Origin of the sequence: Flavobacterium cupreum (genome assembly GCF_003996965.1) — a bacterium.
In the GTDB taxonomy this organism is placed as follows: domain Bacteria; phylum Bacteroidota; class Bacteroidia; order Flavobacteriales; family Flavobacteriaceae; genus Flavobacterium; species Flavobacterium cupreum.
This window is the reverse complement of the sequence record NZ_QWDM01000018.1, coordinates 57,672-115,342: the sequence shown is the minus strand read 5'-3', so window position 1 is coordinate 115,342 and position 57,671 is coordinate 57,672. Positions and strand designations below refer to the sequence as shown.

General features: G+C 36.8%; 42 protein-coding genes (2 of these 42 cut by a window edge). 20 read left to right on the top strand and 22 right to left on the bottom strand.

The window, feature by feature from the left end; genetic code table 11:
* From D0817_RS21525 to D0817_RS21490, 8 genes are all read left to right on the top strand, one after another.
* Nucleotides 1-1,947: the 3' portion of a tetratricopeptide repeat-containing sensor histidine kinase gene (locus D0817_RS21525; protein ID WP_238160924.1), read on the top strand. The gene continues 69 nt to the left of window position 1, outside the view; 1,947 of the gene's 2,016 nt are visible here — the last part of the coding sequence; the start codon falls outside the window, past its left edge; its stop codon occupies nt 1,945-1,947.
* Nucleotides 1,948-2,191: 244 nt separating this feature from the next.
* A complete protein-coding gene (locus tag D0817_RS21520; RefSeq protein ID WP_127340411.1) occupies nt 2,192-3,940 on the top strand; it encodes a CocE/NonD family hydrolase in 1,749 nt (582 codons plus the stop codon).
* Nucleotides 3,941-4,118: 178 nt separating this feature from the next.
* The gene (locus D0817_RS21515; protein ID WP_127340410.1) at nt 4,119-5,159 is read left to right on the top strand and encodes a serine hydrolase domain-containing protein; all 1,041 of its coding nucleotides are present in this window, start codon (nt 4,119-4,121) and stop codon (nt 5,157-5,159) included.
* A gap of 8 nt (nt 5,160-5,167) precedes the next feature.
* The gene (locus D0817_RS21510; protein ID WP_127340409.1) at nt 5,168-6,094 is read left to right on the top strand and encodes an alpha/beta fold hydrolase; all 927 of its coding nucleotides are present in this window, start codon (nt 5,168-5,170) and stop codon (nt 6,092-6,094) included.
* Nucleotides 6,095-6,157: 63 nt separating this feature from the next.
* Nucleotides 6,158-7,264 (top strand): serine hydrolase domain-containing protein, encoded by a 1,107-nt coding sequence (locus D0817_RS21505; RefSeq protein ID WP_127340408.1) that lies wholly within the window; start codon nt 6,158-6,160, stop codon nt 7,262-7,264.
* 5 nt (nt 7,265-7,269) lie between these two features.
* A complete protein-coding gene (locus D0817_RS21500) occupies nt 7,270-8,322 on the top strand; it encodes a serine hydrolase domain-containing protein (RefSeq protein ID WP_167470964.1) in 1,053 nt (350 codons plus the stop codon).
* 8 nt (nt 8,323-8,330) lie between these two features.
* On the top strand, nt 8,331-9,380 hold the full coding sequence (locus D0817_RS21495; RefSeq protein WP_127340407.1) for a serine hydrolase domain-containing protein: 1,050 nt from the start codon (nt 8,331-8,333) through the stop codon (nt 9,378-9,380).
* Between the two features lie 114 nt (nt 9,381-9,494).
* Nucleotides 9,495-10,958 carry a serine hydrolase domain-containing protein gene (locus tag D0817_RS21490; RefSeq protein WP_127340406.1) on the top strand — a complete coding sequence of 488 codons (1,464 nt, stop codon included), beginning with the start codon at nt 9,495-9,497 and terminating at the stop codon, nt 10,956-10,958.
* A gap of 607 nt (nt 10,959-11,565) precedes the next feature.
* Here the strand turns inward: D0817_RS21490 and D0817_RS21485 are convergent.
* The gene (locus D0817_RS21485) at nt 11,566-11,889 is read right to left on the bottom strand and encodes a nuclear transport factor 2 family protein (protein WP_127340405.1); all 324 of its coding nucleotides are present in this window, start codon (nt 11,887-11,889) and stop codon (nt 11,566-11,568) included.
* Between the two features lie 21 nt (nt 11,890-11,910).
* Complete coding sequence (locus tag D0817_RS21480; RefSeq protein ID WP_127340404.1) at nt 11,911-12,693, bottom strand: SDR family oxidoreductase; 783 nt, start codon at nt 12,691-12,693, stop codon at nt 11,911-11,913.
* Nucleotides 12,694-12,828: 135 nt separating this feature from the next.
* Between D0817_RS21480 and D0817_RS21475 the strand changes: the two genes are divergently transcribed.
* Nucleotides 12,829-13,185 carry a winged helix-turn-helix transcriptional regulator gene (locus D0817_RS21475; RefSeq protein ID WP_127340403.1) on the top strand — a complete coding sequence of 119 codons (357 nt, stop codon included), beginning with the start codon at nt 12,829-12,831 and terminating at the stop codon, nt 13,183-13,185.
* Nucleotides 13,186-13,620: 435 nt separating this feature from the next.
* Here D0817_RS21475 and D0817_RS21470 read toward each other — a convergent pair whose 3' ends face one another.
* Complete coding sequence (locus D0817_RS21470) at nt 13,621-14,079, bottom strand: SRPBCC family protein (protein WP_127340402.1); 459 nt, start codon at nt 14,077-14,079, stop codon at nt 13,621-13,623.
* A gap of 352 nt (nt 14,080-14,431) precedes the next feature.
* Here D0817_RS21470 and D0817_RS21465 point away from each other — a divergent pair, with 352 nt between their 5' ends.
* The 4 genes from D0817_RS21465 to D0817_RS21450 all read left to right on the top strand — a co-directional run bounded on the left by D0817_RS21465 (nt 14,432) and on the right by D0817_RS21450 (nt 17,789).
* Nucleotides 14,432-14,791, top strand: coding sequence for a VOC family protein (locus D0817_RS21465; protein WP_127340401.1), 360 nt, complete (start codon nt 14,432-14,434; stop codon nt 14,789-14,791).
* Nucleotides 14,792-14,933: 142 nt separating this feature from the next.
* Entirely contained in the window at nt 14,934-15,395 is a 462-nt protein-coding gene (locus D0817_RS21460; protein ID WP_127340400.1) for a MarR family winged helix-turn-helix transcriptional regulator, read from the top strand.
* 307 nt (nt 15,396-15,702) lie between these two features.
* Nucleotides 15,703-16,872: a PQQ-binding-like beta-propeller repeat protein gene (locus tag D0817_RS21455; protein ID WP_127340399.1), complete on the top strand. Its 1,170-nt coding sequence runs from the start codon at nt 15,703-15,705 to the stop codon at nt 16,870-16,872.
* Between the two features lie 500 nt (nt 16,873-17,372).
* Entirely contained in the window at nt 17,373-17,789 is a 417-nt protein-coding gene (locus D0817_RS21450) for a helix-turn-helix domain-containing protein (protein WP_127340398.1), read from the top strand.
* Nucleotides 17,790-17,847: 58 nt separating this feature from the next.
* On the opposite strand, the gene D0817_RS21445 is transcribed toward D0817_RS21450, so the two are convergent.
* From D0817_RS21445 to D0817_RS21430, 4 genes are all read right to left on the bottom strand, one after another.
* On the bottom strand, nt 17,848-18,234 hold the full coding sequence (locus tag D0817_RS21445; RefSeq protein WP_127340397.1) for a hypothetical protein: 387 nt from the start codon (nt 18,232-18,234) through the stop codon (nt 17,848-17,850).
* Nucleotides 18,225-19,385, bottom strand: coding sequence for a hypothetical protein (locus tag D0817_RS21440; RefSeq protein ID WP_127340396.1), 1,161 nt, complete (start codon nt 19,383-19,385; stop codon nt 18,225-18,227). Before D0817_RS21440 ends, D0817_RS21445 begins: the two co-directional genes overlap by 10 nt.
* A gap of 225 nt (nt 19,386-19,610) precedes the next feature.
* Nucleotides 19,611-20,381, bottom strand: coding sequence for an SDR family oxidoreductase (locus D0817_RS21435; protein ID WP_127340395.1), 771 nt, complete (start codon nt 20,379-20,381; stop codon nt 19,611-19,613).
* Nucleotides 20,382-20,412: 31 nt separating this feature from the next.
* Nucleotides 20,413-21,168, bottom strand: a complete 756-nt coding sequence (locus D0817_RS21430; protein WP_127340394.1) for an SDR family NAD(P)-dependent oxidoreductase — start codon at nt 21,166-21,168, stop codon at nt 20,413-20,415.
* A 108-nt stretch (nt 21,169-21,276) separates the two neighbouring features.
* Between D0817_RS21430 and D0817_RS21425 the strand changes: the two genes are divergently transcribed.
* Complete coding sequence (locus D0817_RS21425; protein ID WP_167470963.1) at nt 21,277-21,630, top strand: winged helix-turn-helix transcriptional regulator; 354 nt, start codon at nt 21,277-21,279, stop codon at nt 21,628-21,630.
* Nucleotides 21,631-21,849: 219 nt separating this feature from the next.
* Here the strand turns inward: D0817_RS21425 and D0817_RS21420 are convergent, their stop codons facing one another.
* Nucleotides 21,850-22,041: a hypothetical protein gene (locus D0817_RS21420; protein ID WP_127340393.1), complete on the bottom strand. Its 192-nt coding sequence runs from the start codon at nt 22,039-22,041 to the stop codon at nt 21,850-21,852.
* Nucleotides 22,042-22,245: 204 nt separating this feature from the next.
* Nucleotides 22,246-23,304, bottom strand: a complete 1,059-nt coding sequence (locus D0817_RS21415; RefSeq protein WP_127340392.1) for a serine hydrolase domain-containing protein — start codon at nt 23,302-23,304, stop codon at nt 22,246-22,248.
* Between the two features lie 430 nt (nt 23,305-23,734).
* Here D0817_RS21415 and D0817_RS21410 point away from each other — a divergent pair, with 430 nt between their 5' ends.
* The 6 genes from D0817_RS21410 (at nt 23,735) to D0817_RS21385 (ending at nt 30,270) form a co-directional block, all read left to right on the top strand.
* Entirely contained in the window at nt 23,735-25,129 is a 1,395-nt protein-coding gene (locus D0817_RS21410; RefSeq protein ID WP_127340391.1) for an alpha/beta hydrolase family protein, read from the top strand.
* A gap of 22 nt (nt 25,130-25,151) precedes the next feature.
* Nucleotides 25,152-25,478, top strand: coding sequence for an SdpI family protein (locus D0817_RS26545; protein WP_127340390.1), 327 nt, complete (start codon nt 25,152-25,154; stop codon nt 25,476-25,478).
* 30 nt (nt 25,479-25,508) lie between these two features.
* Nucleotides 25,509-25,955: a GNAT family N-acetyltransferase gene (locus D0817_RS21400; RefSeq protein WP_127340389.1), complete on the top strand. Its 447-nt coding sequence runs from the start codon at nt 25,509-25,511 to the stop codon at nt 25,953-25,955.
* A gap of 120 nt (nt 25,956-26,075) precedes the next feature.
* Complete coding sequence (locus tag D0817_RS21395) at nt 26,076-26,474, top strand: VOC family protein (protein WP_127340388.1); 399 nt, start codon at nt 26,076-26,078, stop codon at nt 26,472-26,474.
* 111 nt (nt 26,475-26,585) lie between these two features.
* Nucleotides 26,586-27,734 carry a helix-turn-helix domain-containing protein gene (locus D0817_RS21390; protein WP_127340387.1) on the top strand — a complete coding sequence of 383 codons (1,149 nt, stop codon included), beginning with the start codon at nt 26,586-26,588 and terminating at the stop codon, nt 27,732-27,734.
* 148 nt (nt 27,735-27,882) lie between these two features.
* Nucleotides 27,883-30,270, top strand: a complete 2,388-nt coding sequence (locus D0817_RS21385) for a TonB-dependent receptor domain-containing protein (protein WP_127340386.1) — start codon at nt 27,883-27,885, stop codon at nt 30,268-30,270.
* 60 nt (nt 30,271-30,330) lie between these two features.
* On the opposite strand, the gene D0817_RS21380 is transcribed toward D0817_RS21385, so the two are convergent.
* From D0817_RS21380 to D0817_RS21320, 13 genes are all read right to left on the bottom strand, one after another.
* Nucleotides 30,331-32,763, bottom strand: a complete 2,433-nt coding sequence (locus D0817_RS21380) for a glycoside hydrolase family 2 TIM barrel-domain containing protein (RefSeq protein ID WP_127340385.1) — start codon at nt 32,761-32,763, stop codon at nt 30,331-30,333.
* A gap of 240 nt (nt 32,764-33,003) precedes the next feature.
* Complete coding sequence (locus D0817_RS21375; RefSeq protein WP_127340384.1) at nt 33,004-36,528, bottom strand: malectin domain-containing carbohydrate-binding protein; 3,525 nt, start codon at nt 36,526-36,528, stop codon at nt 33,004-33,006.
* A 188-nt stretch (nt 36,529-36,716) separates the two neighbouring features.
* Nucleotides 36,717-39,443: an alpha-d-galacturonidase gene (locus tag D0817_RS21370; protein WP_127340383.1), complete on the bottom strand. Its 2,727-nt coding sequence runs from the start codon at nt 39,441-39,443 to the stop codon at nt 36,717-36,719.
* Between the two features lie 221 nt (nt 39,444-39,664).
* Nucleotides 39,665-40,561, bottom strand: coding sequence for a sugar phosphate isomerase/epimerase family protein (locus D0817_RS21365; RefSeq protein WP_127340382.1), 897 nt, complete (start codon nt 40,559-40,561; stop codon nt 39,665-39,667).
* Between the two features lie 150 nt (nt 40,562-40,711).
* Nucleotides 40,712-41,857, bottom strand: coding sequence for a sialidase family protein (locus D0817_RS21360; protein WP_127340381.1), 1,146 nt, complete (start codon nt 41,855-41,857; stop codon nt 40,712-40,714).
* A gap of 143 nt (nt 41,858-42,000) precedes the next feature.
* Entirely contained in the window at nt 42,001-44,757 is a 2,757-nt protein-coding gene (locus D0817_RS21355; RefSeq protein WP_127340380.1) for a glycoside hydrolase family 78 protein, read from the bottom strand.
* A 212-nt stretch (nt 44,758-44,969) separates the two neighbouring features.
* Nucleotides 44,970-46,535, bottom strand: coding sequence for an MGH1-like glycoside hydrolase domain-containing protein (locus tag D0817_RS21350; protein ID WP_127340379.1), 1,566 nt, complete (start codon nt 46,533-46,535; stop codon nt 44,970-44,972).
* Between the two features lie 417 nt (nt 46,536-46,952).
* Entirely contained in the window at nt 46,953-49,409 is a 2,457-nt protein-coding gene (locus D0817_RS21345; RefSeq protein ID WP_127340378.1) for a glycoside hydrolase family 95 protein, read from the bottom strand.
* Nucleotides 49,410-49,570: 161 nt separating this feature from the next.
* Nucleotides 49,571-50,998 (bottom strand): acetylxylan esterase, encoded by a 1,428-nt coding sequence (locus tag D0817_RS21340; protein WP_193555367.1) that lies wholly within the window; start codon nt 50,996-50,998, stop codon nt 49,571-49,573.
* A 473-nt stretch (nt 50,999-51,471) separates the two neighbouring features.
* A complete protein-coding gene (locus D0817_RS21335; protein ID WP_127340377.1) occupies nt 51,472-54,222 on the bottom strand; it encodes a glycoside hydrolase family 78 protein in 2,751 nt (916 codons plus the stop codon).
* A 65-nt stretch (nt 54,223-54,287) separates the two neighbouring features.
* The gene (locus D0817_RS21330) at nt 54,288-56,159 is read right to left on the bottom strand and encodes a six-hairpin glycosidase (RefSeq protein ID WP_127340376.1); all 1,872 of its coding nucleotides are present in this window, start codon (nt 56,157-56,159) and stop codon (nt 54,288-54,290) included.
* Nucleotides 56,160-56,219: 60 nt separating this feature from the next.
* Nucleotides 56,220-57,137: a glycoside hydrolase family 43 protein gene (locus tag D0817_RS21325; protein ID WP_127340375.1), complete on the bottom strand. Its 918-nt coding sequence runs from the start codon at nt 57,135-57,137 to the stop codon at nt 56,220-56,222.
* Nucleotides 57,134-57,671: the 3' portion of a glycoside hydrolase family 28 protein gene (locus tag D0817_RS21320; RefSeq protein ID WP_127340374.1), read on the bottom strand. It continues 1,034 nt past the right edge of the window; only the last 538 of its 1,572 coding nucleotides appear in the window; the start codon falls outside the window, past its right edge; its stop codon occupies nt 57,134-57,136. Before D0817_RS21320 ends, D0817_RS21325 begins: the two co-directional genes overlap by 4 nt.

Genomic DNA, 57,671 nt, shown 5'->3' with positions numbered 1-57,671 from the left:
TTATCAATTTATGAGCAAAAGGATCAAGCTATGTTTGATAAAAGTTATATAGATAAGTTACATAATAGCAAAAAAGAAGCCTATTTAGATTCGATTGTAGCACTATTAAAATTTAGAAAGAATGACTCGATTACAAGAAAAGATTATCTAAAAGTTTCTTCTGAGTTTTATTATTTAAATAATTACAAAAAATCTTTAAAAACAAGTTTGGAAACTTTGAAATTATCTAAAGAAGCAAATGATAAAAATACAACACCAACAGCTCTTTATTATATTGGGGATTGTTACCAAAACTCAAAAAAAGACAGTGCTTTTTTTTATTATCTAAAAGCAGAAAAATTATATTACAGTAATCACGACTATGAAAATGTTGCAAGAATGCTATTTAACAAAGCTTATGTTTTATTTTATGATGGAAATTATTTAGAGTGCCAAACACAACTTTCTAAAGCATTGAAATATCTCCGAAAATCAAAAAAAATTGATTTAATTTATTGTTGTAATATATTGATGGGAAATTGTTTAGAAAAGCTAACCTATTACGATTCAGCATTAAAATATCACAAGTTTGCGCTTGCCAATATAACAGAAATGAAAGCCAATCATTATGATACAGCGTTAATAAACTATTACAATATAAGTTCTCTTGTTAACATTTGTAACCTGTACGATTTAAAAAAAGAATATTCAAAGTCAATTGAAATACTCAAGAAACTTCCATCTGAAGATTTAAGAAAAAAATCGCCTGAATTGTACGCAAAGGTTGTTTCGAACTTAGCCTATTCTAAAATGAAAGATGGCGATTTTAGGAATGTTAAATCCATGTTTTTAGAATCTTTAAAAATAGCAGATAGTATTGGCAATGAATCCGAGATTCTCTATCGAAAATTGAGGTTAGGCGAATATTTTTTACTACAAAAAGACACAATAAACTCCATGTTTTATTTATTGAAAGCTAAAAAATTAGCAATTAAAATTCAGAACAATAATGAAATTTTATCTAGCTTAGAATTGCTTCAAAAGGCAGATAGTAAAAATGGTTTGCGCTATGCGAATGAATACATTAGAATTAGCGATAGTCTTAATTTGATTCAGAAGAAAAGTTACGACAAGTATGCCAGAATAGAATATGAAACTTCAAGAGTTGAGAATGAAAATGCAGATTTAAGTAAAAAGAATTTTATCATTTTAATCGTTTCATTCGTACTGATTTTATTTTTTGTCTCTGTCATTTTCTGGAGATCTTTCAAGCATAAAAATAGGGAACTCCGTTTATTAAAAATGCAACAGAACGCTAATGATGATTTACATCATTTAATGTCTGAACAGCAAGACGAAATTAATTTAGCCAAGCAGACTGAAAAGATTAAAATATCCAAAGAATTACATGACGGTATTATGAATAAAATATATGCTGTCAGAATGAATTTAGGTGTTTTGAATTCCAAAACAAGTCAAGAAACTATAGAAAAAAGGAGAGATTTTATTTTCGAATTGCAAAATATTGAAAATGAAATCAGAGATATTTCACATGCTTTAAATCATAAGTCTTTCTTTGATAAAAATGATTTTGATTCTCTTATTTTAAATTTGATAAAGCATCAAGAAAATATAAGCGCTGTCAAATTTAAATACAGCCGAGATGAAAATATAAATTGGAGTGATTTTCAAAATATTTTCAGAATTAATTTATATAGGATTATTCAAGAAGCAATTTTGAATGTAAATAAACATTCAAATGCTAGCGAATGCGAAATACAAATTTTTCAATCTGATGCCATTATGAATTTATTTATTACTGATAATGGTGATGGTTTTGAAGAAGATGTCCAAAAAAAAGGAATTGGATTGACTAATATTAGTGAGAGAGTTAATTTGCTAAAAGGGAAATTAGAAATCGAATCTAAAAAAGGAAAAGGAACTAAAATAAAAATTGTATTCCATTAAACACTAACAATTATTAAGCCTTTTTATAATTACAAAATTGAATGGATTACGATTGAATGTTCAGAAAACCGTAATTTTTAGGTCAAAAGTCCGTAAAATAGATTTTAAGTAGATGCTTATTTTTGTGAAAATTAATATTATAATAAGGAATAGTACAAGTTACTTGCGTACAGAAGTAAGTTAACTGCAAGCCTAATGCAACGGACTCTAAAAACCGAAAGAGTAAAAAACAGAAACAATATTAATGAAAACATTTTTGAACTTTATAATTCTAATTCTGGCAGTTTACAACTTGTCAGCACAACAAACGGTAAAAGCAAAATCGGAAAATTTAAATAGTATCTATAACATTCAAGATAGTATTTCCGTAAAAGCAAGAGATGGTGCAACATTATCTTTAATAGTCGGAAGAAAAAAAGGTGATGAAAATCCTCTACCAGTAATACTTCAATCCACTATTTATGTTAGAGATAAAGGAAGAGATATTGCATCATTAAAAAAATCTGTAGACCAAGGTTATATTGGAGTCATTATGTATGCAAGAGGAAAAAGATTTAGTCCAGATGAAATATTACCATACGAAAATGACGGAAATGACACTTATGATGTTATTGACTGGATTAGTAAACAAAAATGGTGTAATGGAAGTGTTGGAATGTATGGTGGTAGTTACAATGGATTTACACAATGGGCAGTTTGCAAAACTCTTCATCCTGCACTTAAAACAATTGTACCTTATGTAGCAGCAAGACCAGGACAAGGTTTACCTGTAGAAAACAATATTTTTGTAAATCCAAATTACGAATGGTCATTTTACGTTGGCAACAATAAATATTTAGATACAGTGTCAGGAAACGATAGACAACGCTTTAGGAAAATGCAAAATAAATGGTGGGAAACAGGAGTTGCCTATAAGAAATTGGACAGTATAGATGGCGTTCCTAATAAATGGTTTCAACGATGGATAACTCATCCATCTTTCGATAGTTATTGGCAAAAAATGACACCTTATAAAAAGGATTTTGCTCAAATAAAAATACCCATTTTAGCTTTTGACGGCTATTATAATGATGGACAAAGCTCTGGTCTTTATTATTTAAGAGAACTTCAAAAATATAGCCCTGAAACTCCAGCCTATCTTGTTATTGGGCCTTACGGACATTTTGGTACACAAAACGGTGGAGAAGCTATTTTGTATGAATATAAAGTTGATGCTGTTGCATTATTCGATATTAATAAAATCACATACCAATGGTTTGATTACATTTTAAAAAACGGAACTAAACCAGAAATTTTAAAAGACAGAATAAATTATGAGGTAATGGGTAGAAATGAATGGTGTAGTGCACCATCAATTGATAAAATGAGTAACGATTTTCTAACTCTCTATCTAACCAATAACAAGTTAGATAAATTTTATTCTTTGAGTTCAAAAAAACCTACTAAAAAAGGTTATTTAACACAAGAAGTTGATTTTGCAAATAGAGAAATAACCAATAATGATTATTATCCAGAACCAATCATTCGCAAAGAAATTGACACAAGTAATGGATTTAATTTCATAAGCGAGCCTTTAAAAGAACCAATACTAATAAACGGCTCTTTTTTAGGCGAAATTAAAGCAAGTATCAACAAACTTGATATGGATATCGGCGTTACATTATATGAAGTAATGCCAAATGGTGAATATTTTCATCTATCCTATTTTATTGGACGTGCAAGTTACTCAAATGATATTACTCAAAGAAAATTGTTGAAGCCACATGTTATTGAAACTATTTCTTTCTCGAATACACATTTAGTAAGTAAACAATTAAATAAAGGCAGTAGATTATTAATTTATCTAAATGTAAATAAAAATCCATTTTCAGAATTGAATTACGGAACTGGAAAAACAGTAACCGAAGAAACGATAAAAGATGCAAAAATCCCACTTAAAATTAAATGGTATAATGATAGTTTTGTGAAAATTCCAATTCTGAAATCCCAATAACGAAAAACGCCCGCCTTTTGCCGAGAGTGAGCTTTTAGGATTAATTTGAAGATGGTTTTTTACTTAGATTATTTGTTTTTAATGGAAAAGCCTCAATTCTCTAATCACAAACCTCGCCATTCACCAAGACATTGTGTGTTTGCCGAAGTTTAAAATAAAAACAAATAATTTTTTAAAAATGAAAAAAATAAATTTAGTCATCATTCTATTTTTATCAATAAACATGTTTGCGCAACAAAATGATAACTACAGCGCAAAAATTGACAGTTTAATTAAAAACACTAATCCACGGAGTTTCAATGGTGTTGTTTTGATTCAACTAGATGGGAAAGTGAAATATTCAAAAGCATTTGGTTATACAGACTTTAATAAAAAAACACCTTTAAAAATTACAGACCATTTTTCTACAATGTCCATCGCTAAGCAAATTACAGCAACGCTTATTTTGCAACAAGCCGAAAAAGGGACGATTGATTTAAATATACCAATCCGTAATTATTTACCTGATTTAAAATACAATTGGGCTGATACAATTACTATTTATCAGTTGCTAAACCATACGTCTGGATTGGATAGTGAAAATCTAGACAAACCATTAAAATTTGTATCAGGAACAGCTTTTAGTTATTCTAATGTTGGATATTATTTGGCTGGGAAAATTCTTGAAAAACAAAGTCATAAAAGCTATCAGGAATTAGTAACAGCTCTATTCAAAAAATGTGAGATGAAGAATAGTTATTATCCCACACAAAGTAATAGTACTTTTTTGACCAAAGGACACACGATAAAAAAAGATGGAACTTTTAAACTAAATGAACATTCTTATTTTACACCTGAAGAATATTTTGCTAGCCATTTAATCGTTACCGCTCCTGATTTGGCAAAATGGGATGAATGTTTGCATAATGGAAAATTGCTTAAATCGGCAACTTATAAAATGATGACTAATTATTCGATAACGAATGTGCATCCATTATTTGGTAAAAAACCAATAGGTTATGGATATGGTTTGCGAATAAATGACAAAGACAGCATCAATGAAATTGGACACACCGGTTTTCATCCCCGTGAAGGATTTACTGCCGTAAACTTATATTATCCAAAAACAAAAACTAGTGTGATTGTGATGGAAAATCAAGCCAATGAAAATTTTGATATTGCTTATTATTTTGAACAAGAAATAAGAGCCATTGTAAAACAAACCAACCTTCTTAAATAGTATTTTAAATGACGAAAATATATTTACTCATCTTTTATATTATCAATTCGTTGTTAAGTAACGCTCAGACAAATACCATTTATTCAAAAGGGTATGGACAAAGTGGAAATCCTACCATAATTTTTATCCACGGAGGACCGAGAGGAAATTCTACACTTTTTGAAGGAACAACTGCCGAGAAATTAGCAGAAAAAGGATTTTATGTAATTGTTTATGACAGACGTGGTGAAGGTCGTTCGATTGACACAACTGCCACTTTTACTTATCAAGAAGCAATTAATGATTTGAATGAGCTTTACAAACAATACAACATCAAAAAAGCAACTCTAATTGCACACAGTTTTGGAGGTTTAGTCGGAACATTATTTACCGAACAAAACCCTGAAAAAGTAAATTCTTTAATTCTTGCAGGGGCATTATTTTCTCAACAAGATACGTACAACCACATTTTAGAGTCAACCAAAAAAATCTATCAAGACAAAAAGGATATTTTAATGCTTTCAAAAGTGAACGAAATAGAGAAATTAAATAAGAATTCTGCAGATTATAGAAAACAATGTTATGAACTCGCTAGCAAAAATAATTATTTTAAAATGCCATTTCCTACTATTGAATCCAATAAAATTTGGAAAATGTATGAATTAAGCCAGTTTAATAAAAACAACATCAGAAATGACAAAGCACCACTATTATTTTATAAAAATGAAAGTAAAAATAATATCGACACCAAACCTATTTTAAAACAACTGGAAAAACGAGTGAAGTTGTTTGCAATTTATGGGAAACAAGACAACATATTTTCAGAAAAACAATTAAATGATATGAAGAATATCGTTAAAAAAGAGAACTTCAAAATTATTGATAATTGTTCGCATTATTTATTTGTTGATCAACAACAGATTTTTATTAGCACTATTGAAAAATGGATTAAATAAAACTAGTTCCAGAATCCGTTGTGCTTAAGCTTAAATGTAAATTAAATTTTAAATAATGCAGATATGACAAAATTGTTATCTTTTATTTTTATATTTTTTTCCGTCTATATTTTTGGGCAGAACCATTCCGAAATAGACAATTTTGTCTACCATACTATGGATACGGTTGCATCATCTTTTTTAAAAAACTCAGGAGCTAATTCTTTTTCAATAACAATTGTCAAAAACAAAAAAACCTATATCAAACACTATGGAGAGTTGGATAAAGGAAAAGGTAACATGGCAACCAATCATACAATTTTTGAAATAGGTTCTACTACTAAAGTCTTTACAGGAACCTTGATGGCTAATGCTGTATTGGATAATAAAATCGAATTAGAGGAAGATATCAGAAAATATTTGAATGGAAATTTTCTTAATTTAGAATTTCAAGGCCAACCAATAAAAATCAAAGATTTGTTAGTTCATAGAAGTGGAATACAGGTTCCTTTTCCTTCTACCAAAGAAATAAGAGAAAAATATCCTGCAGATCGTTTTCTTTTTTATAAGAATAGACTCGATCTAGCCTATACTAAAAAATATTTTTTATCTGATCTACGAAATGTAAAAGTAGATTCACTTCCAGGAACTGGTTTTAAATATGGTGCTTTAGGACCTGAATTATGCGCTTATATTTTAGAAAATGTATATAAGGAGAATTATGAAGAACTCTTGGAACAGAAAATCTTTAAAAAGCTAGGAATGCAATCTACAAAGCTTCGCTTAGAAAATAATGAGATACTCGCCAATGGATATAATGTAAAGGGTGAAGTTATGGAACCTTTAACAATAAGTATATGGGGAGCATCAAAATTTTTAAAGTCAACAATGGAGGATCTAAGCAAGTATATAAATTTTGAATTAAATTCAAATAATAAGGTTGTTGTTGAATCTCATAGAAAAGTATATCCAAACGTAGATATGGGATATTTTTGGGATATTTTAAAAGATGAAAAGGGCAATACAAACTACATAAAAGACGGTGGTTCAAACGGAACATCCAATATCCTTAAAATTTTGCCAGAATATAATTTGGGAATGATAATTATTACCAATCAAAATGATAAAAATACAGGTTCAAATTTGGAAGCTGCGATAAATAAATTAGAAACAGCTTTAAAACAAAATTAAAAAACATGAAACATTCTAAATGTCTTATCTTAAATTTTGCAATTATGGTACTTTTTGCGAGTAATTTATTCGCTCAAACAAAAAAGATAAATCAAATTGATTCTCTGATGAAATGGTCCAGTAAAATTGGAGTTTTTAATGGAAATGTTCTTGTTTCAAAAAACAATAAAATACTCTATAACGCTTCATTCGGATTTACGGATGCAACAAAAACGAATAAATTAACTACTGATTATAGATTTAATATTGGTTCCATTACAAAAGAATTTAGTGCTGTTGCTTTGTTGCAATTGCAGGAACAAGGAAAATTACAATTGGATGATACCGTTTCTAAATTTATTCCTGAATTACCCAAATGGGCAAATGAGGTTACCATTAGAGATTTATTGCAATATACAAGTGGAATACCTAATGTAAATTGGAAAAAAATTAAAAATGATAAAGACCTTTTTGATGGTTTAAAACAAATAGACACTCTAGACTTTAAACCTGGTACTAAATACGATTACAACAACAATAACATTTTCTTGAGGCACTTTATCATTGAAAGATTAACGGGAATGTCTTATAAATTATATGTAGAGAAATTCATTTTTGAACCTTGCAAAATGAATACAGCTATTATGACACCTTTTGAAAATGAAAAAAATATAGCAAAAGGATTCAATAATGATTTTGTTCAGGATAAAACGGATCTGCCAATAACAGGCGGGACTTACTTATCAACTGTTGATTTGTTACAATGGACAAATTGTCTCCATTCTAAAAAAATGATTAATGCAGCATCACTTTTTGAAATTGGTCAACAATTTAAAATAGAGGAAATGCAATCAGCTTTGGGAAAAGCTGAATATAAAGATAAAAATCTGATTGCCCATTCACACGACGGAAGAGCGGGAAATTATGAAGCAATTTTGGTTTCGGATATTGATGAAAAAATTACTATAATTTTATTAGGCAACAACTATAATCGAAAAGTGTTTGAAATATCGGATGCAATTATCGCCATTTTGAAAAATCAAAAATACAGCCTTCCAAATAATCAAAATAAAAAATAACATATAAAATGACATTAAAATTAATCGCTTTTTTATTATTTATTTCAGGAAATCTATTTTCGCAAGAAATCGATAAAGAGAAATTTGATAATTATATAAATTATATTGAAAGTAACAATGGAGGAATTGGTAGTATATCCATTTTTAAAGATGGAAAAGAAGTTTACAATCGAAGTTTCGGACAAAGAAAATTGATAAATGTAAACTACAATGAAGATACCAAATATCAAATTGCTTCGGTAACTAAAATGATTACGGCTATTTTAATTTTTAAATTAGTTGAAGATGGCAGATTAAATTTGGAAACTAAATTATCTGATTTTTATCCTGAAATACCAAATTCAAAAAAGATAACCATAAAGAATTTATTAGAACACACGAGCGGATTAGGTAATTTCGCTATCAGAAATAGTGCTATTTGGGTTATGGAAAAAGCAAGTGAAGAAGATATTTTTGAAGAAATAAAAAAGCAAGGTGTAAGTTTTGAACCAAATGAAAAAGTTGTTTATTCAAATTCCGCATATATATTGTTGCGAATGATTCTTGAAAAAAAATATAACAAAGAGTATCATAAAATAGTCATTCAAAAAATAACGAAACCTCTTAATCTCAAGAATTTTGCTTCGATAAAATCAAATCCTACCAACACATTTAAATCTTATAAATTTATTGAAAATTGGAGTGAAATTAAAGACATAGAATACACAAACGTAATTGGTGTTGGAGATATAGCAAGTACAACAAAGGATTTAAACATTTTTATTACAAGTTTGTTCGAATATAAGATTCTAAAAAAAGAAACTTTAGAATTAATGAAACCTATAATAGGAAAAGAAGATTGGGGAAGAGGATTAGCATTATTCAAATATGATGAAAATTTATTTTTTGGGCATAGTGGCGATGTACTTGGTTCTCATTCTCGACTTATTTATAATCCCAAAGACAAAATAGCTATAGCATATTGTACAAACGGAGAAAGAATTCCCAGCAATATCTTAATAGAAAATTTAGTAAGTATTCTTTACAACAAACAATTTAATCTGCCTGAAATAAAATAATAAACGATGAAATACTTACTTAAACAAGAAATAGTTTCAATCAATCAAAATGAGTAAAAATGAAAAACATGCACTTTAGTTTAACCGTATGCTTAAATAAAACAAAAACAAATTATGTTAAAATTCACTCTATTACTATCCATCATAATAATTCAATCATTTACAAGCTGTATTGCACAAAGTAATACTAAAATAATAAATGAATCAAATACTGAAATTGACCAATACATATCTCAAATACAAGAGAGGTATGAAATTCCAGGTATTTCACTGGCAATTGTAAAAAACAGGAAAATTATTCACAGGAATAATTACGGAAAAGCAAGTGTCGAACAGAATGTTGCTGTGTCTGATAAATCTATTTTTAGGATTTATTCTTTAACAAAAATAATTATTGCAACTGGTGTTTTTCAGCTTATTGAGCAGAATAAATTATCGTTAGAAGACTTCGTTTCAAAATACATTCAAGGCTTGCCAAATTCTTGGAATTCTTTGCAAATTAAACATTTACTCACACATTCTTCCGGACTTCCGGATATCGTTGAATATGAGCGATTACCCGAAAATGAAGCTCAGGAAAAAGTTTTTAAGGATACTATCCGTTTTAATAAAGGAGAAAAATTCGAGTATAATCAAACTAATTTTTGGCTTCTTCAGAAAATTATTGAAAAACTGAGTGGACAAGACATTGAAAAATTTATTGCAAAAAATCAATTTGATAGTCAAATAGCAAATAAAAACATTTTTTTCTCTACAGATTCCAGAGATATTATATTAAATAGGACTCCACTATATTCTTATTACAACACAGGCCATTTGCAAATAGATTATCCTAATAATGGGAATTATCTAAATAGTTGTAATGGTATAAATATTTCTATGGATGAATTTATATTTTGGGATAAACGATTCAATGATAATAAACTGATTAATAGTAAATCCAAAGAGAAAATGTGGGAAACATTTCCATATACAAAATCGGATAAAAAATTCGCATTAGGTTGGGATGAAACTATAGTTAATGGTCATATTTCATTTGGTTTTTCAGGTGGACGGGTTACTGCTTACCGAAATTTTCCTAAAGATAATTTAAGCATCATTTTTTTAGCAAATGGCATTGGAAATAGTTTTGATATAGAAAATATAGTTAATCATATTGCATATCTAGTTGATAATGATATTGTAGACTATAATTCTTTGGCCTATGAATCGCTACTCAAAACAGCACAAAGCAATATATCAGATTTTAAAAAAGTATTTACTACTTTAAAAAATAATCCTAAATATTCTGATGTTGATTTTGAACAGCAATTGAATTCTATTGGATATTCTTTTTTAACTCAGAATAAAAAAAACAGTGATGCAATTACCATATTTATTTTAAACACAGAAGAATATCCTAAATCAAATAATGCCTTTGACAGCTTAGGAGAAGCGTATGAAGTAAATAAAGATTTAAAAAATGCGATATTAAATTATAACAAATCAATGGAATTAAGTACAGATGAAATTTATCGTTCAAAAATTGATAAAAAAATAAAAGAGTTAAAAACTATTACAAACACTTTTATAAAATGAAGGCGAAATCTCAAAAGCAATGCTAAATTTTGAAAACACTTTTTATAAAAATACATTAAGAGAAATAGGACTTGGTCTTCAAATAGAACGAATTAAGGAAGATGTTTTCTTCTTTAAAACTGGAGATACATGGAGACGCTCTTTAATTCTTGCCTATGATAAAAAATTCAATTAGGGAATGGTTATCTTGATAAACCAAAGTAACTCTAAATTAATTGGAAAATTGTTTAATACAAATTATGACCAAGTCTTGATGAAAAAAGGTTTTCTAAATACTTTGGTTAAAAAATAAGGATTTGAATCAACACAAAAACTATTTTAAGTTATCAAAAAAATTCAAAATAGGGATAAGGTGTTCGACTGTGAACCCTGACAGCCCACCAAGAAACTCCTTAAGAAATTAAGGAGTTTTTTTATTTCTACAACTTTTATTAGTGATCCCCAAATTGGATCAAGAACAAAACCGGGAAAAAATATTAAAATAAAGATTAGATGAGCTGTTTCGGAACACGCTATCATTGCCCACAGAAGACAAATAAAGCCATTGGATTCCAATGGCTTTGTCGTTTAAATAACGTATCGTAAACAGTCACCCGCTCTTCTATGTTTAATCTGTTACTTTTAAATGCTGAATTTGCCCATCAACAATATCAAAGTGAAATTTTAGCGCGATAGGACTTCCCGGAAATGTTCCTGAACATTCTGCAGTTAAGATGCTTGTCGTACCGTTTTCGGTATATTCCAGTGGTTTCATTACTGATTGGTAATTCTTGTTTGAGTGATCGATCCAATGCTCTATTTCAAGTCTTCCGTTATGCGTTTTACCTTCGTCAAACACTACGGCAGTTTCTGAAAACAAATTGGCATAAGCCACGGCGTCAAATTCGTTCTGTGCTTTAATCAAGTCTGTTAATACTTTTGGTAAGTTCATTGTTATTATTTTTAAAGATTATTAAATTGTCGGTACAGTACCGCCATCGATTACATATTCAGTTCCTGATAAATAACTGGCTCTCGGAGAAACAAGAAAACCAACCAATTCAGCTACTTCTTCCGGCTCAGCAGGTCTGCCGTATGGTATTCCGCCCAATGCTTGCATTACACCCTGCTGTGCTTCTTCTACAGTGCTATTGGCGTTTCTTGCAATCTCAGCCAGCCAGGCTTTAGATGCTCCCGTATTGATCCATCCGGGAGAAACAGTCAGCACCCGGACACCTTTAGGCGAAACTTCATTCGATAAACTTTTACTATAGTTTCTTAATCCTGCTTTTGCAGCTGCATAAGGCAAAGTGGAGTCATACAGTGGCAGTATTCCCTGGATAGAAGCTATATGAATAATAACTCCGTTTTTTCGATCTATCATTTGAGGTAAAAACCCTCTGTCCAGTCGAACCGGAGCAAGCAAATTAGCCTGTAGTGTTGATTCCCAATCTTCATCAGATAATGCAGTAAAGCCACCGGCAGGTGTTGTTGAAGAACCGAGATTGTTCACCAAAATATCAAGCCTTCCGTAAGCCGACAGTACTTCGCTGACAACTTTTTGTGTTCCTTCTGCTTTACTCAAGTCGGACGGAATGAAATGCAGCTTGCTGTTTTCTTTTTCCGGTGCGTTTCTTGCGGCAATAATTACCGTTGCACCCGCTTGCAGCAGCCTTTCTGCAATTGCTCTTCCGGCTCCTTTTGTCCCTCCTGTTACTAAGGCAACCTTCCCTGATAATTCATTTTGATAATCCATGTTATATGTATTTTAATTTTCTATTGTACAAATCTCGGAAGTATGTTACTTCCTCACAAGTACGGAGTTACGATTCATATAGGGATAAATTATTCCCCTATTGTACATGTAGGAACATAGGATTACTTTTGTAATATGTATGAAAGAAAAACAATACCCAATTTAAACTGCGGGCTTGACCTGATAGGTGAAGTGCTTTATGGCAAATGGAAGATACGTTTGCTTTGGTTTATCAATGAAGGCCATAAAAGGCCAAGTGAATTGCAGCGGAAAATACCGGATGCATCACGCAGGGTTTTAAATATTCAGCTGAAGGAATTAGAGGAACATGAACTTGTTTCAAAAATTATTTACCCTGTCGTGCCCCCTAAAGTCGAATATAGTCTGACAGATTTTGGAAAAACACTAATTCCTGTAATTTCAGCTATTGGGAATTGGGGAGATGAGCATGAAGAACGTTTACGATTGCTCATTTTAAAACGTTTAGATTAAAATTAAGATGTAGAAAAAGCTAATCCTCATTTTTTTACACCTGCAGTTAACTTTTTTTGTATTGCTACAGAATCAGAATTGCGATAAATGTTCGATTGTAATCTCTGACTGCCCACAAAGAAGCTCCTTAAGAAAATACAAATTTTTTGTGGAAAGTTTAGGGATCATGGGGATCAATCCCAAAACTCTCTGGAGAGTAGAAAAAAATTACCCCAGAGAACGCTAAGTTTTTTACTCGCGCTTTTATAAAATACAAAGTTCGCAAAGCGTTCTATTGAATTAGCTTTGCGAACTTTGCGTTATAATCGCATGTTAGATAAAAATCTTTGCGTGCTTTGCGGTAAAAAATTAGTGGTGTGTTTATTTATATATGCTTTTCCTCAACATTTTCATCACAACAACTCATAGAGCCTTTTTAAGATCTTCCTGAAAGTGTTATTTTTCACAAATTTCTTTCAGCTTATCCAGTGCGTTTGGGTAAGTATGGTTCATATAATCTACAAAATCTTCTGTAGTATCCAGGTCAACGGTAACCTCAGTACTTTTGTTGTTATCTTCAAACGTATAATTTTCAAATCCGTTTGCCCACTTTTCCACTTCTGGTCCTTCTGTAATTTCCTTGTCTGCTTTTAAAAGGCCATAATGCTGAATCGAAACAAATTGGTTCGGAATGTTTTCAACAATTCTGGAAACCATACCTCCCTTTTCTCCTTTCTCATCTACTCCAATAAACAGAATTTTATTTCCCTTGTCCCAAGTTCCTTCGTAGGTCGAAGTCGGGTTGAACAAAGCGGTCCATTGCTCATAAGTTGATTTGTTGGTAATGCCCAGCATACGATCATATACCGTGGTCACCGGAGCATTAATACTTATTTTGAATTGTAGCTTTTTCATACTATTAAATATTTTAAATTAATTTTTCAGTTCGTTACTTTCGGTTACATATTTTTAGTTGACTTACAACCAGTTATTTAAATTTAGTTACTAATATAAGAAATATTTTACATTCATTTATTGCCATTTTTAGAATGATAGACTAACCGCAAGGATCGCTAAGATTAATACGCAAAGTTCACAAAGTTTTAAAACTAAGCCTTGCGTACTTCGCGCTTTTTTGCTTAGCGAACATTGCGGTTAATAACATACAGCAAGTTAAAAAATAACCAAAAAAATAAAAAAAGCAAAATGACTTGCATATTGTTGTCGTGTATACTATATTTGCGACAACAATTTAAATTTATTATATATGAGAGCATTAACTTTTGCATCACTACAAGTGAAAAATCTGGAAGCATCAAAAGACTTCTATGAAAAAAAATTAGGATTTGAGATTGGCGACACCAATCCGCAGGCTTGTATTTTCAAGTACAATCAGGGACAGGCAAGTTTTGCTATTCGTACACCACTCGAACCCATTGAAGGAAAAGAACTGGGCATTGGCGTAGCACTTTGGTTTGCCGTTGATGAAAACGTAGACGATCTGAAAGAGAAATTTAGTGTAAACGGAGTCACCACCACCGGGCCAATTATAGAAACACCTTTCGGAAGAGCATTCCACGTGAAAGATCTGGACGGCTATAAACTTACTTTTCTGGAGGCCAAATAAAAGTAAATTGTTTATTAATTTTAGAAACAGATTCCCGAAGAAACAATTTCATTATCGAAGCAACTAAAGGTTCTGATGGCTATCTTTGACATTCATAAACACGATTTTGATTTAATACTGACACAAATGCTTCAACATCATTATGCCTAAAGAAATTAATTTTCATTTTAAAAGTCCAAAAGATAGTCCGGGTTATTTGCTGGGACAGCTCACCATGCTTTGGCAGCGTAAACAAAAGAAAGTTTTAGATCCGTTAGATCTGACACAGACGCAATTTGTATTATTAGCCGCTTTAGGCTGGCTTTCCAAAAACAGCAATGCCGTAACGCAAATTGACATTGCCAACCAGAGTAATTTCGACAGAATGATGGTCTCAAAAGTATTGCGAACACTGGAAGAAAAAGGCTTCGTAACACGACAGGAACATGAAACGGACACAAGGGCAAAGACCATTCGGCTAACAGATACCGGAGAAGCCGTTTTGCAAAAAGCAATCATTGAGATCGAAAATGCCGACCTTGATTTCTTTTCTTCCTTAAACGAAAATCTTTCCTCGTTCAATTCTAATATGGTAAAACTTATTGATACCAATAAGACTGAATAAAAAATGTAAGGGATCAAATCTTCGATTCTAATCCCGACAGCCGCAAAGTCCGCAACGCTTACATGAAGCCTTGCGGACTTCGCGCTTCTAACGTTGCGAACCTTGCGGTCAAAAAAGATACGTCACAAAATCACAAACCTCCGCACCGCATTCCACAAAGCTTTCCACGAACGCAAGCGCCCATAACTTCTAAAACTCTATAATAATTTACTATATTTGGCACAGACATTGGGTTGCTTATCGAATTCAAGAGGCTTAATTTCATCGTTCTAAAAAGAAATCAAATGCTCCAATCAAAATTTTAAAAATGAAAAAAAAGCTAATACTCCTTTTATTTGCATTTACGGTTACCAATACGTTTGCGCAAGTGCCAGCCACAGCAAACACTGGCAACGTTTTCTCTAATAAGGTTGTTCATCCCGTGGCAAAAGTTCCATTAGACGAGGCATCAATTTTAATCTATGATTACGATGGTTCGCTTTTTTCATTTGATTTAGAGTCCGAACAAATTGGCTGGACCATAAAAGCAACCGATGCCCATACCGAAATGTGCGCCAATCAGTTAACGTTACAGGATGGGGTTGTATATGTACCGTTTATCAATGGTGAAATTTTCGCGATTGATAACATGACCGGAGATGTTTTCTGGAAATCAAGATTAGGAAATACTACCGATCAGATTGTGCTGAAAGACCAGACGCCCGTTATTAATAATGGAAAATTATACATCACTTCCCAAGGTCAAAACAGTGCTATTTATGCGCTTAACATAAAAGACGGCAGTTTGGCGTGGAGCCACAAGTTAGACGACGCATCAAATCCGGTTTCGGTGCTCTTTTTTAACAACAAGGTTTTTACCCAAAGCGGTTCTAATCTCTACAGTTTTGATGCCGGTACGGGAAAACTGCTCAATCAAAAAACTTTTGAGGAAGCTATCTCCGGAAAACCTGTCACAGATGACGAAAATATATTTATAGCCAATGAAAAGGATATAGTCTACGCTTTAAGTCCTGACAAACTCGACGTTTTATGGCAATTTAAAATAGAGGAAAACCAACATAGTATCAAAGACCATATATTTAGCAAAAACAAAAAAGTATATTTTGCAGCACAGGGCGAAACGGTTTCTTCTTTATATGCAGTGGATTCAAAAACCGGAACACAGCTTTGGAAAACGGATTTTAAAAACGATAATGTTCAATACATTACCGAGAAAGACGATAATCTTTGGGGCTATACCCGCAAGGGAAAGCTTTTTCAATTGGACATTGATAATGGTGAAACAGCATTCGAAGCAAAATTAACCACCAACCCTATTTCAAATCTTGAATTTCCGGATGATGATTCCTTGTTTTATTATTCTGACGCTGCCTTAATTCAGTTTGAATATAAAACAAAAGACGAAAACGAAGTTTACCTTCGCACCTCCATTAGGGACGATGTTTATAACGCTTATATAAAAGTACTTCGTCCATAACTTTGCACCCATTCCAGAAGTCACAGTTTGCAGTTGCAGTTTTCAGTTTGTAAATTATATAAAGTCGTGTTCTTTTGTTTCTAAATAGCCATCGCATAAATAAGACGGTTTAGTGAACAATTGCTGTGTGAAATTGGAAATATTGTTGAAAAACAAAAACTAAAATTAGACGCAAAACTCTTATGTTGTAAAATTTCTGTTGTAAATAAAAATACAACAAAACATTTACAACACTTCTGTTGGAAAAACCTTTGTTGAAATAAAAAATACAACAAAATAATTATAACATTTTTGTTGTAAAATGAGACTAAAATTTAAATAGTTAACAGTCGAAGTTGACATTCAAAGTACAGATTACAGATCGCAGTTTATTATAAAAATTATAAGAAAAGCCGTATTTTATTTTTATATTGCCGTCGCATAACAGGATGGTCTAGTGAACCCATTTTATGTTTTTACTTATCCTTAATTTTTTTATTCATAATTATTATCTTTGAGCTATGAGCACAGCAACAAAACCAAACCACATAGGGCGAAAAATCAGCCGTATTCGTGAACTGAAAGACATGAAACAGGAAGCCTTGGCGCAGGCTTTAGGAACCAATCAGCAGGCAGTTTCTATTATGGAAAACAGCGAGACTATAGAAGAAGAAAAATTAATAGAAGTGGCGAGGGCGCTTGGTGTAAGTGTAGAGGCAATTAAAAATTTCTCGGAAGAAGGCGTATTTAATTATTTTAATAGTTTTAGCGACAACAGTATTAATCAGGGACCAATAGGCAATCAGAATATTTGTAACTTTAACCCTCTGGATAAATTAATTGAAGCTTATGAAGAAAATACAAAACTTTACGAGCGTTTGGTTCAGGCTGAAAAAGATAAGGTTGAATATTTAGAAAAGATTCTAAAGGACAAATAACATTTAGGAAAAAATACAGCATTTGTAAAGAGACTTCAAAAAAAAAGAAGTCTCTTTTTTATTTACCACTTGTTGTATACAGTTTTAGCACATACATCGATGACAGGATATAAATAGACAGTAATGCAATAAAACCCATATTGATTCTTTGGTAATTATTAATAATTCCGGTGATATAGATTAATACCGCCAGCAGGATAAGAAATGTAATCAAAAGTGTTTTGAATTTTCTACTGAGAAGAAATATAATAAGAAAAGTAAAAACAGGCACTGCCAAAAATCCTTCCCAAAATATTTCTTCTGATGTACCAATTATATCATTAAAAAACTGAAAAAAATAAATACCCAATAAAGCGACATTTGGAAGCCCATTCTCATGAAGACCCGGAATGATTAAAAAGGAAATAACGGCAGTGATTTTTGAAATTCGGATAGCTACGGACATGATCTGTTTGTTTTTGGTGCGTTTTTCGATCCAGATGTATGATTAGAAAGTGTGTTTAATATATTTGCAACTGTATTTGGAGTATCAATCCATCCTGATGTCTGAATGCCTGCAATATTTAATACTTCTGTTGCAAAATCAGAGCAATTGTTAAAACTTATATCATAATTCGCATTTTGATAATTTTGTGATAAATTGATAATTGCCTGCAGCTGCGCACCGGTGATTATCATACTAGCTGACATATCGTAATGATGTCCACCATTTTCACCCATTATTCCTTGACCCGTAATTACATATACTCCGCCACTTTTAGGGTAATAACCATATACTGCCATATTACCGCCTTGGGATATTCCTATAAAAGCATGACCGACACCGTTTCCTCCTCCCATACTTTCGGAATAAACAGTTAGATTTGCTCCGGCCGAGGTACTAAAGCATCTTAAGAATTTTAATATGTCTGAAATTGGAATATCAGGCGGTGGCGGCATAACCAAACCTCCACTTGATCCTCCGCCTCCAACTATAGGCAGATTAGGACTAGGTATTGGATCTGTAATTGGATTAGGCCACGGATTTCCTCCAGGGCCAGTCACAACAACTTCATCTAAATTAATAGCTCCTCCATCTCCATGGCATTTATTGCAAATTCCTGCTACTTTTGTTTTAGAAGTAAACAAGATATTTTCTGTCTTTCCTTGAGTAAATTTTGCGTGTTTTAATTCCAAACTTTCAAGATTTATAATTTTTAATTCTCCTGTAAAATTTTCCAAAATTTGATGAGCTGGTAATTTTTGAAGTTCGTCAATGGACTGCGCTTCCTTAAAATTAAAGGCCCATAATTTTCCGGAAATATTGTACGGATTTATTTCTAAAACTATTTTCTGTAAAAGAAATTCATTCGAAGTTCTAACCGGAATAATTGCAACAAATGACGACTCTACACTTTGCTGATAAATAATTGCGGAGTTCCATTGTAAGTCGTCTTGCCTAATGTTTTGTTTGGAAGTTAGCCATTTTTTTGCTCCTGATAATACTTTTGATTCCTGATTTTCGATGTTAGTGTAATCACTGTCCTCAGAACAGCCATATGTAAAAAGCCACAAAAAAATGGTTACATACTTAACTAAGTTAATTTTTCTTTTCATATCTACAATCGATTTAAATAAATTAAAACAAAAATATTTTAAAAAAAATATATAAGAAAAATAATATAATTTTTTAATTAAAAAATATAAACTTTGCGGTGTGAAGTTGGAAGACTTTGCATAGCATTAGTTCTATTAAAAACAAAAAACTCCCTAATTTCTTAAGGAGTTTTCCAGTGTTTCCGTTTTTCAATACACCGATTGCAAAACCACAAGACGTATTAATTATTTCATTAAGCTGATATTGGTAAGGCCACCATCCGAAAGAATTTCGGTGCCGACTATAAAAGATGAATCGTCCGAGGCTAAAAATACGGCGGCATGCCCAATATCAGACGGAAGTCCTTGTCGGCCTACAGGCGTAATGTCGATCCACATTTGTTTTACCTCATCTAAATGTTCCTCCGGTACAAGTTTTCCAAAAACAGGCGTATCAATAGAACCCGGCGAAAGCGCATTCACCCTTATTTTTCGTGGCAATAAATCGAGCGATAACCCTTTGGCGAATGCTATGATTGCAGCTTTTGCTGCGGCATAAATAGCCATACCGGGTGCCGCACGATGCGCAGCGCTTGATCCGATTAGTATGATCGATGCGCCGTCATTTAAATACGGAAGTGCTTTCTGTACGGTGAAATAGGCACTTTTCAAATTAAGGTTCATATAACCATCATAATTTTCTTCTGTGACCTGATCGATGGTACCTAATTGCTGACCGTCTACAACACCTCCTGCATTTACGACCAGGACATCGATTTTACCAAATCTGTCGAAGGTCTTTTTGAAGGTGTTTTCAAGATCTTCCATATTCGTGACATCACCGGGAATGCTCATAAAATCTGTACCCAGGATTTCTACCGCACTGTTTAATGTTTTCTCATTTCTTCCTGTAATGGTCCCAACGGCTCCTTCGTTTCTGAATGCTTCCGCAATACCAAATCCGATACCACTATTACCGCCCGTAACTACTGTTACTTTATTTTTTAGTTTACTCATTTTGCTTTGTTTTAATTTTTACTACTGAAAATTAGATTCCGTAAATACCTCCAGAAACCGAAATTTTTTCTCCCGTGATCCAGGCTGCTTCATCAGAGGCCAGAAATACGGCTACTTTTGCGATATCATCCGGCTGACCTGTTCGGCCCAATGGTGTAGTCGCTACGAGTTTTGCTTCGAAATCACTTCCGATAAAGCCCGCACTATGCGAACCTTCTGTTTCCACCACACCCGGCAAAATAGAATTGATACGGATGTTTCTGCCGCTAAATTCTTTCGACAACGAAATCGTAATGGCATCTAAAGCTGCTTTGGTGGCAGAATATACAGCACCTGTTGGCAGCGGTGTGTTACTGGCTCCTGAACTGATATTGATAATGTTTCCGCCTTTTTCACCAAACAATTTCAAAGCCTCCTGAATGGCAAACAAAGAACCCAAAACATTGGTATTAAATTGTCTGTGGAAAGATTCCTCCAAGGCCTCTTCGATCGGGGCATATTGATAAATCCCGGCATTGTTTACCAGAATATCCAATGTTCCGAAAGCATTTTTCGTTGCTTCAAACAATTTTGCCACATCGGCTGCTACCGACACATCGGCCTGTACTGCAATTGCAATTCCGCCGTTGTACGTTATCGCTTTTACTACTTTCTCTGCATCTTCTTTACTGGATGCGTAGTTTACTACTACTTTTGCTCCTTCTGCTGCAAAATATTTTGCTATGGCAGCTCCAATTCCTTTTGAAGCTCCTGTAACTATCGCTACTTTGTTATTTAGTCTGTTCATTTTTATATTTTTTTATAGTATTGCGGATGCAAATGTAGAACAGATTAATTTCTTTTAGTAACTTTGTAACTAAAAGTAACAGTAACCTTGAAGTAACAAAGTAACCTTATGGATTGTAACTACCGCGAAAAAGAAAAGCACAAAAAAGAGATGATGGCCGTTCAGGATTCCATGGACGTGCTGAGTGGAAAATGGAAAATAGCGATTATTTCCTCGATTTGTTATTATAACAAAAGAAGGTTTTCTGATATCCTGAACGATGTCGTTGGCATTTCGAACAAAATGCTGAGTAAGGAATTGAAAGAATTAGAAATCAACAAGTTAATTAAAAGAACCGTTTTAGATACCCAGCCGGTAAGCATCGAATATGCCCTTACCGACCATGGCAAAACCCTGCAAACGATAATCAACAATCTGACCGATTGGGGAATAGCGCACCGAAAAAAAATTACGGAGGAATAATTTATTTTATTTCAGATTATACCGAAGTATTCTGAAAACAGGGGTAAGAAATTACTCGAAAATATTAGGATTGGCACGAAGTCGGGAGACTTCGCACAGCAATAGTCGGGAGACTTCACGCAGCTATTAGTGAGTAAAGTCGAAGACCTGTCCCAATAGACAAGCCTTCGATTTCGCTCAGGGTGACACTTGGTTAAAAAAGCGACAGCAACCTATTTACTATTTTTCAGATTGATTTTTTGGTTTTCGTACCAGAAAATAAACGGAAGCTACGAAGACAATGATATAGATAACAGCCAGTGCGGGCTGCTCAAATCTTAGCGTTTTAAAGTCGAATTGCTTAAACAAAGTAACACCCAAAATGATTGCTACAATCGAAAGCGTAAATGAAAATGTTTTTTTATTTTCCATATTTTTTTATGTTTAATGGGTATCAAATCACTTCTTATGGTTTGTCCGGCGAATTGCTGTACGGAATGCTACGTGTGATTCCTCCTTTATCAAAATGACAAGTAGTGCACCTAACAGGCGCTTGCTGAAACGAATATAAGAATTATTTTTACTGCAATTTATGAATTCCCATTTTCATCGTGTTACTTAAACTACGGTTCGCCATTATTTCAGGACTGTATCGTAAATTTCATTCAGCAGGTTTTGTCTCATTTTTGAATTCCTTTGGGTCAGCAGTATGATGATGCCCCAGTTTTCAGCCCTGTTGTAGCATATAATAGAAGATTGTCCCATAGAATCCCCTGATTTCAAATAAATGGTATTCTTTTCATCGGTCATAATGTTAGTGCCCAGTCCCATTTCTCTTTTTTCGTCTTTATAGTATATTTTTTCAGTGATGATGGCTGCCTTCCCCACTGTAGTCTCTTTGTTGAGGACTGCTTTTAAAAACGCAACCATATCAAAAGCGTTAGACTTGACCAACCCGGCAGGCGCGGTCACATTCCAATTAAAGAACTCCTGGATACCGCCCTCGGAATTATGGCCTACTGCTTTGTTTTGCACCTCAAAATCTTTGGTAAAAGTAGTTGTCATATGTAACGGCTTTATTATTTTTTCTGTAATAATCTCATCGTAGCTCTTGTGGTACACTTTTTCTAAGATTTGCCCAAGTAAAGTATAGCCGATCGTAGAGTAACGGTATGTACCGTAATCTTTTAGTTCCGTACAAGTATTGATCAGCGTGCTCAGTGTTTCTTCAGTGACGTTGCTTACGGGCTGTTGCGGATTGAGTTCGATTAACTTTCCAAAATCGATATCCGGCAAACCAGACTGATGGGATGCCAGGTCTGAAATTTTTATTTTGTTTTTAAGATTTTTATGTAAAACGTACTGTTTCGGAAGATACTGGTCTATATAATCCTCTAACTTTATTTTATGTTCCATAACCGCCTGTGCAATTAAATTGGTAGTTAAAATTTTAGTGATCGAGGCAATTTCGAATAGTGATTTTTCATCAATTTTATCCTGACTCTCTGCATTCAAATTGCCGTACGCGGTATAGTATTCTTTGTTGTTCCTGATAAAACCAACGCTAATCCCGACCTGAGGATTTTTTTGATAATTATCCTTTATTATAGAATCAATTTTTTTGGAAATGTCTTGTGCAAAAGAAAAAGTACTTGTTAGTACTAGTATTGCAAGCAATTGTAATGAAGTTTTCATGGTATCGTTTTTTAAGGTTAAAAATTTATTTCGATACAAATTTGCGGAAGCAATTAAAGTTATGCGACCGAATAAAAGCAGTCGGACACATTTGTTTCGAAAAATGAGTACGGGTAATTAAAACGACAAGTACGAATAATTACAAAACACTGTTATGCAATGCGTTGTAGCCAAAAAACAAACAGCGCATCCCCATGTTTTGTCAAGCTGAATATCTATATGAAATTTTATTCGTACGCCACAGCAATCAGATTTAAAGGCGCTATAATTCTTAATCAATCAAAAAACAATGGGTGCGAAAGGATCAAAACGACACTTTCGCTTTTATATCAAATTGCAGAAGTATTTTACTATTCACAATTAAGAAAAATACTATATTTGGTTTTCAATTTTATTGGAATCTATCTTCAAACATTCACAAAAATTTATAATGAGAAAAAATATAGTACTTGTATTGTTTAGCTGTATTACTTTTTCCGGCATCGCGCAGAATATTGCCGGAAACTGGACGGGAACGCTTAAAGTTCAGTCTGCTCAATTAAAACTAATTTTTCATATCCATAAAACGGAGAGTGGTTATACCGCCACAATGGACAGTCCGGATCAGGGTGCTTTTGGATTACCAGCCAGCAAAGTAACATTTACGGAACCGACCGTTTTAATAGAGGCAGCCAACCTTGGCATAAGCTATACAGGGGAATTAAAAGGAGATCTTATTACAGGTACATTTCAGCAGGGTGGCCAGAAATTTAATGTAGACTTATCGCGCAGTGAAGATACGGTTCAGGAAAAAATCAAAAGACCTCAGGAGCCTTCTGAACCTTATCCTTATTATACGGAAGAAGTTACCTTTCAAAATGCAAAAGAAGGTATTAATTTATCCGGAACGCTGTCACTCCCTAAGAAAGAAGGCGTTTTTCCGGTTGTGGTCTTGATCAGTGGCAGCGGCCCTCAAAACAGGGATGAAGAAATGTTAGGGCACAAACCCTTCCTTGTACTTTCGGACTATCTCGTTAAAAACGGTATAGGCGTATTGCGTTACGATGACCGGGGCGTTGGCAAATCCGGCGGTATCTTTAAAACAGCAACCTCTGCTGATTTTGCTGTTGATGCAGCCTCCGCAGTTGAATACCTGAAAACGAGAAAAGAAATAAACAAAGCTAAGATCGGATTGATTGGTCACAGCGAAGGTGGACTAATTGCACCCATAGTGGCGACCGAAACAAAAGGCGTTTCTTTTATCGTTTTACTGGCAGGACCAGGCTTACAAGGTGATCAGGTACTTTTGACTCAACAGGAATTAATTGCAAGAGCCGGCGGAAAAAGCGATGCTGAAATCCAAAAAAACAGAATCCTGAACGAAAAAGCTTTTGAGATTGTAAAAAAATATACCGATCCTGAGGCGCTAAAAACCCAATTGACCGCCTATATCACCGAAACATCAAAAAATGATCCTGATAAACCTGAAAATGTTTCTCTTCAGGATTATGTGAATGCTCAGGTATCTAAAGTTTCAAGTCCCTGGATGGTTAGCTTTCTGCGCTATAACCCCGGACCTGTGCTGGAAAAAGTAAAATGCCCCGTTCTGGCACTTAATGGCGAAAAAGATTTGCAGGTAGCGCCCAAAGAAAATCTGGAGGCGATTAAAAAATCGTTAGCCAAAGGAGGAAATAAAAAAGTTACGATTAAGGAACTTCCTCATCTGAATCATTTATTCCAGGAAAGCACAACCGGACTTCCAACAGAATATGGAAAAATTGAACAAACCATCTCACCTGTTGCGCTGCAGGAAATCACGAAATGGCTCACATTGCAAGTAAAGTAAGAAAAAGTTAATACCGTTACTTATGCGTTCAGAATTACTAGTCTCCCTGCTCCTGTTTTTGATTTCAGTACTTTATTATTACTTCCAGCCCAAAAAAATAAATAATTTTTATGGGTACCGAAGTAGAAAATCAATGAAAAACCTAGTGAACTGGCAATATTCGAACAGATTGGCTGCTATTCTGATGTTTAGAATTTCACTCTTTAATCTCCTTCTTTTTTTTATACTTTCACAGGTATATCAGGAGTTAAATAAAAATTACTTTGGCGTATTTTTAATTATTCAGTTTCTGGCAATGTTTTTTTACATAGAGAAAAAGACGGCCGAAAATGAAAATCAGCAGTTATAATTTAAAGTACTGCCTTTTAAATTCATTATAATGGAAAACATCGAACAAACCTTTGGAGAGTTCCTTATTACAACAGACAAAACAAAACTGGATCTTGTGGCCATTCACGATTTTCTGTCGAAAGATTCGGGCTGGAGCGATAATATTCCATTCGAAAAAGTAAAAACGTCTATCGATAATTCCCTGAATTTTGGGCTTTTCCACAACAGCAAACAAATAGGTTTTGCCAGGGTTATATCTGACTTTTCTACGATTGCCTACCTTGGAGATATTTATGTTCTGGACGATTATCGCGGACAGGGCCTTTCGAAAAAACTAATGGAAAGTGTTATGACGCATCCCAACCTGCAAGGTTTAAGGCGATGGATTTTACTGACTTCAACCGCGGACTGGTTATATGAAAAATATGGTTTTACCAAATTACCAAAACCGGAAATTTATATGGAACTTTTCAATCCTGACGTTTACAAAAAATAATTAAGAAATAAGGAGAGGACTTTGAACCTGATAAAAACGGAACATTCCATAAATTAAATATAACAGCACAAACCACTAAAAACCATACTTTTACTTTCTATTAATTCAAAATTTAGAAACATGGAACCTAAAATGATATGGGGGAATTTAGCCTCTGACGATCTAAAAGCGACATATGAATTTTACAAGAAACTGGGATTTGAATCGAACAACAAATACAGTTCGGATGAGAATGCCAGTTTCAACTTTGGCAAAGACAAATTCATTATCAATTTCTTTAAAAGATCCAAATTAGAAACAGATATCAACGGCGCAATCGGGAAATGGAAAACACAAAGTGAAGTTATATTTTCCCTTTCTGCCACCACCCGGGAAGAAGTAGACAGCTGGCGCGAAAAAGTTCTTGAAGCCGGCGGAAGCGTTTTCTCCGACCCTCAAAACTACGAACAGGGCTATACCTTCTGCTTTGCGGATCCTGATGGACATAAATTTAATGTTTTGTACTGGCCGGGGATGTAATAAACCTTCCTTATTAAAAAAGCCGTTCTTTACTTCTTTTTCAGCAGCAACAAATTTATCCCTCCTCTGGTTTTTCATCAATTAAACCTTATTTTTGGTCAAAAAACAGCAATGAATAAAATGATATTTTTAAGTATTGTAGCCGCAATTGGTATTTCTGTTTCGCTGCTTCTTGCTTTTTTCTTACTGACCGTAAAAACGAGCAATAAACAGGCAAACCGGTTATTTGCTGCTTTTCTTATTTTATCAGCCATTGATCTCAGCGGTTTTTTTATTTTCGATTTCATTAGCAGCCACTTAAATTTGGAGATTTTCAGGTGGACCACGTCCCTATTGGGCATGCCCTTGTTTTATCTTTATGTTCTATCGGTTTGTTATACGGATTTTAAGTTAAAACCCAAACATCTACTGCATGCGTTCCCGTTTGTACTGGTTAATTTAATCCTGACTCCCCGATTTTATCTGGCCGAAGGTATCGAAAAAAACCGCATTTTTGAGATTGGCAATACCATGCCGGAAATGTATTCTTTTCAGGTTATTGTTGAAATTCAGTACCTGTTCTACATCATCAGTGTCTTTCTGATTCTGAAAAAATACAGGGAAATCTATCTTGAAAATTATGCCAGTGCCGGCACTTCGACTTATAAATGGCTGATGCAGATGACGATTGTCTTTTTTGCGGCGCATAGTGTTGTGGCGATCAAAAATTTACTGAAATATACCGTCTACAAGGATGTATTTCTTTGGGCAAATATTTTAGTCGGACTGTTTGCTTTATGCATTACCTGCTGGTTTGTTTTAAAAGCACTCAATTATCCTGAGCTTTTCAGGGGCATCAATTCTAAATTAGCACTGGCCAAAGATCTTATTCCGGAGTCCGAAAAGATTTCAGCCAAATCGGGAAATAGTCCGGATCCGATTATCGCTTCCCAAATCGAAAACTTAAAAAATTACATGACCGTTTACGAACCTTATCTTGATCCATCGCTTACCATTCAGCAGCTTTCGAATCAGATTAATATTCCCGTACGGGACTTATCTGTTTTGATCAATCATTATATGGATCAGCATTTTTTTGATTTTGTGAATGAATACCGCATTCAGAAAGCCATGGGGATTTTAAAAGATAAGGCTAAAAAAGATCTTACGATTCTGGAAATCTTGTATGAAGTGGGTTTTAATTCAAAATCATCTTTTAATACTTCCTTCAAAAAATATACGGAACTCACTCCAACGGCCTACAGAAACAGCTCATTATAAGCCGTTTGTAAAAAGTCGTACTTCATCATTATAAAGTCGAACCAATTTCTAAACGTGAAATTGGTTCGACTTTTTTTTATCGGTCGCCTGTCGAAGATTTCTAAAGCAACTTTGTCTCAAATTAATCACAAGCTTAAAATTAGAAATCATGAAAAAAGCAAACCTCTTTATTTTTTTACTGTTCCCTTTATTTTGTCTGGCGCAATCGACCTTTAAATTAAAAGGAAAAATATCCGATGAAACCGCTTCATTGCCCTGGGAAAATATTATCATCTCAACCCCTGAAGGAAAAATCATTGACGGAACAACCAGTAAAGAAGATGGCACTTTTGAAATCCGTATCAGTAAAGGATTTTATAAAATAAAAATCAGCCCGCAAGGTTTTATAAATTGGGAAAAGGATATTGCTATTGAAAAAGATACCGACCTCGGTTTGATCCTTCTGACCAAAAAAACAAATAATCTGGACGGGGTGGTGGTTACAGCCCACAAAAAAACAATCGAGCAAAAAATTGACCGTCTGGTTTATACTATTGAAAATAAGGCTTCCACAACCGGAGGAGATGCCCTGAACGCGATCAATACAGCGCCAGGAGTGGTGGTACAAAACAATGCCATCACTATACTGGGAAAGGGTTCTTCCCACGTTATGATTGATGGCCGTATGCTGGAACTATCGGGCGAAGAGCTGAATGCTTTCCTGAAATCTATTTCGGCAAATGACATCAAAAACATTGAAATCATCAACAATCCACCGGCAAAATATGATGCAAACGGTACGGGCGGACTGATCGATATCAACCTGAAAAAAGGAAGAAGGGACTCCTGGAAAAACACTTCCACCCTTTCTTACGATCAAAATAAATATGGAATTTATACGCTGCGAAATAATTTCTTTTACAACAAAAATAAATTTCGATTCAGCGTGAGTGCCAATGCAAAATCAGGCTACCGAAATTCTGATGAAAACTTACATCTTTATTTTCCTGACGGATTGCAGCACATGAACGCACAATCTAAAATCAATGAAGAAAATCTTTCCGCAAAACTGGCTTTGGATTATGACATTAGTGAACGCACGACAATTGGTTTTCAGTATCTGAACGATCGCAGCAACCCGAATTTCAAATCCGATATTATTATCAAAAATTATGACACGGAGAACAAACTCAACAGCACCGTACTGAATGATGGCTTCAATAACCGAAATTCAGGCAATCAGACCTATAACGCCCACTTACTGACAAAACTTGACACATTAAACAGGAAACTTTCCGTAGATTTTGATTATTTCAATTACGATTCCAAATTTGATCGTGATTTTACCACAAAAAAGTATTCAGCGAACATGGATTTCATCAGTTTAGACCAATACGGAAGAAATATTTCTAACCAGAATATTGACAACAGAAGTATCAAGGCCGATATGGAACATCCGCTTGAATTTGTGAATTTGTCGTATGGTGCCAAAGTCAGTTTTACCAAAAGCAAAAGCAGTTTACTTTCGTATGATAACATGAGCGGAACTCCGATAATCGATCTGAATCAGTCTAATGAATTTGAATACGAAGAGAACAATCAGGCCGTTTACGTGAGCGGCAATAAAAAAATCAATGAGCAGTTTACGGTTCAATTGGGGCTAAGAGCTGAAAACACACAAACAGACGGTTTTTCCGCGAATTTAAATCAGAAGATCAAAAACAACTATTTCAAATTATTCCCAACCCTTTACCTGACTTATAAAGCGAACGAGAATAACAGTTTTAATTTCAATTACGGAAAAAGAATCAACAGACCGCGTTATGATTTACTAAATCCGTTTCGAACGTACATCAACAGCAACAGTTATTCTGAAGGGAATCCGTTTTTAAAACCCTCTTTCAGCAATAATTTTGAATTGTCCCATTCGTATAAGGAAATTTTGCGCACCAGTATTTTCGTTAATAGCATTACCGATGGTTATGGTGTAATTTTTACCTCAGATCCGGCAACCAATACGCAGGTGGTCACAAGGGAAAATTATTATAAAGGAATTAATTATGGTATTGGAGAAAGTTATACCGCAGACCTTACCGAGTGGTGGTCAACAGAAAATACTTTGTATGTGCTGGGTTCGAAAACGATATTTACGTCAGGAATCAATGCTCGTCCGACCAACGGTCTGCAGTTGGATTTTTCTACGAGCAATACTTTTTCAATAGGCAAAGCGACAAAACTACAGCTGGATTATACGTATAGTTCTCCTGTAAAAAGCGGATTGTACACTGTGGGTTATATGTCAGGTTTGACTATCGCGCTAAAGCAAAACCTCTTTAAGAAAAATATGCAGATTGCATTTCTGGCCAATGATATTTTTAATACAGCTTACCTGAAAGATTTTGTTTCTGTGGTGAACGGCATCAAACAGGTTTACAGCCAAAATGAAAGCAGTCGTTTCTTCAAAGTATCGCTGATTTACAATTTCGGAAATACGAAAATCAACGTGAAACAAAGGGATTTCGGAAATGAAGAAGAGAAAAGAAGATTAGCGAAATAGGCCTCAGAAAACTCCACTTTTGACAGTGGAGTTTTTTTATATTTCTAATCTTAGCTTATGTTATTCCACTTTGACAGCAATAGAAGCACGCTGAATTCCGTTTGAAGCGGAAGCGGTCAATCTGATGTTTTCCCCTTTCGTATTCGATTGAACGATGACAATACATTTGCCATTAAAAACTTTGCAGGAAGGAGCTTTCAGCGATTCCAGTCCTGCCTGATAGCCATTGTCTGTACCCACAATTTTTCCGCCGCCAATGACTTCAAAATTTATTAAATCATTTGCATCAGGAACCAGATTTCCGGCAGCATCTATAACAGAAACGGTTACATAAACCAAATCGTAGCCGTCTTTTCTGATGATTTGTTTATCGGCCTTTAAATCAATTTTACTAGCAGTTCCGGCGGTATGAATTTCTTTTTCCAGCACCACTTTCCCTCCTTTTCTTGAAATGGCTTTCAACGTTCCCGGTTCAAATGTAACACGCCATGAAATATGCAGGTCATCGTTTTGTTTCGACTTTTTTCCCAGTGATTTTCCGTTCAGGAACAATTCGACTTCATCGGCATTATTGTAATGCGCCCAAACATCAACTTCCTGATCTTTTGCCCAGTTCCAGTGTGGAAAAATATGCAGTACGGGTTGAGTCGTCCATTCGCTTTGGTACATATAATACACATCTTTCGGAAATCCGGCCAGATCGATAATTCCGAAATAAGAACTTCTGGCGGGGTACGGATACGGATCCGGTTCTCCCAAATAATCAAAACCTGTCCAGACAAAAAGTCCGGCCATATAATCGAGTTTTTTGATCGTTTTCCAGGTTTCTTCATGCGTCGAGCCCCAATACGACTTGACCTGATCATAAGCCGAAACGGTAAAATCCTTATTCCCGTCAAAAGGAGCATTGTGTTTGGGAGGCCAGACTTTAATGATATCCGAAGGCTGATCGTAATGCCCGCGGGTTTCTAAAGCCGACACACTCTCGGAAGCAATTATCTTTTGCCCTTTAAAACGATTCGGAAAATCTTTGTAATCTTCGTGTTTGTAATTAAAACCCAAAAGATCCAAAGCTCCGGATTGATAAATAAAGTTTTTCTCCGGAATATTTTCGGTCAGTGCGCTGGTTACGGGACGTGTTGTGTCTAATGATTTTACGATCTGGGCCAATTCCCGTGTAATGACAATTCCGGTGCTGTCAAACTGCTCCCTGATTTCATTGCCAATACTCCACATCATTACCGACGGATGATTACGGTCTCTTTTGATCAAATCTTCCAGATCCTGTTTGTGCCATTTGTCCCAGTCTTTATGGTAATCGTTGGTCACTTTTTTCTTTTTCCATACATCAAAAGCTTCGTCCTGAACAATGAATCCCATTTCGTCACACAATTGCAGCATTTCCAGTGAAGGCGCATTATGTGACATTCGGATGGCGTTGGCACCCATGTCTTTTAGTAAAGTCAGTTTTCTTCTTACGGCATGAATATTTTCTACTGCGCCCAAAGCACCGTTATCATGATGCAGGCAAACGCCTAAAATTTTGGTTGGAATACCGTTTAGGGAAAACCCTTTTTCGGCATTGAAATTAAAATAACGAATTCCCAGTGGTGTCTCGTATTGATCTGTCATCGTTTTTCCGTCAAAGATTTTGGTTACGACCTTATACAAATACGGATTTTCGATACTCCAAAGTATTGGATTCGGTAGAGAAAGATGCTGCACTTTTTTGAAGATAGCATTACCTGCGGCTTTTTCTTTGGTTTCGATTTTGGCCACTTCCCCATGTTTCTGATCCACAATTGAAGTTACTAACCTGAATTCTTTTCCGGTATCAAAATCATTTTTTACCTCAATTTCTATCTGAACGGAAACTTTTTCTTTGGTGATTTCCGGCGTGGTTACGAAAGTTCCCCAAAGTCCGATGTGCAATTTCCCGCTCGCTGTCACCTTTACATTCCTGTAAATTCCGGAACCGGTATACCATCTTGAATTGGGCTGTGCATCATTGTCGACTTTTACCGCAATTGTATTTTCTTTTCCAAAATTCAGGTATTTCGATAAATCGTAAGCAAAGGAAATGTACCCGTTTGGACGCATTCCCAGCGAATGTCCGTTGATCCAGACTTCGCTGTTTTTAAAAACACCGTCAAATTCAACTGAAACCGTTTTATTCTTCCAGTTGGCCGGAACTGTAAAAGTTTTGCGATACCAGCCTTTTCCGGCAGGCAAAAACGCTTGTGCCTGTTTTGTTGGATTGTCTTTATTGAAAGCTCCTTCAATACTCCAATCGTGCGGCAATTGAAGTGTTCGCCAATCCTTCGTGTCAAAATCAGCCTGAATTGCCCCGGGATAATCTCCTAATCTGAAGCTCCAGTTTTTATTAAAATCTTCAATGATTCTCCCTTGCTTTCCCTGAGCAAAACCAATTGTTGAGATTAATACTGCTACTGCAATTATTATTTTTTGTACAATGTTTTGATGTTGAATCATAAATATGTTTTTTTCTTAATCGAATGATGTCCGGTATTTTCAGACTAAGCGTAGTCGAAATTGTCAGACCGAGCGAAGTCGAAGTCTTGGTTGGCTGCTCACGTTGCGCAGGCTTAGACTTCGCTCAGCCGCACAAAGCAATGACAAACCAATAATTAATCTAAAATGAACTTACATCACTTATATGCTTCCATTTTTTTAAACCTCTGTATGAACCTTTGTCCCTTTGCACCTAATATCCTACTGAAACTCAAAATTATCCAATAACAGCCCTTTCAAATCTTCCCCTTCCAAAGTAATCTTATACGTTCCGGCATTAATATAGCCACCGGAAGTCGTATTTAAAACTTTCCATTTCTCCGGGGAAGGAAAAAATTCTATCGTATCATTTCGCATTAAAATACCATAGGCATCTTCCATCCTGAATTTTACTTTTAAAGGTGTCTCGTTTCTGTTCATAAAACGGAACCGCATTAAATAAATTCCCGCCACGCCCGGTTTTACTTCAAACTGAATGCTGTTGGGTGTCTTTTTCGTGAACTCAATATAATCCGCTTTTTTGAAATTTCCTTTTTCGATTCCGGTTCCGCTGCTTTTGGCGTTTTCGGCTTCAATAATTACAACCGGTCTGGAATCGTCTTTTTCGCCCATATCGTAAACAGGGACAACCGCCACTGAACTTATAGATTGAGAGTTATCAAAAAGAACTTTTTCGCCTTTTATTATTTTTTTAGTGAAAACTGAAAATTCAGTTCGATTACTGTTTTTAGCTTTTTCTTCTGTCTTTTTATAATCTGATAACGAAGCTGATTCTTTGATTTTACTTTCAACCAAAACAAAAACAACAGATTCTTCTTTAGCGGTAAACGAACCCTTATTGTTAGAATTTGCTGAAAACTGTAAATAATCTGCACCAAATAGTTCAGCCGGCAATTGGGTAAAAACAACATCAGAATCTGAAAATTGTCTTGAATTAATATCCAGCCACGAAGCTATTCTGTTCGTTTTATCATAAGAATCTAAAACCAGGTTCTGAATTTTTTTTGGAGATTGAGCTGCAGGTTTCTCAAATCTGTTTTTTGTTCCGATTGCAATTGCCGAAATAATCGCCTGTCCTGCTTTAACATTTGGAAATGAAATGATGATTTTTCCGTTTTTGCTTTTTACCACAAATGTTTTCTTTAAAGCCTTATCATGCCCGGCTTCAGCCCAAATGTCTAAATCCTTAAGAACGACATTCTCATTAATAGCGACATCAAACAAACGCCAGCCTTTGCAATCCATTCCGCCTCCGGTTCCGTACCAGGGTTCTGTAAAATATAATTCAACTAAATATTCTCCGTCTCCTACAGGAAATTCATAACGCAATTTATCAACTCCGTATCTAAAACTCTGAAATAATTCCGGGTCTTTTGTGCCGTTTATTGGATCGAAAGTCGTCCTTTGACTGGCATAAAAATCAGGCAGTTTTTCAAAATTATCCGTCCACGATAAAGAACCCCAGGTATCCACATCACTTTTATGTGTATCGGTAAACCAGGTATTTCCGGAGCTGTCTTTCATTTCAGAACCACCGCAATTTACTCTATAAATATAATTATACCCTTTTTTGCCTTTCGTAATATCTGCTTTATCAGAAGTTAAAGCATTTAAATCTGAAGCTTTGGGCAGCGTATTCAAAACCACATAATCTTTGGCAACAGCTTTACCGTTTACATAACCCACGGCGTACAAAACATTGTATTGAATGTTGACATTATTCCATTGAAAATGCTGTCCCAAACCCGGATTTTTCAATTTACCCAACGACACTTTGTTAACGTCATTGAATAATTCCACCTCATCACAATTCGAATAAACATCAATTCCGTTTTTGATTCCGGGCGTTTCCCAGCGGCCTGGCCAGGTATGCGAAACAATATACACCATTGGATTGGTCTTATTGGAAACATAATTGGCCCGATACATATAGTAGGCATCCAGAGGTTCACCCCAAATGGTAAAAAGGCCTTTGTAATTGACCGGCCCTACTTTATCCATATCCCTGAATCCTTCACCATTCTGAACACGTCCCGGGTTTTCATGGGAAGCAAAAAGCCAGTTGAACTGTCCTGCAATTTTATCTTTTACCGATTCGGCTTCGCGGACTTTGATTTCCATTAATTGCGAAAACCTGTTTTCACTGTGAATGCCTTGTTGGTCAAACGGCCCTTCGGTATGTAAATCTGCCGTTCGCCACGCACCATATTCCCCGTTCAGTAATTGCGTGCTCATTTCGAGATGGTATTTTAAAGGATCACCGCCATAGGTTCCGGACCAGTTTTGTACGACATTCCAGTCGGTACCTTCTCCGCCGTTACAGGTGGTAACGATACGCTGAGAAGCAGAAAGCGGATCCATTTCGCGTATGATTTTGGTACATTCCTCGGCAAAGGCTGCAGGAATTGTGCTTTCGTTCTGCAATCCCCACATGACGACAGAAGGACTGTTTCTGCGTTCCTTAATCCATTCTCTTAACAGGGTTTTGAAATTCTCTTTGAATTCGGGAGTATCGTACCAGATATGAGCCGAAAACTGACTCCAGAATAAAATTCCGCTTTCGTCTAATTCTTTTTGGTATTCTAAATTATGAGGCTGATGCGCTTCCCGGAAAGCATTAAATCCTGCAGCTTTAATTTGTTCGATTCGGGAATGGATCTGTTCTTTTGAAAAGGAATGACTGTTTCCGATCAGATGCTCGTATTCACAGGTTCCGTTGACAAATAAAGGTTCATCGTTGATATAAAAACGATTGTCTTTTCCGGTTCTGTTTACCGGCCAGCTTACCCAACGAATTCCGTAAGGGGTGGTGAGCTGGTCCATGATTTTTCCGTTTTCAGCAATTGTAGTGACCAATTGGTACAAGTACGGATTTCCCGGCGACCATAAATTAGGTTTTTCAATTTCAGGAAGTGTTAATGCAATTTCCTTACGTTCTCCTGAAGCACTTTGGGTTTCCGTTTTTACGGCACTGACTTTTTTTCCGGTTGCATCAAAAAGTGTATTTTCTATTGTCAGGTTTCGGACTGAAGTTCCGTAATTTTTGATTTCAGTTGTGGTAAGCAAAATGGCTTTTTCTTTCGAAACCGATGGATCGTTCCAGATATGAACACCGAAAGGTTCAATACGAACCTCATTGGTAATGACTAAAGAAACCGGCCTGAAAATCCCCATGGGCTGTGAACCTTCCGAAAATCCCCATTCTCCCGAACAGCCTCCGCAAACCCAGGGCAGATCGGCAATAAAGGAAGGATGGGAAGCCTTAACTACAATTAAATTTTCCTTATCCGTAAATACTTCTTTGGTAATATCGAGTGTAAAAGTGGTTCTACCTCCTTTATGTGCTCCGACTTTTTTTCCGTTTACCCAAACATCCGCATAAGAGCTGACGCCTTCAAAAAAAAGAAAAAGTTTTTTTCCAATTGCGGATTTGTCGAGTTTCAGCGTTTTTTTGTACCAGGCGGTTCCGTGTAAATTGCCGTGTTTTGTTCTTCTGTAACCATAATACTGATCCCAATTGTGCGGCACGTTGACCCGCTGCCATTTGGAATCAGTTTTTGGATTGTCTACAAACACATCTTCCTGAGTGGGAAGATGATCCAGGATTACGGTCTCCCAAGAGGCATTCAGCGAAACTTCTTTACGAAATTTTGCATCATTGCTTTGACTCCAAACAAAGCTGCTTCCTGAGAAAAACAAAAAAATAAAAATTACTACTCTCTTCATATTTTTTAAACCCTATAAGTGATATAAGGTCATTTAAGTTTTATTCTTTTCTATTCAGACCTGACAGGTTTGAATTAACAACGGGTTTGCGTGAGGGATGGCAGTGGAGCTCTTTTTTGAGGCGTTTTTTCGCCTTAAAAAAAGCGGGAACGTACAGCCCGACCTGGAGGGTCACGCCCAAAACATTCTTAATAAAACAACCAGTCGATTGCTGCTTTTTCTCCGGCATCGATATACCCTACATCACGCGGTGTTATGATTTGGTCTGCGGCTATAAATCCTAAAATCAATACGCGTCCTTTACCCAAATCCAGTTTATTTTCACCGGGCTGAAATGTGTAGGTATGAATATTTACACGTGGCAATTCTTTTAGGTTCATGGCACTTGCCAAAATTACTTCGGCCTGACCGTTTGCATTTCCGGCGGCATCTGTTTCTAAACTTGGGGGAAATAAAAATCGCTTCTGATCGGAATTAAAATAACCTACCACCAATTTCACGGCTTTTGTATTTTTGAATTTCAGGTGTGTCCCTTTTTCATTTTGTGCTGTTTCATCAAATGCAATTCCGTTTAAGTTTTGCAATTCAGGCGCTGTTTTGATAATCTCGGAAATCGGTGTTCCATACACTTTTGTTCCGTTTTTAACCGGATAAGTGGTTTTGTTTTCTCCCATTAATATGACCTCAGCGGTCTGCCAGGGCTTTCCTTCTTTAGTTACAATCTTGCCATCTTTAGATGCTTTTAACAGCTCCAGGTTTCTTTTAAAATTAACCAGTTCACGCTCGTAATGCGGCAATAGTTCTTCCCATGTTTTGTTATTTCCGTCATCGCCACCAATCGGAATACGGCGTTGTGCGGTCTGCATACTATTGGCGTACAAATACGTATCTTTTGTTAGACTGACCAATACTTCATATTGTCTGATGCTTTCCTCAAGATGGGGCAATGCTTTATCCAGATCTGAAATATCATTGGAATAGCTGTAACGCAAAACCAACATGGCTGCTTTTACTTTCTCTGAAAAGAAATCGGCAAAGGCTTTGTAGCAGTGCATATCATTTTTAAGGCGTAAAAACTCTTCTTTATCTTTGGTTACGCTGGCCTCGGCTTTGTCAATGGCTTCGGCAGCCAATTTCCCGTGCTGTGTAATTTCTGCAATAATCTGCGGAGGCGTTTCACCAACATGCGGTTCGTGATTCCATTCTTTTTTGGCATATTCTAAAAGCAGTTCTCCGACTGGGCCGCAAGATTCATGAAATCCCGGATACACGCGCCATTTTGCCGGATTGACCAATTGGCTTTCGAACATTCCCAGTAACAAGGTCTGGCGATTTCCTTCGGTAATTCCGAAGCGTCTTAAGGTTTTTGGCGCAATTTCTCCCGCTTCCTCGTATGCTTTTAAGATATTGTTTGCGGCTTCTGCATCTGTGCCGTATTTAGCTGCCAGATCTTTGTCCCAAAACTTAATCTCTTCGTTTCTGTCCCTTTTACTGTCCCAGGCATATCTTGACCAGGCTTTGTACCAGATCCAGTCACGATCCATTTCTAATAATCGTTTATCGGTTTTATCAGCGGTATAAGGCCAGTCCCAATACGAAGCCTGCGGATAAAGATGGATTGCATTGGCTCCGTGTGCACTGTGCATGGCTTTTACGGTTTTCTGAATGAAGTCCGGCGAACCGTAGCGGAAAGGTTCCAGATTGGCCAAAATATGAACGTTCTCAATATGAATAGATTTTAAAGCGCTTAGTTGTCTGTGCGTCTCTCCCCAGGGCCCTCCGGGAGTGTAAGTCGTCAGGGATTCTCCTGTGTATTTGCTTTCTGTGTACAGGTTTTTATACAACGGAAGCGCTTTTTCCATTACCAAAGGTCCGTCGGTATCATGGGAACGCAAAATAATAGGCGGCTCGTCTGTTCTTCCCAGTGCTTTTAGACCATCCTGAACTCCGGGAATAATCGTTTTGGTAAACCATTCTACGTCGTCATCAACTGTGTTTATAGCTTCTCCAAGACAAACCATTAGCCCCACATTTGGATATTTTTCGATAAATGCGGCGATTGATTTTCGGGTATAATCTGAAAGTAAAGGCGTAATAGGACGCGAACGATCCTGTGTTTTGATATTGTAATGCTCGGCAAAAGGTTTGGAGACAATAATATTATAAAACATCTGAATCACCCAGATTCCCCTTTTGTTGGCTTCTTCGGTCAGGAATTTATAGATCTCTTCGTTTTTTTTGAAATCTTCCTCGCTTACTTCAAGTGCAAACGGATATTCTTTTAGTTTTACCAAAGAAGCAAACGGATGTCCGTTCCATAAATATAAAGAGTTCATTCTGTTGTCGACCATCATGTCCAGATACTTCGTCCACAGTTTTTTATCATAAAACCACGGGAAAGTTTCCGGAGTATAAGGATATTCATAAACATCCCTGCCCGGAAGATAGGTTGTTTTTTGCATTCCGATACAAGCCCCTCTCAATACCATTTCCGGACTGTCTTCGATATTTATTGCTGAGGGAATTTCACCTCCGTTTTTAATACGATCTGCGAGTTCCATCGCACCGTACAAAGTACCACTAGCGTCTGTTCCTTCGATGTAAATTGTATTTTTTTGCGTACGAATCTGAAAGCCTTCTTTTTGGGTTAGCTTGCTGTCATCTATTTTGGAATTTTTGGAATTTTGTTTCCAGAAATCGGTTCCTTTTTCTCCAATAACAATAACTTTATCTTTTGAATTTTTAGCTGTTTTATCAGATGAAATTACTTTGAAGCCTTTTGCAGCTAACGTTTCAGATAATTTTTCAGCCCCAAACTGCGCTCTTGGCGATTTAGGATCGCTCACAACAATAACGTTTTGCGCTGTCGCGAAAGTCGTGTAAATGGTTAAAAAAAGTAAAGTAAAGTATTTCATTGCATTATTATTTATTAAACAATTTCGTCAGGTTTGTCATTTCAACGAAAGAGAAATCACACTCGTAATGGATCACTGAAAATTACCACTCTTTGTCGCGTTATGCGTGTGATCGCTAGTTTCCCGCGATGACAAAATGTGCTGTATTTTTGCCACAGATTAAAAGATTTCCACAGATTAGAAAAAAATCCTTTAATCACTTAATCTGTGGCAAAATAATTCTAATTCTGAAAAACGCGCTTGAGGTACGCCACATTTGCACCGTAATTGGCTTTTACGTTATGAACCTGCGTAACATCTCTGGAGCGTTCTACAATCAGCCAGCCGCTCCATTTCATTTCGTCGAGTGTTTTTTTAATTTCGGGCATATTAATCATCGTATCATTTTCAAGCCAAACTTTATCAGTGTTTGAAGCATGAATTTGTCCCAGATGTTTTTTGCCTAATATTTTTAATTCAGTTACAATATCTCTCCCGTTATCAGCCGCATTGGCGAAATTGAAAGAACTTTTGATATATTTAGAATCAATTTCTTCGAGTAATTTTTTCTCTGCGGCAGCATCTAATGAAGTTTCAATGGCAATCACTCCTCTTATTTTGCCTACCTGTTTTCCGGCCCATTTTAATCTTTCTATAATTACAGGACGCAATTCCGGATTTTTAACCAAATCACTTTCTGTACCCAACGGAAGATAAGCAACTTTCACCTTCATGTTTTTCATTGCTTTGACGCAATCTTCGATCATTGGGACGATGGTTTCGCGTTTCGCAAAAGACTGCGCATAAAATCCGGACATGGCAATAGAACTTATTGCTACTCCTGATTCTTTCGATTTATCCAGGAACTTTTGTCTTTCTACGGGGTCGCCTAATTTGCTGTCAAAAGTCGGTCTGTTTCCGAGACCGCCCATATCGAGCTCGATTCCGTCTGCTTTTATTTCAGCAGCCAAACCAAAGGCGCCCAGTTTTTGTCTCTTTAAAATCATCCAGTCACAAACTGCCACTTTGTATTGTTGCGTGTTTTTGGATGATTGAGCCGTTGCGCAGCTATTGAAGGCTCCCGCAAAAGCAACTATAAAAAATAGTGCCGTTACTTTTATAAAACTCTTATTGCTCATTGTTGTGTTTTTTTTTAGCCACGAATTACACGAATTGCACTAATTTCTTTTGAATTTTTATTTCAATTTCAATTTCTCTAATTAACCACATATTAAATTACGGACAGAACATTCGTGAAAATTCGTGGAATTCGTGGCACCCCTTTAATTTTATTCTTCCTCCGCTTTTACCGCGGTTACGACTTTGTTTTCCTCTCCGGGCCAGATTCCGTTTTTGATTGGAATTGCTTTTAATTTAGCCGGATCGATTTTTACATATTTCAATTTTTCCCTTCTCCAGGTGTACACAATATGTACCATACCGTCAGAACTCTGGATTATAGACGGATATGAATACTGGCTGATTTTGGAATCTTCCAATACCAAAGCAGCCTTCCAGTGAATTCCGTCATCCGAAATGGAAACGTTTAAAGGCGTTCTTGGTCCTTTTGCTTCTGTTCCCGGTGGCAGCACGTGATTGTAAACTAATAAATGTTTACCATTTTTAAGGGTTACGGCATCGGTTCCTGAATTGTTATTGGGAAGACCAATTAGTGTCACATCAGACCATGTTTTTCCGTTATCTTTAGAAAATGTACTGAAAACAGCTCTGTTTCTGGTTCTTCCGATGGCCTGAATACTTCCGTCTTTATGAAACAGAATACTGGGCTGAATGGCATTTATCTTTTGTTTTCCTCTTGCTAAAGTATCGCCCATGACCCAGGTTTTTCCGAAATCGGGAGTAGATTCCATGCGAAGTCTCCAGCCGTCGCCTTCAATACTTGACGGACAAAGAAGTGTTCCGTTGCTTAATAAAACCGGTTTATTTTTGATAGGGCCTAAAAATCCGTCAGGCATTTTTTTCACCTCCGACCAGGTTTTTCCGTTATCTGATGAAGTTCGGATTACACCCCACCATTCCGAAGGTTTTGGGCCAATTTTGTAGAAAAGCATTAAATCTCCACCAGGAATTTGATATAAAACAGGATTCCATGTTGGCAATCTCGGGCCTTCTTTCATTACGCCGTCTGCTACCTGAACACCTACTCCCCATTTATCGCTGCCTTTTGGTTTTATGCTTACGTAAATGCAAACGTCGGGATGTCTTTCGTGCGTTCCTCCAAACCAGGATGCTACTAAATCCCCGTTTGTTGCTTCGACAATGGTTACCGCGTGACAAGACGGATAAGGCGCTTTGTCGTATATAAATTCATCTGTTAAAATCCCTTCTTTCCAGGTTTTCTTTTCCAAAGCAGATTTGCAGCTTCCCAAAAGAAACAGACAGGACATTACCAAAGTTATTTTTATGATTTTCATTCTTAGCTTTAATTTGAATTACAATTTTTGATCTTTACTGTATATCCAATAATTTTTTAGGCAAAATTATTTATTAAATGTAAAAATGACACTAATTTTTTAATGATGTGTCCTGTACTGTCCCGAATTATTTAAAATGCCGGTTATTTAACATTTAAAGTATAAAAACCTGATGGCAGTGTCAGCACCATATTCGTTTTTTCTGTCTTATAAGCAACGCCGGATTTGTCTAACTTTCGATTGTTTACCGTTATAGCAGACACGGCAGCCGATGGCAGGTAAACGACTGCTGTGGTATTAGCCGGAATCGTAATACTCCATTGCAACGTATTTTTATTTTTCTTCCAGCTGCTTTTTATAAGTCCGTGAACAGATTCACAGGAAGCATTTACATAGGTAAGGCCGCAATTGAAATCCGGTTTCATGATAAGCTGTTTGAAACCGGGAGTTTCAGGATTGCTTCTGATTCCGGCAATGTTTTCGTAATACCAGATCAATAAATCCCCTAACAACATGACGTGGTTCTGCGAATTCATTTTTGGATCGGCGGTATTTCCGTTCCATAATTCCCAAATGGTTGTCGCACCGTTTTTGGCCATATAGCCCCAACTCGGATAGGTATTATTTGACGCCAGCTTATACGACAAATCCGGTCTGCCGAATTGCGACAAAGTCCGCATTAAAAACTGGGTTCCGATGACTCCAGTGCTAATATGTCCTTTATAGGTTACCTCAACTTCCTGTACAATATTTTCAAATACTTTTGACTGAAGGTTTTCAGGCACCATCCCAAATGCTAACGGAAGCAGGTTTGCCGTTACTGTATTATTGGCGTATGTATTGGTTTTTGAATTGAAAAATTTAGCGTTGAATGCCAATTTTATTCGTTGCGAAAGTGCTTCATAATAAGGAATGTCTTCATTTCCGGAGCCATTAAGTGCCGCAAACTTTTTCATTTTTTGCAGCAGGTGATAATAAAAGGCGCTCGCAATCAGTTCGCCGTTTGTTGTTCGTGCAGAATCTTTAGCATGAATTAATTCCAAAGACTCCGGCGGAACACACCAGTCGCCGTATTTGTCTTTGGTCATTAGATCTTTCACCAAATAATTCTGCTCCATGTACACCACCCACTTTTTCATGGACGAATAGTGTTTTTCGATTACTTTTTTATCGCCGAATTGTTGGTACAACATATCGGCGACCGTAATATAAGTGCCCGGCCAGGTGACATTATCTCCATAATAACGCCAGAAGGCGGGTGCCACATCCGGAATTCCGCCATCGGCAGTTTGTGCATTTTTAATATCGTCCAGCCATTTGGCGTACAAAGTCTGATTATCAAACAGGAAACTTTCACCATAAGCTCCGGTCGTTCTGTCTCCCAACCAGGGCTGACGTTCGTTTCGCTGCGGACAATCGATGGGCATTCCTTTATAATTTCCTCTGATTCCCCAGTAGGCATTTTTAAAAATCTGATTCATTGTTGCATCGGAAGATTCAAATGTCCCCGTTGTTTTAATGTCATCGTACACCACTTTGCCCACAAAATTATCGACCGTTGGTTTTGTCGGAAATCCTGAAACCTCAACAAATCTAAATCCGTGGAAAATAAAAGTGGGTTCCCAGATTTCTTCGCCTTCTCCTTTTAAGATATAATGATCGGTTGTTCTGGCATCGCGTAAATTTTCAATATACAACGATCCGTCTGCCTGCAAGGACTCTGCAAATTTCATTTTAATTGTATCGCCGCTTTTTCCTTTTACTTTCAGCTGCAGCCAGCCGACCATATTCTGGCCCATGTCTAAAATATAGGTTCCTTTTGGAGTCTGTTTGATGGAAACGGGTTTTACTTCATCAATTATTTTCATATTGGGCGTCATTTGTGCTTCGTAAAATCCGCCTGGCTCCTGAACGTATTCGGCAGTTAACCAGTTTTTATCGTTATAATCAATGGTATTCCAGCCTTTTAATTCCCTGCGTGCATCATAGTCTTCGCCGTCATATTCGTTATTTGATACGATAGGCCCGTTTGTGGTTATTTTCCACGAATCGTCTGTTCTGATAATATCCTTAGTCCCGTCTGTATATTCGACAAACAATTGCAGCGCCATTTTAGGGTAGCCGAAAGTTTTGATCTTATACGGTTTGTAATCCTGGCGCATCGTAAAAAACCGTCCGTTTCCTAAAATGGTTCCCAGCATATTTTTTCCTTCTTTTAATTGGGAAGTGACATCAAAAACATTGTATTTTATATTTTTTGTATAATCTGTAGGCACGGGTGCCAAAACCTGATTTCCTATTTTAGTGCCATTAATATACAATTCATACATTCCCAGACCCATTAAATATACTTTCGCGCTTTTAATTTGTTTTTTCAGGTTGATTTCTTTTCTGAGATAGCGGGCAGATAATCGCGAATACTGCGAAATGCTGTCCCCCGGAGAAGTTTTTTCATAGCCAATCCATCGCGTTGATTTCCAGTCAGCATAATTTAAAATTCCAATACTAAAATGCGCAATATCTTTCGATAGAATTTCGCCTTTATTGGTCCAGACGATCGCCTTCCAAAATACATTCCCGCGGTCGTTTAGCTTTTTTCCGTTATACATAATATTGAGTGACTCATCACTTTCAACCTTTCTGCTATCCCACAAATCTGCCTTACCGGAATTTAAGTTTTCTAAAGTTGACGCGGCAATAATCTGATAGGCGGTTTGTTGCACATCGTTAACCTCTGCTGCTATCTGCCAGCTTAATCGGGGCTGCAGTACATCAATACCTTCCGGATTGTCGAGCATTTCGCATTGCAGATTGATAACATCGATATTATTCTGGGCTTTCGCCGGAAAGGAAATCAGTGTTATGAGGATGAATGTTATTTGTAAAAAAAACTTTTTCATGATTTTATTTTAAGATTCTTTGCTATTTTTTCCCGCAGACTGAGCAGATTCATTTTTATTTTCTCTAGTTTGTTATTTCGAAGAAAGAGAATCTGACAAAGTAAAGACGTAAAGTACGTCGCTCTTCTGATGTGATTTCTCCTTTGTCGAAATGACAAAAATGAGAACAAAAAATCTGCTAAATCTGCCAAATCTGCGAGAGAAGAAACAGATTATTCCGAAACTAATTTCTCTAATCTCTCGGAAACCGCGATTTCCTTACCGTTTTTAAAAATCCTAAATCCTTTTCCTTTATGGTATTTCTCTCCTGTTTTATCCCACAAAATGGTAATAATATTGCCATGATACAAAACATTATCCAGACAAAACCAATCCCATTTTTCCTGTGGGATCAACGGATTTATTTCTATCTTTTCGTCTGCCCGTGGGCGTAAACCGACCAATCCTGTGATGATTAAATCATTAAAAGTCGAATGATTGTAATAGCGGCTTCTTTCCCGATCGCCCATTAACCAATAGCCTGTCGTTTGGTCGAGATACTCTCCAAGATAAGGTTTTCCTCTGTAATATTGGGACTGCACATACAAATCCAATTGTTTGAAATAATCGGTTTTGGCAACAACTTTCTGATCATAATTGTTCAGAACATTTGCCATGGCCGTTAGCGTCTGCGAGCTGGCAAAGGGCCATATGGCACCATCCCATTCGCAGGTTCCGGTTCCGTGCGTTCTGAAACGCGGGCTTCTGCGCTCTGCGGTTGTTAACCCAAACGGGGCTGCAAATCCTTTTTCGTCCTTAACCTGTTCCCAGGCTTTTTCGAAACCTTTATCTTTTTGCGACAGATTGAAATACCATGGAATAAACCCGATGGCTTCTCTCACCTGCGCCAACGTATCTTTTTCCGTGAAAGTCTCAAAGAATTCATCCTCGGCATTCCACAATTTGCTTTCTACCAATTTCTGAAGCGTATCTGCTTTGGCGGCGAAATAACTTTCCTGTTTGGTATCTCCTTTTAATTTTGCCATTTTGGACAAAGCCACTGCGTTTCCATACATATAACTGTTAATCGTCGGACGTGCATTTCTGAATTTTCTGGCACCGCTTAAGGATTCTTCCATTCCGTCCTTGACATCAAACTGCCAGAACAATCCGTCTTTGCGTTTTCGGTCTCCTTCCCAGGCGGCATATTCGTTAACGAGATCCGGAAACATATCCAGCAAAAATTTATCGTCTTTATTGACTAAATAAAGATTGTACAACGCATCGGCCGTCCAGCTGCTGAATGTTCGAAGTTTTTTCATGGGTTTGCCTTCATTCCCCCTGAACCATAAATGTACATCCTGCTCCAGATATTCCGGATTATGCAGCCATCTGAACTCATTGATATGATGTCCTAAGGCACAGCTTATCATATTGTATTTATCGGCATAAGAGCGATCTACTAAAAACTCTGTAATTGCATATCCCTGTGGCGTTTTCTTAATATGTTTTCGGGCGCTCCACCAGCGGAAGTAATAGATTTCCTCGAAGTTTTGCTGCGGACATTCAAACAACGGAATATTTTTTTCCATCCACGTCCATGCAGAATCATTCGGAATTGCAAATTTTAAATTTTCGTCTTCCATCGTGTTGAAATAATCAACATAATGTTTGAAGTTTTTTTCTTTTAAAATTACCGATTTTCCTTTTTGAGAATAGTCCGCGCCCGATTTACAGCTGTTTAAAGTTGCAACCAAAATGATGAAAACGACTATTTTGTATTTAAAATGATGTAACATATTCAAATTATTATTTTTAAAATTCTTTGGGCGTGCCCCTCCGGGTCGTGCTGTCCGTTCCCGCTTTTTTTTGTGAGGCTGAAAAAAACCCCACAAAAAAAGAGCTCCACTTCCATCACTCACGCGAGAGAACTTTACAGTTTCCCACTCCTACAAGGTTTTTAAAACCTTGTAGGTGTATTTTTTTTTAAACAATCTTGTCATTTCGATCCCTAGGCTTCGGGAGAGAAATCGCACTAGATTGGCTACAAAGATTGGCTTTTCTTTGTCGAGTTTCGCACGTGTTTCTCCCTGCGGTCGAAATGACAAACTAAACGTAAACTATAAATACCTACAAGGTTTTGAAAACCTTGCAGGAAACGTAAGCAGACCTAACAGGTTTTTAAAACCTGTTAGGTCTAACTAACCATGTCAATATTAATTACCCGTAAAAGTAAACGTCTGCCCTACTTTCATATTCACATCATAAATAGTATAAGCTGGTAATTGTAGTTTCTCCAATTTCGCCTGATCCGAAATAATAGGTTTCTTCACTTCAACATCATAAAACAAAGGATTCGGATTTTTCCCTTTTGCTTTTTTAAGCGACGATCCTTTTAAAGTATTCTCAACTTTCAATCGGCAGTTTCCTCCTAATTTTGAATAAATTTTCAGCTCTGACACTTTATTGTTTTTCCATGTCATGTCAATTACATAACCGCCTCTGGCAACTAAACCTTTTATACTTCCGTCTTTCCAAACACCTGGTAAGGCAGGCAATAAATGGATCGCGTCTTCCTGACTCTGCATCAGCATTTCGGCAATCCCGGCCGTACATCCAAAGTTACCATCAATTTGGAAAGGCTGGTGTGCATCCAGCATATTGGGATAGGTGCCGCCGCCTTTTCTTTGGTCTGCTGTCACGAGATGCATTTGATCCTGCAATAATTTATAGGCGTGATTTCCGTCTAATAACCGCGCCCACCAGCATACCTTCCAGCCCATGGACCAGCCTGTCGATTCGTCGCCCCTGTAGTTTAATGAGTTCTTTGCGGCTTCAAATAATTCCGGTGTTTTGGTCGGTGAAATCTGATTGCTCGGAAACAGTCCGTACAAATGTGAAATGTGTCTGTGCTTGTCTTCCGGATTGTCCCAGTCTTCCTGCCATTCCTGCAACTGACTGTATTTCCCCACTTTCATCGGAGCCATTTTAGCCAGGGCCTCTTTTATTCTTTTGGTAAAATCAGCATCCGGTGCGACCAGATTCGAAGCTTCGATCACATGTGTAAACAAATCAAAAACCAATTGGTTGTCCATAGTCGTTCCGGAGGCAATAGTTGCTTTTCCGGTTCCTCCTGCATGTGTATTTTCGGGCGAGCTTGACGGTACCACTACCAAATATCCGGTATTAGGATCTATCATCATATAGTCTAAAAAGAAACTTGCGGCCCCTTTCATAACCGGATAAATCTCTTCTAAATATTTTTTATTGCCTGTATACAAATATCTTTCCCATAAATCCTGCGAAACCCAGGCACCACCCGTTGGCCACATTCCGGAAGCCGCAGAATCTACCGGAGCGGTAACGCGCCAGATATCGGTGTTGTGATGCAAAACCCATCCGCTGGCGTTGTACATCGTTTTTGCTGTTTCATGACCTGTTACGCTTAGCTCCTTTGCCATCTGAATAAAAGGTTCGTGCATTTCCGAAAGATTGGTGACTTCGGCAGGCCAGTAATTCATTTCGGCATTGATATTTGTGGTGTATTTACTATCCCAGGGCGGGGTTACCATATCGTTCCAGATTCCCTGCAAATTCGCGGGCTGTCCGCCGGGCTGCGAACTTGAAATTAAAAGATAGCGTCCGAACTGAAAATACAACGCTGCCAGTTGCGGATCAAATTGTTTCGGGAAGTCCCTGATTCTTTCGTTTGTTGGTTTCTTTATTGCTTCATTTTTCCCTAAGTCTAATGAAACCCTGTCAAAGAATTTTTGGTAAAACGCCACATGTGCTTTTTTAATTTCGTCAAAACTTTTCTGTAAGGCCTGTTCTAAATACGATTTGCTTTTGGCAATTTCATCACCCGTAATATCCTGATAGTTTTTGAAATTGGTTCCTATCGAAATATACAATGTCACTTCATCTGCTTTTTCGATACTTAAAATTCCGTTACTGGCGTTTATTTCACCGCCTTTGTTTTGAGCGGTAAGTCTTCCCTGAAATTTTACTTTTCCTTTTACATTTTCAAAATTCGTCCCTAATCCCGAAAGTATAATTTGATTTCCTTCTGTTGATGCTACCGTTTTATCGATCGGACTGTTCATAAAGATGTTACAGGTAATTTGTCCGGGCTGGCTGGCCGTAAGCTTCACCGCAATTACCTGATCTGAAAAGGCCGTAATGATTTCTCTTGTAAATTCTACGCCTTTTACCTTGTATTTTACTTTTGCAGTGGCGTCGCCAATATTTAAATCCCTGTAATAATCGGTATATTTCTGATGTCCGGGAAATGAAATATAAACGCTTCCGAATGTCTGATACGGCATGCCGTCATTGGTCTGTGACATGATATCCTGCGTCGCCAAATCCTGGGCTTCATCAAATTTCCCATCAAAAATCAATTGACGAACGATTGGCAAAGCTTTTATAGATTTGGAATGTGCATTGCTATTCGGAGAACCCGCCCAGATGGTTTCTTCATTCAATTGAAGTCTTTCCACGGCAGGGTCACCAAAAACCATTGCGCCCAGACGACCGTTACCTAATGGCAAAGCTTCGTTCCAGATGGCTGCCGGTTTATCATACCATAATTTCAGGTCATCCTTGCTTTGTGCCGTTACTGTCAGCGAACAAATTACAAAACAAATTGCAGTGATTTTATTTATAAATTTCATATCATTATTGTTTTTTAGCCACTCCCCATAATTATCGGATAAAAAGATTTCCCTTGATTAAAATCTGCCAGATCTGTCAAATCTGCGTGAAAAAATTTGCTCTCGCAGATTTGGCAGATTATGGAGATTATTTCTAATTCGTGAAATTAGCGGCTATCCATTTATTTTTTAACCTCGTAAACTTTTAGATTTTTTTCTCCAAACATTTCATATAATTTGTCGATATCTTTTAAAGCATTCGACGGTAATTTTTCGCCTTTATCTCCAAAAACAAACATTTTTTCTTTGGGTTCTATCACCACAGTCGATTCGTCGATTTCGCCTTTTTGATTTTGCACTTTTTTCAAATCCAAACCTAAATATTTGGCCATGAACGGATATAAAGCCATGCGTTTTGAAACTCCAAAATCATGTCCTTCGTTTGCAAAATGAGCATTTTCGACCAAATCTTTTTTACCGTATAAGCAGTAAGTTCTCTGAATAAAAGGAAATTCAAGTTCCGGAACGGCGAGTGTCCAGTCTTTTCCATCGGAAACAATCAGCTGTGGTTTGGGGGCCATCATTGCCGAAATTTCAGCATTATTGGTTCCGTTACCGCACAAGTGAATCCCGCGTCCGCTTTCGCAGGGGCAGCCACCGGAAAAATGCGAAGAAACCATGACAACCGGAGCTGAAACGGTAATCCTGTCATCCAAAGCGGCCAAAAACATCGTGTGCGAACCGCCGCCAGAGCCACCGGTCACCCCAACACGCGACATATCTGCATTTTTTATTGTTGCCAGATAATCTAATAATCGTATCCCGCTTAAAACCTGAACGGTCGATGCAATGCTGTTTCTGTGTGTTTCTTCCGGAAACTGAAGCATTGATTCTCCCCAGGCAAATAAATCGTAACTGACTACAATTGCTCCCATTTTGGCTAAAACTGCACAACGTAACTGTTCGTCTTTTCTGTATCTTCCATCTCCGAAATGACCGTCAGGCGTTAGGATAATTGCTGATTTTTTGTTTAATGGATACGGTTTGTAAATGGAACCTGTTACATAAACTCCCGGCAGAATTTCCAATCCGATATTTTCAATACTGTAATCTTTATAAATTCGTTTTGGAGTTAAAATAGGTTTGGACTTTGGCATTTGGGGAGCCTTGTCTAAACCAAATGAAGTGATCATACAGGCTTTTAACTCCTTTTTGCGTTTTTCCCAATCGTCGAGGGTGGTATATAAAGTGGTCAAATAAGACAGTCGTTCTTTTCCTTTGTCTACGGATACTTTATGGTTTTCATATTTCCTGATGATGTAGGTTCCGTCGGGTTGTTTGAAATACATCAGCTCAAACGGAGCCAGGATATTCGTTAAGGAAACAGCCAGATTTCCCGGTTCGATTCGCCAATCGGCATAGTCTAATTCTTTCCCTTTTAGTAAACCTCTGTCGTCATTGATTTTTACCTTAAAAACAGTTTCAATTTTGTTTAGTGTTTCCGAAACCGGTTTTTTGAAATTAGTATCGGAAGTGCTTTGTGCATTTGAAAATGTCAAGGCAAAAAGTGAGATTACGATCGCGTATTTACTATTTTTTAAATTCATCATTATTCGTATTGTTGAGATTGGCACACGGATGATACGGATTCGCTAAAGCGAAAGCACCGATTTACACGGATTTTTATATTTGAAAATCCGTTTTTATCCGTGTCATCCGTGTATTATTTTTTGCATTTGCTTGTAATTTCCTATTTTTTTAAAGCCTTGTGACTTGTCTATTTCCGACCTCCAGTTAAAACTGGAGGCTATTCAATTTTTATAACTACGAGAATAAAAGATCTGTGATAACCAGTATTTTCAGTCTAATCCGTATATTATTTTGTAATCCTGTTTTAGAACTGCCTCTGCTTTAGAGGAAAATAATTTAATTTCTAAATTGCCTTTAGCCTAATCTATTATTTTGGCTAAAGCCTTATGACTTGTCGATTTTCTACCTCCAGTTAAAACTGGAGGCTATTCAATTTTTATAACTACCCGAATAAAAATCTGTGATAACCATTATTCTCAGCCAAATCCGTGTACTATATTTTGCATTCAATTGTATATTTCCCTGATCCTAATTTTAAATTCTCTGTTGATTTTCCGTTTACTTTTACTTCCGGATTTTTATCAGTCGGTAATTTTATTGTTGCTGAGGTATTGGCCGGGATCTCCACTTTCAAGATTAATTTTCCGTCTTTTTTCTCCCAGGCCGAAGCAATTTTTCCATAGATGGATTGATACGTTGCTTTTACGAAAGTCATATCTCCCAACGTTTCCGGCTGAATAAAGAAATGTTTAAATCCGGGGTTTGCATCGTCTGGTACAATTCCGGCTAAACTTCGGTAAAACCATTCTTCAATCTGTCCCATCATAAAATGATTCCATGAATTTCCTTTGCGCGGATCCAATTGTTCGGTTAAGGTTGTTAATCCAAATTTGATCTGAAAACCATAGCCCGGTGCGTCGTAATGATTGTTCATTTTATACATCGTTTCGTTTTCTCCGTTTCGGGCCAACGCCTGAAATAAATAGCGATTTCCAACATCGCCTGTAGTCAGTCTGTCTCCTTTCGCTTTTATATCTGCCACTAAATTCTGCAGTACTGCTGCTTTGTATTGCGGTGCTACAATATCCATAAAAACGGGAACGGCATTACTAAACTGACTGCTGGTTCCGTATTGTTTGGTTGCTTCGTTGAAAAACGAATCGTTGAATGCTTTTTTAATAGCAGAAGTTAATTTTTCGTATTTCTCTATATCATCGGTTTTGTTGAGCAATTTTGCGGCCTTTGCCACCAGACTTGCTCCATAAAAATAATGAGAAGTTGCCGAAAGTGCAATCGGACTGTTTTTCGAATATCCTGCCGCATGCGTTCCGTAATCGTACCAGTCCCCCAATCCGTGCGAAACGATATGATTTTTCGAAGTCGTGGCCAGGTAATCCACATAGCTTTTCATGACCGGATAATATTTTTCGATTAAGGATGAGTCCCCATAATATTCATAATATATCCACGGTAAAATGACTCCTGTTACACCCCATTCCGGAGAATCGGTAAAATCACCGCCAAAGATTACATACTCGGGAACAATAGTCGGAATCAGGCCGTTTTCGCGCTGTGAGTCTGAAATGTTCTGCATGATTGCCGGAATATAACTTTCCAGATTATAATTGAACATTAATCCCGGACCATTCAAGTGAACTTCTTCCAGCCAGCCTAATTTTTCACGCTGCGGGCAATCGGTGAAAACACTTTGAAAATTGCTTTTTATCGAATTATTGATGAGCTCGTGTGTCTTGTTGAAGATTTCATTGGAAGACTCAAAAGTTCCGGCTTCCCCAGCCGAATTATAAATGAAATTTGACTGTAAGGCCACAATCGTCGGGAAATTTTCGTTTTTCGTTTCCTTGTAATTAATGTTTTCTATCTGAATGTACTGAAATCCGTAATAACTGAATTTTGGCTGCCATTCTTCAGCACCTTCTCCCTTTAAGGTATAGTCGTAGTAGTAAGGTTTCCCGGATCTGCCCTGTCCGACAGTTCCGTCATCATTTAAACCTTCCCCCACCCAGATCCGAACGGTTTGACCTTTTTTTCCTTTGAATTTAATCGTCGGAAAACCGGAAAGATTTTGTTCCATGTTAAAAACATATGTATTTGTTTTCGGCTGTTTGAATTCTTTTACATCAAACTTTTTCTGAATCGTAACCGGCGGAGCAGTCTGCGCTTTCAGATTTCCTTTTGGTGCTTCCTGAAGGACTACTTTTTTCCAGCGGGCATCGTTAAATCCTTTTTTATTCCAGCCTTCCTGCTCTAAATTGGCATTGTAATCTTCGCCTCCGAAAATGCTGTTGAACGTAATCGGGCTTTTGCTGTATGTCCAGCTTTCATCTGATTTAATGAGTTGTTCCGAGCCGTCTTTGTACACCACCTTCATCTTAAAAAACAAAGTCGGCGGACCAAAACTGACAAAAAACTTCGCGTATCTTTCGGCAACCATATTGTACATTCCGTTTCCTAACAGAACGCCAATCACATTCTCTCCGTTTTGCAATTCATTGGCAGACAACTCATACGTATTGTAATTGACTGTTTTATCGTAATCTGTCCACAGTGGTGCGAATTCGCTGTTACCGATTTTCTTTCCGTTAATGGTTAATTCGTAATGCCCCAAACCTGAAATATAAACGATAGCTTCCCTGATTTCTTTCTTTAGTTCGAAAGGTTTGCGAAGCATAATACTTCTGCGCGACAAAGAATCTGAAGCATTAATTATCGCTTCTTTTTTCTCTTTTTTGAAAGTTGCCGTATGGTAATTTCTGCCTTCCGGCAAATGACTGTCGGCTTTTGTAATGGCACCAATCCAGATTGGGTTTAAATCGGATGCGGAAGGTGCTATTCTAAACGAAGCTGTCCTGCTCCATTTGGAAACTTTGTTCTCCTGATCCCAGATTCTGACTTTCCAGAAATATTTATTTTCTGTTTTTAATGGATGTCCGTTATACGAAATGTGAAGATTTTTATTTGAAATCATTTTTCCGCTGTCCCAGCTATCGGCTTCATTCTTTTGAAGTTTTTCCGCTGATGATGCTACTAAAATCTGATAGGTGTTTTGGGAGACATTCCGTTTTTCAGAAGTTAACTGCCAGCTTAATCGTGGCTGGTTCTGCACTACAGCCAATGGATTTTCAGTCATTTCGCAGGTTAAATGCACAACAGCAGTTTGCCCCTTCGAAATGAGGGTGACTAAAAGGATAATTGTTACCAGTATGTTTTTAAAAAACTTCACGTTATAATTTTTAGTTCGTAGAAACCCAAAAAAGTTTTAAAAACCTGTCGGATTTGATTGCGTATCTAGTTTAACTTTTTGGTCACCAATGATTTAATATTAAATACTGCTTCCGGAATTAGTTTGCCCGTATCCGGTAAATCGGTAAAATCCGGCGTGTCGGGTTCAGTATCAGCTTTGGGCGTGTAACGCTGATCACCTGTCCGGAACATAATACGTGAAATGCCGTCAACCGGAGCATAGAATATTTTAGCACTTTCTTTACCGTCATTTACTTTTACAGTATACGAACGGGAAGTGACGTCTAATTTAACTGTTATAGTATATTCTTTTCCTGCTTCATATTTTGTAATTCCACCCAAACGGGCACCGTTTTTCGCTTTTAGTTCCCCATCGGAATCGAATACCAATCGAATAGCCGGAAGTCCCTGCTTATTTTGAAATTCAACCTGCAGCAAACCGTGATTGTCTTGTTCCGGCATTACGGTAAAAACGGCTTCCATTTTTTCTGCAAACGGAATTATACGTTCTGCACGCGAATAATCAAAAGAATCCTTATCCCTTAAAGTTAACCATTTTTTACCGTCTGTTTTCTTTTCGATTCTGGCGGAAGCCCACGAAAGGTCGTATGTATTCCATACTTTTAATTCTTCTCCGTCTGGAAGAGTATTAAAAACATCATTTACATTTTCGGTCACTGTCGAAATTACGGGAACCGGAATCGAGGCCACCCAGATGTCTTCTTTATTCATGCTGTACCCTACCCAAATTTTTCCGTCGGGTGGTGTTCCGTCTTTTTCGGTTATACCGCGAACATATTGCGGGCCGGCAGATTTATAGTTTCCGCCATATCGCATCGGACTGATCTCTCCGTGAACCAATAATAAATCCTTATAATTCAGGCCGTCATCACTGGTAGAAATCGCCAGCGGCCAGCGGTATTCGGATGGATTGTAAACTGTTGCGTATTTATTATCCGATGTTTTTTGTCCCCAGATTTTAGCATTGCTGTTGACAAAACCTGGCGCACGCAAAGGCATATAGTCCCAGGTTTTTCCGCCATCTTTACTAATGGAGGTCAGGGCGTGTTTCCATAAACCCACGACATTTCCGTTAGGCAAATGATAATAACTAAAGGCTTTGTATGGCTTTTGCAACGGAATCAATTCATCGTCACGATCGGCCTCTTCTACCCATTGCTGTAAAACCAAAGGTTCCGAAAGAATTTCTTCGCAGGCTTTTAGCAGTCCTTTGTCCTTTGCTTTGGTATAAAACGGAAAGGCTGATTTTGATTTATCCCAGCTTTTATTGTATCTGATAAAATAGATTTCTCCGAAACTACCGTCTTTTTTAATTTCACGAATCACGCGTCCAATCCCTTTTCCGTCATTCGGATCGTCTTTTTTATCCATTGCGATTCCGTAATATGCTAAGGCAAAAAGGCGTTTGTCTTTTGAGGTATAAAATCCCATTCTTTGGTGCATAATGGCATCGAGATTTTTGGAAATGCCTTCAACACCTTCCTTTTTCCATCCGTCAGGAATATGGTAAATCGGGAAAATAACCTGAGGTTTTGTCCAGCTTACACCGTCTTTCGAAGTCATTAGTAAGGTCTGGCTGGGCGGAATATGTTCTCCGGTCGGATCGCTTAAATAATGCAGATAAAAGGTGTTGTTCCAATACGCCATCATGGGCTGGTGGTTATAGGTCCAGCCAAAACCATCTGCTTTTTCGGGATGTTCACGACTGGCACGCATAATCTGCGTGGCGTGAACCCCAACCGCCGGACTTAACTGTCCGTGATGGTAATCTATATTCGAAAGTGTTTTACCGACATAACGAACGGTGTCGTTTTGGGCCATAGCAGAATTTACTAACCCGAAAGTCAACAGCACAGTTAGTGAGGAAACGATTTTTATTTTTTGTAAAGCAATCATTTTGATATTTTCTTTAAACCTGACAGGTTTTAAAAACCTGTCAGGTTTACGTTGACACTTTTATTTTCTATCCATTAAACCTTTTAAAACGTCTTCTGAAATTGTCGTTATCGTTCCGTGTTTGTGACCTTCCGGAAGGCTTATTTTTGAAGAAACATCTTCAAAATGAATAAAATCTGAAGTCGCTGAGGCTTTATAATTTTTCTCGCCGTAATTGTCGTAATAGATCAGCCATTTGTTACCCACTTTTACAACCGTCGGCCCTTCTGATAAATGAGCGGTAAAAGGTTCCGAGCTTTTTCCGAATGGCCCTAAAGCCGATTTTCCGAACGCTACTTTTATGTTTCGCATGGGTCTGGTGTTGTCTTTCAGGACCAAAACATACTCTTTTTTGCCTTTCTTGACAATGACACAATCAATGACACTAAAGCCGGGTTCGTAATACAGTTTGGCAGGGGAGAACACTTTAAAATCTTTGGTGGTTACATAATACATCCGGTGATTATTTTTCTCTTCTTCCTGTCCTTTTTCAAATCGAAACGGAATCGTTGATGCCCAGATAATTATGTATTCTTTTTTGACATCATCGTAAAAAATTTCCGGTGCCCAGACGTTTACCACTTCCGGTTCGTTTTTCATTACCGGAATATATTCTTGTGCTGACCAGTGCATTAAATCTTTAGAACTCGCATATCCGAAACCATTTCCGCCTTTCCAGTCTGTTGTCCAGACTAAATGATACGTATTATCGGCACCTTTTACGATGGACGGATCCCTCATGATTTTACTGGCTCCGATTTCCGGTTTCAGAAAGGATCCTTCCAGTCCTTTCCAGGTGTAACCGTCTTCGCTGTAGGCCAGGTACAATCCTGCTGTCGCGGGCTCCCTAAAAGAAGTGAAAAGATAAATTTCTTTCTTTTTCTGAGCATAGCCTACGGCAATAAGGGCAAGGCATATCAGGGTTACTATTTTTTTCATGGCTGTTCTGAAATTGCTTTTTTATCTAAGGCTGCGCCTTTTTTTACAATGGTATTTACATTATTGAATACATTGTTTTTCAGGTAAATTCCTTTTGTTTCTTTTCCGTCGGCTTCCATAAAAATATCTGTTGCGTTAAACGGGAAATTGTTATTGATCATCATATTGGAAACATTATCCAGCTTAATGACCGGAATTCCTTTTATCGGTGTTGAGGAACCGGCATTGTCTAAAATCAGGTTTTTTGAATCTGATATTTTGAAGGAAGAACCCACTGAAGCATTGATTTTTACATCATGAAATTCTAAATCTGTTGCCGTATTCACGGTAAAACCTTCTTTAGCATCCATGTTTATATTCGAAAATGTAATGTTTTGAATGGGCATTTCCTTGATTCCTAAAATAGAAGCTGCTTTGTTTACATTCGATCCTGTCATATTACTCATGTGGATGTTTCTGAAAATTGGCGTTTTCTCGGTTACCGGTTCTTCTTTGGTGTCCTTGTCATAAAAAAGGCTCAGTACAATGGCTTCT

Bases quoted from the DNA above. Each gene is read 5' to 3' on its own strand.
- D0817_RS21340 (WP_193555367.1), bottom strand. From the start codon at position 50,998: ATGATGAATTTAAAAAATAGTAAATACGCGATCGTAATCTCACTTTTT.
- D0817_RS21380 (WP_127340385.1), bottom strand. From the start codon at position 32,763: ATGATTCAACATCAAAACATTGTACAAAAAATAATAATTGCAGTAGCA.
- D0817_RS21395 (WP_127340388.1), top strand. From the start codon at position 26,076: ATGGAACCTAAAATGATATGGGGGAATTTAGCCTCTGACGATCTAAAA.
- D0817_RS26545 (WP_127340390.1), top strand. From the start codon at position 25,152: ATGCGTTCAGAATTACTAGTCTCCCTGCTCCTGTTTTTGATTTCAGTA.
- D0817_RS21415 (WP_127340392.1), bottom strand. From the start codon at position 23,304: ATGAAAACTTCATTACAATTGCTTGCAATACTAGTACTAACAAGTACT.
- D0817_RS21460 (WP_127340400.1), top strand. From the start codon at position 14,934: ATGCCTAAAGAAATTAATTTTCATTTTAAAAGTCCAAAAGATAGTCCG.
- D0817_RS21510 (WP_127340409.1), top strand. From the start codon at position 5,168: ATGACGAAAATATATTTACTCATCTTTTATATTATCAATTCGTTGTTA.
- D0817_RS21465 (WP_127340401.1), top strand. From the start codon at position 14,432: ATGAGAGCATTAACTTTTGCATCACTACAAGTGAAAAATCTGGAAGCA.
- D0817_RS21345 (WP_127340378.1), bottom strand. From the start codon at position 49,409: ATGAAATTTATAAATAAAATCACTGCAATTTGTTTTGTAATTTGTTCG.
- D0817_RS21440 (WP_127340396.1), bottom strand. From the start codon at position 19,385: ATGAAAAGAAAAATTAACTTAGTTAAGTATGTAACCATTTTTTTGTGG.
- D0817_RS21330 (WP_127340376.1), bottom strand. From the start codon at position 56,159: ATGATTGCTTTACAAAAAATAAAAATCGTTTCCTCACTAACTGTGCTG.
- D0817_RS21445 (WP_127340397.1), bottom strand. From the start codon at position 18,234: ATGTCCGTAGCTATCCGAATTTCAAAAATCACTGCCGTTATTTCCTTT.
- D0817_RS21355 (WP_127340380.1), bottom strand. From the start codon at position 44,757: ATGAAAAAGTTTTTTTTACAAATAACATTCATCCTCATAACACTGATT.
- D0817_RS21430 (WP_127340394.1), bottom strand. From the start codon at position 21,168: ATGAACAGACTAAATAACAAAGTAGCGATAGTTACAGGAGCTTCAAAA.
- D0817_RS21400 (WP_127340389.1), top strand. From the start codon at position 25,509: ATGGAAAACATCGAACAAACCTTTGGAGAGTTCCTTATTACAACAGAC.
- D0817_RS21515 (WP_127340410.1), top strand. From the start codon at position 4,119: ATGAAAAAAATAAATTTAGTCATCATTCTATTTTTATCAATAAACATG.
- D0817_RS21485 (WP_127340405.1), bottom strand. From the start codon at position 11,889: ATGAACTTACCAAAAGTATTAACAGACTTGATTAAAGCACAGAACGAA.
- D0817_RS21470 (WP_127340402.1), bottom strand. From the start codon at position 14,079: ATGAAAAAGCTACAATTCAAAATAAGTATTAATGCTCCGGTGACCACG.
- D0817_RS21475 (WP_127340403.1), top strand. From the start codon at position 12,829: ATGTATGAAAGAAAAACAATACCCAATTTAAACTGCGGGCTTGACCTG.
- D0817_RS21520 (WP_127340411.1), top strand. From the start codon at position 2,192: ATGAAAACATTTTTGAACTTTATAATTCTAATTCTGGCAGTTTACAAC.
- D0817_RS21500 (WP_167470964.1), top strand. From the start codon at position 7,270: ATGAAACATTCTAAATGTCTTATCTTAAATTTTGCAATTATGGTACTT.
- D0817_RS21365 (WP_127340382.1), bottom strand. From the start codon at position 40,561: ATGAGCAATAAGAGTTTTATAAAAGTAACGGCACTATTTTTTATAGTT.
- D0817_RS21410 (WP_127340391.1), top strand. From the start codon at position 23,735: ATGAGAAAAAATATAGTACTTGTATTGTTTAGCTGTATTACTTTTTCC.
- D0817_RS21480 (WP_127340404.1), bottom strand. From the start codon at position 12,693: ATGGATTATCAAAATGAATTATCAGGGAAGGTTGCCTTAGTAACAGGA.
- D0817_RS21350 (WP_127340379.1), bottom strand. From the start codon at position 46,535: ATGTTACATCATTTTAAATACAAAATAGTCGTTTTCATCATTTTGGTT.
- D0817_RS21425 (WP_167470963.1), top strand. From the start codon at position 21,277: ATGGATTGTAACTACCGCGAAAAAGAAAAGCACAAAAAAGAGATGATG.
- D0817_RS21360 (WP_127340381.1), bottom strand. From the start codon at position 41,857: ATGAAAATCATAAAAATAACTTTGGTAATGTCCTGTCTGTTTCTTTTG.
- D0817_RS21390 (WP_127340387.1), top strand. From the start codon at position 26,586: ATGAATAAAATGATATTTTTAAGTATTGTAGCCGCAATTGGTATTTCT.
- D0817_RS21450 (WP_127340398.1), top strand. From the start codon at position 17,373: ATGAGCACAGCAACAAAACCAAACCACATAGGGCGAAAAATCAGCCGT.
- D0817_RS21325 (WP_127340375.1), bottom strand. From the start codon at position 57,137: ATGAAAAAAATAGTAACCCTGATATGCCTTGCCCTTATTGCCGTAGGC.
- D0817_RS21435 (WP_127340395.1), bottom strand. From the start codon at position 20,381: ATGAGTAAACTAAAAAATAAAGTAACAGTAGTTACGGGCGGTAATAGT.
- D0817_RS21385 (WP_127340386.1), top strand. From the start codon at position 27,883: ATGAAAAAAGCAAACCTCTTTATTTTTTTACTGTTCCCTTTATTTTGT.
- D0817_RS21370 (WP_127340383.1), bottom strand. From the start codon at position 39,443: ATGAAATACTTTACTTTACTTTTTTTAACCATTTACACGACTTTCGCG.
- D0817_RS21420 (WP_127340393.1), bottom strand. From the start codon at position 22,041: ATGGAAAATAAAAAAACATTTTCATTTACGCTTTCGATTGTAGCAATC.
- D0817_RS21495 (WP_127340407.1), top strand. From the start codon at position 8,331: ATGACATTAAAATTAATCGCTTTTTTATTATTTATTTCAGGAAATCTA.
- D0817_RS21455 (WP_127340399.1), top strand. From the start codon at position 15,703: ATGAAAAAAAAGCTAATACTCCTTTTATTTGCATTTACGGTTACCAAT.
- D0817_RS21505 (WP_127340408.1), top strand. From the start codon at position 6,158: ATGACAAAATTGTTATCTTTTATTTTTATATTTTTTTCCGTCTATATT.
- D0817_RS21490 (WP_127340406.1), top strand. From the start codon at position 9,495: ATGTTAAAATTCACTCTATTACTATCCATCATAATAATTCAATCATTT.
- D0817_RS21375 (WP_127340384.1), bottom strand. From the start codon at position 36,528: ATGAAGAGAGTAGTAATTTTTATTTTTTTGTTTTTCTCAGGAAGCAGC.